The organism is Pseudomonas sp. NPDC088368 (genome assembly GCF_044753445.1).
Lineage (GTDB): Bacteria > Pseudomonadota > Gammaproteobacteria > Pseudomonadales > Pseudomonadaceae > Aquipseudomonas > Aquipseudomonas bambusae.
The window spans coordinates 33953-90625 of the sequence record NZ_JBIVNG010000013.1 but is presented as its reverse complement, the minus strand read 5'-3'; the positions used below and the strand labels follow the sequence as shown (position 1 = coordinate 90625).

General features: G+C 60.4%; 53 protein-coding genes (1 of these 53 running past the window's edge). 25 read left to right on the top strand and 28 right to left on the bottom strand.

Annotated elements, in window-relative coordinates; all coding sequences use genetic code 11:
• Positions 1-329, top strand: partial view of an apolipoprotein N-acyltransferase gene (gene lnt, locus ACIQAL_RS26195; RefSeq protein ID WP_401150491.1) — the final stretch only. It extends 1192 nt beyond the left edge of the window; only the last 329 of its 1521 coding nucleotides appear in the window; the start codon falls outside the window, past its left edge; it ends in the stop codon at positions 327-329.
• Between the two features lie 140 nt (positions 330-469).
• Here lnt and ACIQAL_RS26190 read toward each other — a convergent pair whose 3' ends face one another.
• The gene (locus tag ACIQAL_RS26190) at positions 470-1231 is read right to left on the bottom strand and encodes a YdcF family protein (protein ID WP_401150490.1); all 762 of its coding nucleotides are present in this window, start codon (positions 1229-1231) and stop codon (positions 470-472) included.
• A gap of 85 nt (positions 1232-1316) precedes the next feature.
• Positions 1317-1688 (bottom strand): hypothetical protein, encoded by a 372-nt coding sequence (locus ACIQAL_RS26185; RefSeq protein WP_401150488.1) that lies wholly within the window; start codon positions 1686-1688, stop codon positions 1317-1319.
• Between the two features lie 303 nt (positions 1689-1991).
• Between ACIQAL_RS26185 and leuS the strand changes: the two genes are divergently transcribed.
• The 5 genes from leuS (at position 1992) to ACIQAL_RS26160 (ending at position 8154) form a co-directional block, all read left to right on the top strand.
• Complete coding sequence (gene leuS / locus ACIQAL_RS26180; protein ID WP_401150487.1) at positions 1992-4598, top strand: leucine--tRNA ligase; 2607 nt, start codon at positions 1992-1994, stop codon at positions 4596-4598.
• Positions 4599-4686: 88 nt separating this feature from the next.
• Positions 4687-5292: an LPS assembly lipoprotein LptE gene (gene lptE, locus ACIQAL_RS26175; protein WP_166597486.1), complete on the top strand. Its 606-nt coding sequence runs from the start codon at positions 4687-4689 to the stop codon at positions 5290-5292.
• Between the two features lie 42 nt (positions 5293-5334).
• Positions 5335-6372, top strand: a complete 1038-nt coding sequence (gene holA, locus ACIQAL_RS26170) for a DNA polymerase III subunit delta (RefSeq protein WP_166597485.1) — start codon at positions 5335-5337, stop codon at positions 6370-6372.
• Positions 6373-6573: 201 nt separating this feature from the next.
• Positions 6574-6732: an alternative ribosome rescue factor ArfA gene (arfA, locus tag ACIQAL_RS26165; RefSeq protein WP_166597484.1), complete on the top strand. Its 159-nt coding sequence runs from the start codon at positions 6574-6576 to the stop codon at positions 6730-6732.
• Between the two features lie 87 nt (positions 6733-6819).
• Positions 6820-8154 carry a lytic murein transglycosylase gene (locus ACIQAL_RS26160; RefSeq protein WP_401150485.1) on the top strand — a complete coding sequence of 445 codons (1335 nt, stop codon included), beginning with the start codon at positions 6820-6822 and terminating at the stop codon, positions 8152-8154.
• Positions 8155-8439: 285 nt separating this feature from the next.
• On the opposite strand, the gene lipA is transcribed toward ACIQAL_RS26160, so the two are convergent.
• From lipA to ACIQAL_RS26100, 12 genes are all read right to left on the bottom strand, one after another.
• Positions 8440-9480, bottom strand: a complete 1041-nt coding sequence (gene lipA / locus ACIQAL_RS26155; RefSeq protein WP_401150483.1) for a lipoyl synthase — start codon at positions 9478-9480, stop codon at positions 8440-8442.
• Between the two features lies 1 nt (position 9481).
• On the bottom strand, positions 9482-10129 hold the full coding sequence (lipB, locus tag ACIQAL_RS26150; protein WP_401150481.1) for a lipoyl(octanoyl) transferase LipB: 648 nt from the start codon (positions 10127-10129) through the stop codon (positions 9482-9484).
• Complete coding sequence (locus tag ACIQAL_RS26145) at positions 10129-10404, bottom strand: DUF493 domain-containing protein (RefSeq protein ID WP_166597481.1); 276 nt, start codon at positions 10402-10404, stop codon at positions 10129-10131. Before ACIQAL_RS26145 ends, lipB begins: the two co-directional genes overlap by 1 nt.
• Positions 10405-10501: 97 nt before the next feature.
• Positions 10502-11662 (bottom strand): D-alanyl-D-alanine carboxypeptidase family protein, encoded by a 1161-nt coding sequence (locus tag ACIQAL_RS26140; RefSeq protein ID WP_166597480.1) that lies wholly within the window; start codon positions 11660-11662, stop codon positions 10502-10504.
• Positions 11663-11859: 197 nt separating this feature from the next.
• Positions 11860-12891, bottom strand: a complete 1032-nt coding sequence (locus ACIQAL_RS26135; RefSeq protein WP_166597479.1) for a septal ring lytic transglycosylase RlpA family protein — start codon at positions 12889-12891, stop codon at positions 11860-11862.
• Positions 12891-13901, bottom strand: coding sequence for a lytic murein transglycosylase B (gene mltB / locus ACIQAL_RS26130; protein ID WP_401150479.1), 1011 nt, complete (start codon positions 13899-13901; stop codon positions 12891-12893). Before mltB ends, ACIQAL_RS26135 begins: the two co-directional genes overlap by 1 nt.
• 17 nt (positions 13902-13918) lie before the next feature.
• A complete protein-coding gene (gene rodA / locus ACIQAL_RS26125; protein ID WP_166597533.1) occupies positions 13919-15022 on the bottom strand; it encodes a rod shape-determining protein RodA in 1104 nt (367 codons plus the stop codon).
• Between the two features lie 31 nt (positions 15023-15053).
• Positions 15054-16955: a penicillin-binding protein 2 gene (gene mrdA / locus ACIQAL_RS26120; RefSeq protein WP_401150478.1), complete on the bottom strand. Its 1902-nt coding sequence runs from the start codon at positions 16953-16955 to the stop codon at positions 15054-15056.
• A 31-nt stretch (positions 16956-16986) separates the two neighbouring features.
• Positions 16987-17454 (bottom strand): 23S rRNA (pseudouridine(1915)-N(3))-methyltransferase RlmH, encoded by a 468-nt coding sequence (gene rlmH / locus ACIQAL_RS26115; protein ID WP_166597476.1) that lies wholly within the window; start codon positions 17452-17454, stop codon positions 16987-16989.
• A gap of 9 nt (positions 17455-17463) precedes the next feature.
• Positions 17464-17892 carry a ribosome silencing factor gene (gene rsfS / locus ACIQAL_RS26110; protein WP_166597475.1) on the bottom strand — a complete coding sequence of 143 codons (429 nt, stop codon included), beginning with the start codon at positions 17890-17892 and terminating at the stop codon, positions 17464-17466.
• Between the two features lie 17 nt (positions 17893-17909).
• Complete coding sequence (nadD, locus tag ACIQAL_RS26105) at positions 17910-18593, bottom strand: nicotinate-nucleotide adenylyltransferase (RefSeq protein WP_371928602.1); 684 nt, start codon at positions 18591-18593, stop codon at positions 17910-17912.
• 43 nt (positions 18594-18636) lie between these two features.
• Complete coding sequence (locus ACIQAL_RS26100; protein WP_401150476.1) at positions 18637-19911, bottom strand: glutamate-5-semialdehyde dehydrogenase; 1275 nt, start codon at positions 19909-19911, stop codon at positions 18637-18639.
• A gap of 232 nt (positions 19912-20143) precedes the next feature.
• Between ACIQAL_RS26100 and ACIQAL_RS26095 the strand changes: the two genes are divergently transcribed.
• Positions 20144-20827, top strand: coding sequence for a DNA-3-methyladenine glycosylase (locus ACIQAL_RS26095; RefSeq protein ID WP_401150474.1), 684 nt, complete (start codon positions 20144-20146; stop codon positions 20825-20827).
• Between the two features lie 3 nt (positions 20828-20830).
• Complete coding sequence (locus ACIQAL_RS26090; RefSeq protein WP_401150473.1) at positions 20831-22147, top strand: bifunctional DedA family/phosphatase PAP2 family protein; 1317 nt, start codon at positions 20831-20833, stop codon at positions 22145-22147.
• Between the two features lie 32 nt (positions 22148-22179).
• On the opposite strand, the gene ACIQAL_RS26085 is transcribed toward ACIQAL_RS26090, so the two are convergent.
• The 3 genes from ACIQAL_RS26085 to ACIQAL_RS26075 are packed head-to-tail and all read right to left on the bottom strand — an operon-like array spanning position 22180 to position 23870.
• Entirely contained in the window at positions 22180-22770 is a 591-nt protein-coding gene (locus ACIQAL_RS26085; RefSeq protein ID WP_341961733.1) for an LON peptidase substrate-binding domain-containing protein, read from the bottom strand.
• A 24-nt stretch (positions 22771-22794) separates the two neighbouring features.
• A complete protein-coding gene (locus tag ACIQAL_RS26080) occupies positions 22795-23511 on the bottom strand; it encodes an LrgB family protein (RefSeq protein ID WP_401150471.1) in 717 nt (238 codons plus the stop codon).
• Positions 23508-23870, bottom strand: a complete 363-nt coding sequence (locus tag ACIQAL_RS26075; protein WP_166597469.1) for a CidA/LrgA family protein — start codon at positions 23868-23870, stop codon at positions 23508-23510. Before ACIQAL_RS26075 ends, ACIQAL_RS26080 begins: the two co-directional genes overlap by 4 nt.
• Before the next feature lie 315 nt (positions 23871-24185).
• On the opposite strand from ACIQAL_RS26075, the gene ACIQAL_RS26070 reads away from it, so the two are divergent.
• The 3 genes from ACIQAL_RS26070 to ACIQAL_RS26060 all read left to right on the top strand — a co-directional run bounded on the left by ACIQAL_RS26070 (position 24186) and on the right by ACIQAL_RS26060 (position 27230).
• Positions 24186-24641 (top strand): MaoC family dehydratase, encoded by a 456-nt coding sequence (locus ACIQAL_RS26070; protein ID WP_401150470.1) that lies wholly within the window; start codon positions 24186-24188, stop codon positions 24639-24641.
• Positions 24642-24781: 140 nt separating this feature from the next.
• Positions 24782-26476 carry a C13 family peptidase gene (locus ACIQAL_RS26065; RefSeq protein ID WP_401150468.1) on the top strand — a complete coding sequence of 565 codons (1695 nt, stop codon included), beginning with the start codon at positions 24782-24784 and terminating at the stop codon, positions 26474-26476.
• A 112-nt stretch (positions 26477-26588) separates the two neighbouring features.
• Complete coding sequence (locus ACIQAL_RS26060) at positions 26589-27230, top strand: oxidoreductase (protein ID WP_401150467.1); 642 nt, start codon at positions 26589-26591, stop codon at positions 27228-27230.
• Positions 27231-27390: 160 nt separating this feature from the next.
• On the opposite strand, the gene ACIQAL_RS26055 is transcribed toward ACIQAL_RS26060, so the two are convergent.
• The 4 genes from ACIQAL_RS26055 to ACIQAL_RS26040 form a co-directional block, all read right to left on the bottom strand.
• Positions 27391-27681 (bottom strand): YceK/YidQ family lipoprotein, encoded by a 291-nt coding sequence (locus ACIQAL_RS26055; protein WP_166597465.1) that lies wholly within the window; start codon positions 27679-27681, stop codon positions 27391-27393.
• Positions 27674-28303, bottom strand: coding sequence for a flavin prenyltransferase UbiX (gene ubiX / locus ACIQAL_RS26050; protein ID WP_166597464.1), 630 nt, complete (start codon positions 28301-28303; stop codon positions 27674-27676). The genes ACIQAL_RS26055 and ubiX overlap by 8 nt, the downstream gene beginning before the upstream one ends.
• Entirely contained in the window at positions 28300-29649 is a 1350-nt protein-coding gene (gene mpl / locus ACIQAL_RS26045; RefSeq protein WP_401150465.1) for a UDP-N-acetylmuramate:L-alanyl-gamma-D-glutamyl-meso-diaminopimelate ligase, read from the bottom strand. The genes ubiX and mpl overlap by 4 nt, the downstream gene beginning before the upstream one ends.
• Before the next feature lie 374 nt (positions 29650-30023).
• On the bottom strand, positions 30024-31943 hold the full coding sequence (locus tag ACIQAL_RS26040; protein ID WP_401150463.1) for a sigma-54-dependent Fis family transcriptional regulator: 1920 nt from the start codon (positions 31941-31943) through the stop codon (positions 30024-30026).
• 297 nt (positions 31944-32240) lie between these two features.
• Here ACIQAL_RS26040 and ACIQAL_RS26035 point away from each other — a divergent pair, with 297 nt between their 5' ends.
• From ACIQAL_RS26035 to ACIQAL_RS26010, 6 genes are all read left to right on the top strand, one after another.
• Positions 32241-33761, top strand: a complete 1521-nt coding sequence (locus ACIQAL_RS26035) for an aldehyde dehydrogenase family protein (protein WP_401150462.1) — start codon at positions 32241-32243, stop codon at positions 33759-33761.
• 292 nt (positions 33762-34053) lie between these two features.
• Positions 34054-34506, top strand: coding sequence for an N-acetyltransferase (locus ACIQAL_RS26030; RefSeq protein ID WP_166597460.1), 453 nt, complete (start codon positions 34054-34056; stop codon positions 34504-34506).
• Positions 34507-34758: 252 nt separating this feature from the next.
• A complete protein-coding gene (locus ACIQAL_RS26025; protein WP_401150461.1) occupies positions 34759-35406 on the top strand; it encodes a DedA family protein in 648 nt (215 codons plus the stop codon).
• Between the two features lie 6 nt (positions 35407-35412).
• Complete coding sequence (locus tag ACIQAL_RS26020; RefSeq protein ID WP_401150460.1) at positions 35413-36204, top strand: zinc-dependent peptidase; 792 nt, start codon at positions 35413-35415, stop codon at positions 36202-36204.
• Between the two features lie 148 nt (positions 36205-36352).
• Complete coding sequence (ppa, locus tag ACIQAL_RS26015) at positions 36353-36880, top strand: inorganic diphosphatase (RefSeq protein WP_401150459.1); 528 nt, start codon at positions 36353-36355, stop codon at positions 36878-36880.
• A 442-nt stretch (positions 36881-37322) separates the two neighbouring features.
• Positions 37323-38048, top strand: a complete 726-nt coding sequence (locus ACIQAL_RS26010) for a helix-turn-helix transcriptional regulator (protein ID WP_401150458.1) — start codon at positions 37323-37325, stop codon at positions 38046-38048.
• A gap of 314 nt (positions 38049-38362) precedes the next feature.
• Here ACIQAL_RS26010 and ACIQAL_RS26005 read toward each other — a convergent pair whose 3' ends face one another.
• Complete coding sequence (locus ACIQAL_RS26005; protein ID WP_401150456.1) at positions 38363-39055, bottom strand: DUF6933 domain-containing protein; 693 nt, start codon at positions 39053-39055, stop codon at positions 38363-38365.
• 218 nt (positions 39056-39273) lie between these two features.
• Here ACIQAL_RS26005 and yiaY point away from each other — a divergent pair, with 218 nt between their 5' ends.
• Positions 39274-40422, top strand: coding sequence for an L-threonine dehydrogenase (yiaY, locus tag ACIQAL_RS26000; RefSeq protein ID WP_401150455.1), 1149 nt, complete (start codon positions 39274-39276; stop codon positions 40420-40422).
• Between the two features lie 169 nt (positions 40423-40591).
• On the opposite strand, the gene ACIQAL_RS25995 is transcribed toward yiaY, so the two are convergent.
• The 5 genes from ACIQAL_RS25995 to ACIQAL_RS25975 all read right to left on the bottom strand — a co-directional run bounded on the left by ACIQAL_RS25995 (position 40592) and on the right by ACIQAL_RS25975 (position 45426).
• Entirely contained in the window at positions 40592-40804 is a 213-nt protein-coding gene (locus tag ACIQAL_RS25995; protein WP_401150454.1) for a helix-turn-helix domain-containing protein, read from the bottom strand.
• A 167-nt stretch (positions 40805-40971) separates the two neighbouring features.
• A complete protein-coding gene (locus tag ACIQAL_RS25990; RefSeq protein ID WP_401150452.1) occupies positions 40972-41868 on the bottom strand; it encodes a LysR family transcriptional regulator in 897 nt (298 codons plus the stop codon).
• Between the two features lie 56 nt (positions 41869-41924).
• Positions 41925-42677 (bottom strand): Asp/Glu racemase, encoded by a 753-nt coding sequence (locus tag ACIQAL_RS25985; RefSeq protein WP_166597450.1) that lies wholly within the window; start codon positions 42675-42677, stop codon positions 41925-41927.
• A gap of 289 nt (positions 42678-42966) precedes the next feature.
• Positions 42967-44352, bottom strand: a complete 1386-nt coding sequence (locus ACIQAL_RS25980; protein ID WP_401150450.1) for an MFS transporter — start codon at positions 44350-44352, stop codon at positions 42967-42969.
• 132 nt (positions 44353-44484) lie between these two features.
• Positions 44485-45426 carry a LysR family transcriptional regulator gene (locus ACIQAL_RS25975; protein WP_401150449.1) on the bottom strand — a complete coding sequence of 314 codons (942 nt, stop codon included), beginning with the start codon at positions 45424-45426 and terminating at the stop codon, positions 44485-44487.
• A 120-nt stretch (positions 45427-45546) separates the two neighbouring features.
• Between ACIQAL_RS25975 and ACIQAL_RS25970 the strand changes: the two genes are divergently transcribed.
• Together ACIQAL_RS25970 and ACIQAL_RS25965 are read left to right on the top strand one after the other, a co-directional pair.
• Positions 45547-46728 (top strand): fumarylacetoacetate hydrolase family protein, encoded by a 1182-nt coding sequence (locus ACIQAL_RS25970; RefSeq protein ID WP_401150448.1) that lies wholly within the window; start codon positions 45547-45549, stop codon positions 46726-46728.
• A gap of 66 nt (positions 46729-46794) precedes the next feature.
• On the top strand, positions 46795-48579 hold the full coding sequence (locus ACIQAL_RS25965) for an IlvD/Edd family dehydratase (protein ID WP_166597446.1): 1785 nt from the start codon (positions 46795-46797) through the stop codon (positions 48577-48579).
• 169 nt (positions 48580-48748) lie between these two features.
• On the opposite strand, the gene ACIQAL_RS25960 is transcribed toward ACIQAL_RS25965, so the two are convergent.
• Positions 48749-49654: a LysR substrate-binding domain-containing protein gene (locus ACIQAL_RS25960; protein WP_401150446.1), complete on the bottom strand. Its 906-nt coding sequence runs from the start codon at positions 49652-49654 to the stop codon at positions 48749-48751.
• Positions 49655-49768: 114 nt separating this feature from the next.
• On the opposite strand from ACIQAL_RS25960, the gene ACIQAL_RS25955 reads away from it, so the two are divergent.
• From ACIQAL_RS25955 to ACIQAL_RS25935, 5 genes are all read left to right on the top strand, one after another.
• Positions 49769-50776, top strand: coding sequence for a zinc-binding alcohol dehydrogenase family protein (locus tag ACIQAL_RS25955; RefSeq protein WP_401150445.1), 1008 nt, complete (start codon positions 49769-49771; stop codon positions 50774-50776).
• Between the two features lie 429 nt (positions 50777-51205).
• A complete protein-coding gene (locus ACIQAL_RS25950; protein WP_062384761.1) occupies positions 51206-51448 on the top strand; it encodes an exodeoxyribonuclease VII small subunit in 243 nt (80 codons plus the stop codon).
• Positions 51445-52332, top strand: a complete 888-nt coding sequence (gene ispA / locus ACIQAL_RS25945; RefSeq protein ID WP_401150444.1) for a (2E,6E)-farnesyl diphosphate synthase — start codon at positions 51445-51447, stop codon at positions 52330-52332. The genes ACIQAL_RS25950 and ispA overlap by 4 nt, the downstream gene beginning before the upstream one ends.
• Before the next feature lie 207 nt (positions 52333-52539).
• Complete coding sequence (gene dxs / locus ACIQAL_RS25940; RefSeq protein WP_401150443.1) at positions 52540-54429, top strand: 1-deoxy-D-xylulose-5-phosphate synthase; 1890 nt, start codon at positions 52540-52542, stop codon at positions 54427-54429.
• Positions 54430-54595: 166 nt separating this feature from the next.
• Complete coding sequence (locus ACIQAL_RS25935; RefSeq protein ID WP_401150441.1) at positions 54596-56479, top strand: TonB-dependent receptor domain-containing protein; 1884 nt, start codon at positions 54596-54598, stop codon at positions 56477-56479.
• Positions 56480-56673: the final 194 nt, after the last annotated feature.

The window sequence follows — 56673 nt, the reverse complement described above, 5'->3', positions numbered from 1 at the left end:
GCGATCTGCTGCTGACTGTGAGCAACGACACGTGGTTCGGCACGTCCATCGGCCCGCTGCAGCATTTGCAGATGGCGCAGATGCGCGCACTGGAAGCCGGTCGCTGGATGATCCGTGCCACCAACAATGGCAAAAGCGCACTGATCGACCCGTTCGGCAAGATCACCACCACTGTGCCGCAGTTCGAACGGGCAGTGATGTACGGCGAAGTCACGCCGATGCACAACCTGACGCCGTACCTGCACTGGCGTTCGTGGCCACTGATCATTCTGTCGGTGTTGTTGATTGGCTGGGCGCTGCTGGCGAGCCGGATTTCCAAGACGGTTTGATGCCCGACCTGCTGAAACACATGCCTCAGGTGGGAGCGAATTCATTCGCGATGCGGTGGTACATCCAATGGAGATATGTTGGATTTACCGGCCTCTCGCGAATGAATTCGCTCCCACAGGGAACTGCAGAGCCCGCTAAATCACCGATAAAACACCCGATACCCCACCAATCCCGCCGCTTCATTGATCAACTGGCCCATCTGCCAGACGGCTTTGGACTCTGGCAGCCAGCCACCAAACGGTCTGGCGTTGTCCGTGCTCAAAAAGCCGACAGGCGCGGGCACGACCGCAAAACCGGTCTTTTCAAAGCTCCAGACCGAACGCGGCATGTGCCAGGCCTGCGTCACCACGACCACTCGTTTGATCCCCAAGGGCTGCAACACGGCCGCCGTCATCGTCGCGTTTTCCCACGTGGTCCGGCTTTCGCCTTCTTGCCAGCGGACAGTCACTCCAAAATCGTCGCGCAACGAATCAGCCATGATCGCCGCTTCACTCGGCGGCTCGCCGTAATGCAACCCGCCCGTGGTCAAAATCGGCAGGCCAGAGGCCTTGGACAAACGCGCCGCATACCGCATCCGTTCGAGAGCCGTTCCCGTCGGGATGTCACTGCCCCAACTGGGGTCGTTGCGCTCACGGCCGGAACCGAGCACCACGATAGCGTCGGCATGCTGGGCCAAGGTTGCCCACTGGCCCTGTTGCAGGGGTGGAATACTTTCGATGCCTTTGGCCGACCACTCCACCACGACCGGCAGGCTGGTCAACAGCAGTCCACCGAAGCCGATCACAAACAGCACTCGCGCCAACCGTGGCCTGGCCGTTCTCAGCCACCAGGCGAATAAGAGGAGCAGCAGAAAGATGCCGGGCGGCAGGAGCAGGTTCTTGATGGCGTAACGAAAAGGCATCGGGCATCTCCAGAAGATGCCCGAAGCCTAGAAGGATTGACGCTAAGCAACAATGCTTAATCAGACGGGATTGGACCCGTAAACGTTACCGCTTGAAATGTTTGCTGGAACTGTAGCGACTCAACTTTGCCGACACCTTGGCGCGACGCTGGTCCTTCAACCAGATGACATTGGTTGAAAGTTGCGGGCCGCGGGCCGACTCCGAAGGCTCCCGGGAACTGCTGAGACTCCCTTTCTTGATGTTCGGTGATTCCTCTCTTACAACGATGTCCTTGCGATCCAGATAGGCCTCGATCAACTGAAACTCGGCCTGACTCAAACCACGGAGTTCCAGTTCGGTGGGGTACTCATTGCGAAGCCGGACTGCTGTTTTCGCCATGTCCAGGGCCAGCCCCAGACGATCAATCAAACGGTCATACAGATCAGGTTTCTCTACTTGGTGCCGCAGCTCTGCCATCCGTTCACCTCACTGAAGATAAACACATACCCTCGACAATGAGCTTAGCGGCACTGCAAAAACCGGCGCGATGCCGCGACCAACGGCGAATGACGGGGGTTCAGGGGCCCTGACCATGCAATCAAAGGTTTCCCTCGATAGTCTGCCCTCATGTATGCTACGGCGCTTCCTGTTATTCCACTTCCGCTCCTCCGGGTTCGAACCCGTCGCGTTGGCAAAGGCACAGCCTGACACGTGACGCCCCTCCAGTCCGGGACGGCAGCGAAGCGGTCAAGGGTCACCAATCTCTAGTCAAAAGTAGCCATGCACGAACTCTATCAGCCCCGCGAAATCGAAGCCGCCGCCCAGACCTTCTGGGAAGAGCAAAAGTCTTTTGAAGTCAGTGAACAGCCAGGCAAGGACACGTACTACTGCCTGTCGATGTTCCCTTACCCTAGCGGCAAGCTACACATGGGGCACGTGCGCAACTACACCATTGGTGACGTGATCGCCCGCTATCAGCGCATGCAGGGCAAGAACGTGCTGCAGCCAATGGGTTGGGATGCGTTCGGCATGCCGGCAGAAAACGCCGCGATGAAGAACAACGTCGCACCGGCCAAGTGGACCTACGAGAACATCGCCTACATGAAGACCCAGCTCAAGAGCCTGGGCCTGGCGATCGATTGGTCCCGCGAAGTCACCACCTGCAAGCCTGATTACTACCGCTGGGAACAATGGCTGTTCACGCGCCTGTTCGAAAAAGGCGTGATCTACCGCAAGAACGGCACCGTGAACTGGGACCCGGTCGATCAGACCGTTCTGGCCAACGAGCAAGTGATCGACGGCCGCGGCTGGCGTTCGGGCGCGGTGATCGAAAAGCGCGAAATCCCGATGTACTACTTCAAGATCACGGCCTACGCCGATGAGCTGCTGGAGAGCCTCGACGAGTTGCCGGGCTGGCCTGAACAGGTCAAGACCATGCAGCGCAACTGGATCGGCAAATCCCGCGGCATGGAAGTGCAGTTCCCGTACGACCAGGCCTCCATCGGCGAAGCCGGTGCCTTGAAAGTCTTCACCACCCGCGCTGACACCCTGATGGGCGCGACCTACGTGGCCGTGGCCGCCGAGCACCCGCTGGCGACCCTGGCGGCGCAGAACAACCCTGAGCTGCAAGCCTTCATCCACGAATGCAAAAGCGGCAGCGTCGCGGAAGCTGACGTCGCCACGCAGGAAAAGAAAGGCCTGCCGACTTCCCTGTTCGTCGAGCACCCACTGACTGGCGAGAAGCTGCCAGTGTGGGTCGCCAACTACGTGCTGATGCACTACGGCGACGGCGCGGTCATGGCCGTCCCGGCTCACGACGAGCGCGATTTCGAATTCGCCACCAAGTACAACCTGCCGGTCAAACCGGTGGTGCGCACCAGCGCAGGCGATGAAACCCCTGCGCCTTGGCAGGACGCGTACAACGAGCACGGCGTGCTGATCAATTCCGGCGAGTTCGACGGTCTGGACTTCGCCGGTGCTTTCGACGCCATCGAAGCCGCCCTCGCCAAGAAAGACCTCGGCAAATCGCGCACCCAGTTCCGTCTGCGCGACTGGGGCATCAGCCGTCAGCGTTACTGGGGCTGCCCGATCCCGATCATCCACTGCGACACCTGCGGCGACGTGCCGGTCCCAGAAGACCAACTGCCGGTCAAACTGCCGGAAGACGTCGTACCGGACGGCGCAGGTTCGCCACTGGCGCGCATGCCTGAATTCTACGAGTGCAGCTGCCCGAAATGCGGCGCACCGGCCAAGCGCGAAACCGACACCATGGACACCTTCGTGGAGTCGTCGTGGTACTTCGCCCGCTACGCCTCGCCTCATTACGAAGGCGGCATGGTCGATCCGAAAGCCGCGAACCACTGGTTGCCGGTCGACCAATACATCGGCGGTATCGAACACGCGATCCTGCACCTGCTGTACGCGCGCTTCTTCCACAAACTGATGCGCGACGAAGGTCTGGTCAGCTCCAACGAACCGTTCAAGAACCTGCTGACCCAGGGTATGGTCGTTGCCGAGACGTTCTACCGTCTCGAAGCCAACGGCAGCAAAACCTGGTTCAACCCGGCTGACGTCGAATTCGAACGCGACAGCAAGGCCAAGATCATCGGCGCCAAGCTGATCGCCGACGGCCTGCCGGTGGAAATCGGCGGCATCGAGAAGATGGCCAAGTCGAAGAACAACGGCGTTGACCCGCAATCGATGATCGATCAGTACGGCGCCGACACCTGCCGTCTGTTCATGATGTTTGCCTCGCCGCCTGACATGAGCCTGGAATGGTCCGACTCCGGCGTCGAAGGTTCGCACCGTTTCCTCAAGCGCGTATGGCGTCTGGGCCAGGCCCACGTCACCGCTGGTCTGCCGGGCGCGCTGGACAAAACAACACTGAGCGACGATCAAAAAGCCGTGCGCCGCGCCATTCACTTGGCCATCAAGCAAGCCGGTCAGGACGTTGGTCAGCACCACAAATTCAACACCGCCATTGCTCAGGTAATGACGCTGATGAACGTGCTGGAAAAAGCACCGCAGGCGTCGGAACAGGATCGTGCGCTGTTGCAGGAGGGTCTGGAAACCGTCGCCCTGTTGCTCGCCCCGATCACGCCGCACATCAGCCATGAACTGTGGAACGCGCTGGGTCACGCCGATCCGGTGATCGACGCGGGCTGGCCCGTGGTGGATGAGTCCGCGCTGGTGCAGGACACGCTGCAACTGGTGGTACAGGTCAACGGCAAGCTGCGCGGTCAGATCGAAATGCCTGCCAGTGCCAGTCGCGAGGACGTCGAAGCCGCTGCACGGACCAACGAAAACGTGCTGCGCTTCATCGACGGTCTGACGATTCGCAAAGTGATCGTCGTACCCGGCAAACTGGTGAACATCGTCGCCAGCTGATTGGATCAGGCGCCTGACACGGTCAGGCGCCCAACACACTTCCAGAGCCCGCACTTCGGGCTCAAACGGATTCAAGGGGAGCAACAAGATGATCAAACGCAATCTGCTGGTAATGGGCCTCGCGGTATTGCTGAGCGCCTGCGGTTTCCAGCTGCGCGGCACTGGCACCAACGCCTTGTCGATCAAGGAGCTGGACGTGAGCGCCCGCGACGTCTACGGCCAGGTTGTCACTGAGTTGAAAAACACCCTGACCAACAGCGGCGTGCACGTTTACACCGGTGCTCAGTACAAGCTGTTCCTGGCCCGTGAAGACGAGACCCAGCGCACCGCGAGTTACGCAGGTTCCGGCAACTCGGCCGAGTATGAGCTGACCACCGTGGTGAAATACGAAATCCACGGCACCAAGAACGTCCTGCTGCTCGATGACAACGTACAGTCCACCAAGACCTATGTGCATGACGGCAACAACCTGATCGGTTCCGACCAGGAAGCCGAGCAGATCCGCAAGGAAATGCGCAGCGACCTGGTGCAGAAGTTGATTGCCCGCCTGCAGCAGCTGTCGCCGCAGCGTCTGGACGAACTGCAAGCCAAGGCTGACGCCGCCGCTCGTGCCCAGGCCGATGCCGAAGCCGCCGCTCAACGTGTTCGCGACGAGACGCCTCAACAGTCTCCGATCGAAATCCCGTCCAAGTGATGGCATCAGGGCCGGTTCGCCGGCCCTGATCTTTTCTGACCCATGAAACTCGCCCCCGCCCAGCTCTCCAAACACCTTCAAGGTGCGTTATCGCCTGTCTACATCGTCAGCGGCGATGACCCGCTGCAATGTCAGGAAGCGTGCGACGCCATTCGGTCCGCTGCCCGTCAGCAGGGTTTTGATGAGCGTCAGGTCTTCAGTGCCGACTCAAGCTTCGACTGGGGCACCCTGCTGCAAGCCGGGGCCAGCATGTCGCTGTTCGCCGAACGCCGTCTGCTGGAGCTGCGCCTGCCATCCGGTAAACCGGGGGACAAAGGCGCCGCCGCGTTGCTGGAATACTGCGGTCGTCCGGCTGAAGATACGCTGCTGTTGATCAGTCTCCCCAAGCTGGACGGTGCTGCGCAGAAGACCAAATGGGGCAAAGCGCTGGTCGAGGGACCGCAAACCCAGTTCGTGCAGATCTGGCCGGTGGACGCCAGCCAATTGCCACAATGGATTCGACAGCGTCTGGCGCAGGCCGGGCTGGCCGCCAGCCCCGACGCGGTGGAGCTGATCGCTGCTCGCGTGGAAGGCAACCTTCTGGCGGCCGCTCAAGAAATCGAAAAGCTCAAACTGATGGCCGAGCAAGGTCAGATTACCGTCGAAACCGTGCAGGCAGCGGTGGCGGACAGTGCGCGTTTCGACGTGTTTGGGCTGACCGACGCGATCCTTAACGGCGAAGCGTCTCACGCGCTACGCATGCTGGAAGGCCTGCGCGGGGAAGGCGTGGAGCCGCCGGTGATTCTCTGGGCATTGTCTCGGGAGCTGCGAGTGCTGGCGAATCTGGCGTTGCAGTTCAGCCAGGGCGTGCCGCTGGACAAAGCCTTCAGCCAGGCCCGCCCGCCTATTTGGGACAAGCGCAAACCGCTGATGAGCAAGGCCCTGCAACGCCACTCCGCCCGACGCTGGGCACAGCTGTTGATGGACGCTCAACACATCGACGCGCAGATCAAGGGTCAGGCACAGGGCTCGGTGTGGAATAGCCTCAGCCGATTGTCGATCCAGATGGCCGGCCAGCGATTGGCGTTGCCGTCGGAATAGATCGCCCCCCCCTGTAGGAGCGCGCTTGCCCGCGATATCGGTGTGTCAGACAACGTCAGATCGTCTGAACAATTGCCATCGCGGGCAAGCGCGCTCCTACAAAGGCGTTCGCTCCGGTGATAGCACAGATCAATTAGACGCCCGCTTCGATCAGTCGCATCATCCCCGCCGCTCCACCCACCACTCTAAGAGAGTATCGCCATGAGCAAAGCCAAAAAGCGGCCGAACAAGGCCAAATCCATCATTGCCCAGCCCCTGTTCCGCAGCCGTCAGGAACAACCCACCAAGGGCAAAGGCAGCTACCGCCGCGAAGCCTTCCAGTCGAGAGATTGGGAGGCTTCTTCCGTTATGGCAGCTTGAAACATTTCAGGTGACTGACCGGCGCCCCGCCGACAGGGCCGACATGGTAAGGTCTGCACCTTACGGTTTATCCCTGTGGACCCCAGAATGCCCTTTAGTTTTCCCCGTCGTTGGCATGTCCGCCAATTGATCGCCGCCTCCAGCCTCTTCGTACTGGTCGCCTGTGCGGAGCAACCCACCGCTGCCGTCGCCACCCCGCTTCAAGCCGCCCCTCTGAACGTCGCGAAAGCCGCGCCCACGCTTTCCAGCGCTGTGGCCGCTCCCGACGACACCAATTTTGAAATCCAGCCGGCCATGAGCTTCGCCGAATGGCAATCCATGTTTCGCAATCAGGCGTTGAGCGCGGGCATTCGCCCGGACATCTTCGACAGTGCCTTCGCGGGCGTGACGCCGGACATGAGCGTGGTCAAAGCCGATCGCAGCCAACCTGAATTCACGCGCCCGGTCTGGGAATACCTCGACGGCGCCATATCGGCTGTGCGTGTGCGCAAGGGCCAGGCCTTGCTTGCGCAGTACGCTGACGTGCTGAGCGCCATCGAGCAGCGTTATGGCGTTGATCGTCAGGCACTGATCGCCGTGTGGGGCATGGAAAGCAGCTTCGGCCAGTTCCAGGGCACCCAATCGGTGATCCGCTCGCTGGCGACGCTGGCCTATGAAGGACGCCGTCCTCAGTTCGCGCAGGATCAACTGATCGCCGCGCTGCAAATCATTCAGCACGGCGACATCGATGCGCCAAACATGCTCGGCTCCTGGGCCGGGGCGATGGGGCAGACGCAGTTCATTCCCACGACGTACAACACCCATGCCGTAGACTTCGACGGCGATGGCCGACGCGACATCTGGAATTCGCCCGCCGATGCCTTGGCCTCTACTGCGCACTACCTGCAAAGCTCGGGTTGGCAGAAAGGCCAGCCTTGGGGTTTCGAGGTGCAACTGCGGCAAGGCTTCGACTACGCCATGGCCGATGCGTCTACCCGCAAAACCATCGCCGAGTGGCAGCAGTTAGGGCTGAAGCTGCCCAACGGCGCCCCCCTCCCCGCCAACCTGCTGCAACAGCAGGCGGCACTCTTGCTGCCTGCGGGCTACAAAGGCCCGGCATTTCTGGTGATGGATAACTTTCGGGCGATCCTTAAGTACAACAATTCGTCGTCCTACGGGCTGGGCATTGGGCTGTTGTCTGAGCGATTCACGGGCGGCGGTTATGTGATTGGCCAGTGGCCACGCGGAGATCGTCCCCTGAGCCGCACTGAGCGCATCGAGCTGCAAACCCTGCTCTCGGCCCGCCAATACGACGCAGGCGCGCCGGACGGCATCATTGGCGCCAATACCCGCAAAGCCATTCGTAGCGCCCAGCAGTCATTGGGCTGGCCAGCGGACGGTTATCCGACGCAGGAGTTGTTGGAGAGTTTGCGTAAGCCGTAGTCGCTGCGAATCCGCTTCTGCCCGAAGGGCGTAGGAGCTGCCGGGGTGGCGCTCCACCTTGCCTGCGATCCGCCGCGCAGCGGTGGTAAAACCTGCACACTTGGTGAGTCAGAAAAAACTCGCTGTTAGCGTTTACGACTGCTTCGCAGCCGATCGCAGGCAAGGTGGAGCGCCACCCCGGCAGCTCCTACGTCTGCGGCAGAATCCAGAGCAGATTGCATTTCAAAAAAAAGGCCGGATAGCGATATCCGGCCCTTTCTCTATTGCGTGCAATACCGAGAAAAATCAGCCCGCCGTCAGCAACGACTTGGTCAGCTTGGCCTGTTCGTCAGCGTGGTACGAGGAACGCACCAGCGGCCCCGAAGCGACGTTCTTGAAGCCCATCTTGTAACCTTCCTCGGCGAACCAGGCGAAGGTGTCCGGGTGGACGAAGCGCTGAACCGGCAGGTGGTTACGGGACGGTTGCAGGTACTGGCCCAGAGTCAGCATGTCGATGTTGTGCTCGCGCATGCGCTGCATCACTTCGATCACTTCTTCGTCGGTTTCGCCCAGGCCCAGCATCAGGCCGGATTTGGTCGGTACGTGCGGGACCATTTCCTTGAAGCGCTTGAGCAGGGTCAGCGACCATTGGTAGTCCGAACCCGGACGCGCGGCCTTGTAAAGACGCGGCACGGTTTCCAGGTTGTGGTTGAACACGTCTGGCGGCGTCGCTGCGGTGATTTCCAGCGCGATGTCCATACGACCACGGTAATCCGGAACCAGGGTTTCCAACTGCACGTTCGGCGACAGTTCGCGGATTTCGCGGATGCAGTCGGCGAAGTGCTGGGCACCGCCGTCACGCAGGTCATCACGGTCCACCGAAGTGATCACGACGTACTTGAGTTTCAGGTCAGCGATGGCAACAGCCAGGTTCTTCGGCTCGTCCACGTCCAGCGCTTTCGGGCGACCATGGCCCACGTCGCAGAACGGGCAGCGACGGGTGCAGATGTCGCCCATGATCATGAAGGTCGCGGTGCCACCGGAGAAGCACTCGCCCAGGTTCGGGCAGGACGCCTCTTCGCACACGCTGTGCAGCTTGTGTTTGCGCAGCAGGGCCTTGATGCGATCAACCTCGGGAGAAACCGGGATGCGGACGCGAATCCAGTCCGGTTTCTTCGGCAGATCAACCGTAGGAATGATCTTCACCGGGATGCGCGCTACTTTGTCCGCGCCACGCAGCTTTACACCCGCTTCAACTTTCGGACGCGCCGCACGCTCAGGTGTGACCACGTTCACGGTGGGGATCAGGGTTTGCACGGCATCGGCCGTCTCATGCGCAGTAGTCATATCAATCGATTCCGCCCGTTAGGGTCGTCTGCTCAGCGTAGTCGAGGTGTTTGACGAGCTGCGCACGCAGCCGGGCACTAACCTCGGCAAATTCAATCTGGCCTGCCTGTTCACGCAGCTGGGTCATAGCCAGCCCCGCATACCCGCAGGGATTAATCCGTTTAAACGGGTCCAGATCCATGTCGACGTTGAGCGCCAGACCATGGAAGGAACAACCGTTGCGGATACGAAGGCCCAGAGAGGCAATCTTCGCCCCGTCGACATAGACCCCCGGCGCTTCGGGTTTGGCGGCTGCCGTGACGCCATAACTGGCCAGCAGCTCGATCAGGCTGTGCTCGATCCGGGTAACCAGTTCGCGCACGCCGAACCCGAGGCGACGCACATCCAGCAGCAGATACGCCACCAGTTGACCGGGCCCATGATAAGTCACTTGGCCACCGCGATCGACCTGTACCACCGGAATATCACCCGGAAGGAGGAGATGCTCGGGTTTGCCCGACTGTCCCTGGGTGAAAACCGGGGGATGCTGGACCAGCCACACTTCATCGGGCGTCTCGCGAGTGCGGCCGTCCGTGAAGCGTTGCATGGCTTGCCAGGTAGGCTCGTAATCGATCAATCCGAGATCGCGAAAGCCCAGACGCTCGCCCATCACAGCACCATGTGCACGAAACCTGTGGCCCGCAGCTCGCTGTTGATGTTGTAGAGCTGATCCTGATCGGTGGCGAGGATATGCAGCTGCACGGTGGTGTACTTGCCGTTGCTGCTCTGGCGCTCGTCCACGCGTTCATCGTTGATCTTGGCGTGTTTGCCAACGATCTCGATGGCTTTGTCTTTGTTGCCCGCACCGGTATCGCAGATGATCTTGATCGGATAATCGGCACACGGAAATTCGATTTTTGGTGCTTTAACGTCGGAATCTGTCATGGCAGTAACGGCCTCGTAAGCCGGAAAACGGACAGTCCCCCACCGCAATCAGCGGCAGGGGCATAGGGTCAACGGTCAGTCGGTGAGTAACCCGTGATCAGTTGAACAGACTGTAGAAGAACATGCGAATGCTGTCCCACAGGCGGCGGAAGATACCACCTTCCTCAACGGAGTCCATGGCGATGAGATTAGCGGTGCGCACGACCTTGTCTTCCAGTTTCACTTCAACTTGGCCGATCACGTCGCCCTTGGCGATAGGCGCAACCAGTTTCGGGTTGATGCTCATGCTGGCGGTGAGCTTTTTCATCTCGCCTTTAGGCATGGTCATGGACAGATCGTCAGCCAGGCCGGCCTTGATCTGACGCTCGGTGCCTTTCCAGACCGGCGCTTGGGCCAGTTCGGTGCCCTTCTGGTAGAAGGTCTGGGTTTCGAAGAAACGGAAACCGTAGGTCAGCAGCTTCTGGGTTTCGGCAGCACGGGCTTGTTCGCTGTTGGTGCCGAAGACCACGGCGATCAGGCGCATGCCGTCACGAACGGCCGAGGACACCATGCAGTAGCCCGCTTCTTCGGTGTGGCCGGTTTTGAGACCGTCAACGGTCTTGTCGCGCCACAGCAGCAGGTTACGGTTTGGCTGTTTGATGCCGTTCCAGAAGAACTCTTTCTGCGAGTAGATCGCATAGTGAGCCGGGTCTTCGTGGATGATCGCACGGGCCAGCAGCGCCATGTCGTGGGCGGTGGCGTAGTGATCAGGGTTCGGCAGGCCGGTCGGGTTCATGAAGTGACTGTTGACCATGCCCAGGTCGCCAGCGGTCTTGTTCATCATGTCGGCAAACGCGTCTTCGCTGCCCGCGATGTGCTCGGACAGGGCCACGCTGGCGTCGTTACCGGATTGGATGATGATGCCGTGCAGCAGGTCGCTGACGGTCACCTGGCTACCCACCTTGATGAACATCCGCGAACCACCGGTGCGCCAGGCGTTTTCGCTGACGGTCACTGGATCATTCTCGCCGATTTGCCCGCGACGGATTTCCAGAGTCGCGATGTAGGCGGTCATCAGCTTGGTCAGGCTGGCCGGTGGCAGGCGCTGGTCGCCGTTGTTCTCGACCAGAACGTTACCGCTGTTGGCGTCCATCAGCACGTACGCCTTGGCCGCCAGTTGCGGTGCCGATGGCGTCATCTGCTCTGCCGCAAACACGGCAGGCGCGGTGAAAAGCGGGATTAAAAGGCAAAGGCGTTTTGCAAAGGTGGTGATGTTCATCCGTCTCTCGAAATTGCTAATGGGCAAACATGCCCTCGCGGGCAAAGCGGTAATGCCAGGCTACCCTGGCGAACGGGGTGACATTCTACAGATGCCCCCGTGAAATGCTGCTGACAACGCTCTCTCCGACGCCCAGTCGTCCGTCGGGCAAGTTCTGATCCGGCCTCATTGCCAAGGTTCGAATCATCAATCTTTTTTTACTGATCGGACGTCACGACACTCGGCGACCCCAGATTCGCCGACCTGACGCTGTTTTGCAGCTGCTGGGCTTCACCCGGCGTGTCGACCGGTCCCATCCGTACGCGATAGAGCGTCTGTTGATTGCGCGCTATCGAGCTCACGAAAACCGGGGCCCGAACCATCCCGCTCAGTTTCGACCTCAGGAGTTCCGCAGCGTCCGGGTTGGCGAAGGCTCCCACTTGGAGAAACAGCCCAGACACTTGTCCGGAAGCGTTTTTTTTTGCGTCGATCGGTACAGGCGATACGGGTGCGGCGTGCTGCTGCGGTGGTGGCGTCCATTGCTCGATGGTACCCGCCGATGCCGTGATCACCGGCGCAGCAGGTTGTGGCCTGGCGGTCGGACCGCTGATCGCAACTTGCGGCTGATCCAGCATCAACGGCGCAGGCTTGCCACGCTGCGCCCAATATTGAGCGGGGTCGATGCCTTCGACTTTCACGCGCGCCGTGCCGATCTCGGCATACCCGAGTTTCTTGGCGGCGGCGTAGGACAGGTCGATGATCCGGTCGGAATAGAACGGCCCACGGTCGTTGACCCGCAGGATCACCGTGCGATTGTTGTCCAGGTTGGTCACGCGAACGTAGCTCGGCAGCGGCAAGGTCTTGTGCGCCGCGCTCATGCCGTACAGGTCATACACTTCGCCGTTGGCGGTGTTCTGGCCATGGAACTTGGTGCCATACCACGACGCGGTGCCGGTCTGGCTGTAGCTCGCGGAATCGGTCAGCGGGAAATACGTTTTGCCGAGCACGGTGTATGGGTTGGCTTTATAAGGGCCAGTGTGCAGGGTCGGCACGGCATCGGGGATGCGCGAAACGTCGACGTCCCACCACGGAGCGCCGTCTTTGTGTGCCCGGTTGATGTCCAGTCCCGGCTGCGAGCGGATGATGTTGCCCTGCTGCGTCGGTCGACTGGTGGAGCAACTGACGACGAGCAATGTCAGCGCCGTGAAGGCCATCAGCTTCAATGGTTGTTTGATCGGCAATGACCGCATTACTTGACGCCCCGAGCTTGAACAAGCAGTTCAGACAGCTGATGCACGGCCATGGCGTACATCACGCTGCGGTTGTAACGCGTGATTGCGTAAAAATTCTTCAAACCCATCCAGTATTCAGGGCCTTTGTCGCCTTCGAGGCGAAACGCCGTGACCGGCATATCATCGCGCAGCGCATCATGACTCGCCCACCCCAAGGCTCGCAACTCCCCGACGGTCTTTACCGGCTCGATTCCGGGACTCAGCCCCTCATCGGCACGGTCACCGCGCACGGTCGCCAGACTGACCACGGGCTCACCCGCGACCCAGCCATGGCGCTTGAAGTAACTCGCAACGCTGCCGATTGCATCATCCGGGTCATTCCAGATGTTGATGTGGCCGTCGCCGTCGAAATCCACCGCATACGCCCGGAAACTGCTCGGCATGAACTGCGGCAACCCCATCGCCCCGGCATACGAGCCCTTGAGCGTAAGCGGGTCCACCTGCTCTTCACGCGACAGCAACAGGTACTCGCGCAGCTCTTTGCGAAAGAAGTCAGCACGCGGAGGGTAATCGAAACTCAGGGTCGATAATGCATCGATCACCCGATAATTTCCGGTATTGCGTCCAAAAAACGTCTCAACACCGATGATCGCAACGATCACCTGCGCCGGCACGCCGTATTCCTGCTCGGCGCGTGCAAGGGTCGCCTCATGCTGCCGCCAGAAATCCACACCCCGTGCGATGCGCGCCTCGGTGAGGAACATCGGGCGGTAATCCTTCCACGGCTTCACCCGTTCGGCGGGGCGGGAAATCGCGTCGAGAATCGACTGTTTACGCTCGACGTTGCGAAAAACTTCGATCAACTGCTCGCCCGCGAACCCGTAATCCCGGGTCATGTCGCTGACGAACTGGGCGACCTGAGGCGAGCCTTCATAATCACCGGCAAGCGATTCCTGCACGGACCCGAGGATGCCCATCAGACCGACCAGCGGCGCATATCGAGCAGCCCAGCCACGCACTACATGCATTGAGTTGTTCACCTTAATCAAACCTGAGCGATCCACTTGCGGTGGGTATGGATCGACATCAAAACCCCAAACGCTGACAGCAGCGTCACCAGCGAAGTTCCGCCGTAACTAATGAAGGGCAACGGCACCCCCACGACCGGCAGCAGACCGCTGACCATACCGATGTTGACGAAAACGTAAACAAAAAACGTCATGGTCAGGCTGCCCGCGAGCAACTTGCCGTAGAGCGTCTGCGCTTGCGCAGTGATCACCAGCCCGCGACCGATCAGCAACAGATAGATCAGCAGCAGCGCGCAGATCCCCACCAGGCCGAACTCTTCACCCAGTACCGCGATGATGAAGTCGGTGTGGCTTTCAGGCAGGAAGTCCAGGTGCGACTGGGTGCCGAGCAGCCAGCCTTTACCGAACACGCCCCCCGAACCGATGGCGGCTTTGGACTGAATGATGTTCCAGCCGGTGCCCAGCGGGTCGCTCTCCGGGTCGAGGAACGTGAGGATTCGCTGCTTCTGGTAGTCATGCATAAAGAAGAACCACATCGCCACGGCCACTGGCACGGCGGCCGCGATCACGCCGATGATCCAGCGCCAGCGCAAGCCCGCCATGAACAACACGAACGTCCCGGACGCCAGAATCAGCAGCGACGTGCCGAGGTCCGGTTGGCGCACGATCAGAATGAACGGCAGGCCGATCAGCGCGAGGCTCACGGCGACGTGCTTCAAGTGCGGCGGCAGCGTGCGCTTGGACAGGTACCAGGCGATGGTCGCCGGCATGATGATCTTCATGAATTCCGACGGCTGGAAGCGGATGACCCCCGGAATGTTGATCCAGCGGGTCGCGCCCATCGCGTTGTGGCCCATCACGTCCACCGCCACCAGCAACAGCACGCCGAGGACGTAGGCAATCGGCACCCAGCGCGCCATGAAACGCGGCTCCAGTTGGGCAATGACAAACATCGACACCAGCCCGATACCAAACGACGTGGTCTGTTTGATCAACAGGTCCCAGCTCTTGCCGCTGGCGGAATACAGGACGAACAGGCTGCCAGCGGCGAGCGTGAGCAACAGGATCAGCAGCGGGCCATCGACATGGATTTTCTGCAAGAACGTGGCGCGTCGGCGCATCACGTCTTCGCTGGAGAGGATGCGGTCGAAATTACTCTTCACGGGCCGCGGTCTCCGGAGGCTGTGTGTTGGCGGCGTATTCAGGTTTCAGACGACCTTGCGGGTCCAGCAGCCAGGCATCCATGACCTGTCGCACCACGGGAGCCGCGGCGCCGGAGCCGGATTCACCGTTTTCAATCATGACCGCCACAACGATTTTCGGGTTGTCGGCAGGCGCAAAGCCCACGAACAAGGCGTGGTCGCGGTGACGCTCCTGCACTTTCGAGCGGTCGTATTTTTCGCCCTGACGAATGGCCACGACCTGGGCCGTACCGCTCTTGCCCGCAATGCGGTATTGCGCACCAACCGCGGCTTTGCGTGCGGTGCCGCGAGCACCGTGCATGACCTGTTGCATGCCGTGATTGACCTTCGCCCAGTCGGACGGATCGCGCAGCACGATGTCAGGCATCGGGTTTTCATCCACTGGCTTCTGGCCTTCGATGGTCCTGGCCAAATGTGGACGGTTCCACTTACCTTTGTTCGCCACCAGTGCGGTCGCCTGCGCCAGTTGCAGCGGGGTGGCCTGCATGTAGCCCTGACCGATCCCGAGAATCAGCGTCTCGCCCGGGAACCAGGCTTGGCGGCGGGTGATGCGTTTCCAGTCGCGGGACGGCATCAGGCCCGGCGATTCCTCGAACATGTCCAGCGAGACCTTTTGCCCGATGCCGAACTTGTTCAGGTAAGTAGACAGCCGATCGATACCGACCTTGTGGGCGAGGTCATAAAAATAGGTGTCGTTGGACCGCATGATCGCGGTGTCCAGATCGACCCAGCCGTCACCGGTGCGGTTCCAGTTACGGTATTTGTGATCGTAGTTCGGCAGCATGTAGTAGCCGGGGTCGAACACCCGCGTACTGGCGGTGACGACGCCGGAGTCCAGGCCAGCAATGGCCACGGCGGGCTTGATGGTCGAACCCGGTGGGTACAGGCCGCGCAAAATACGGTTGAACAGCGGACGGTCCACCGAGTCCCGCAGTTCGGAATAGGCCTTGAAACTGATGCCGGTGACGAACAGATTCGGGTCGAAACTCGGCTGACTGACCATTGCCAGCACTTCACCGGTGTTCGGGTCCAGCGCCACGACCGCACCGCGACGTCCGGCCAATGCGGCTTCAGCGGCTTCCTGCAGTTGAATGTCGAGGCTCAGGACGATGTCTTTGCCTGGCACCGGATCAGTACGCTTCAGCACGCGCAGCACCCGGCCACGGGCGTTGGTTTCGACTTCCTCGTAACCGACCTGACCGTGCAGCTCCGGCTCGTAGAAACGTTCGATGCCGGTCTTACCCATGTGGTGGGTGCCGCTGTAATTCACCGAATCGAGGCTTTTCAGCTCTTTCTCGTTGATCCGGCCCATGTAGCCGACCGAATGCGCGAAGTGCGCGCCCTGCGGGTAGTGGCGCATCAATTGCGCGACCACCTCGACGCCTGGCAGGCGGAACTGATTCACGGCGATGCGGGCGATCTGTTCTTCGGTCAACTCAAACAGAATCGGCACAGGCTCGAATGGCCGACGCCCTTGCTTCATGCGTTTCTCGAAGATGATCCGGTCATCCGGCGTCAGCTCCAGCACCTCAACGATGGTGTCGAGCACCTTGGCCCATTCACCACCAGAGCGTTCGCGGGTCATGCTCAAGTTGAAACTGGGCCGGTTGTCGGCGATGACCACGCCGTTGCGGTCGAAAATCAGCCCGCGGCTTGGCGGGATCGGCTGCACATGCACCCGGTTGTTTTCCGACAGCGTCGAGTGATACTCGTACTGAATGACCTGCAGAAAATACAGACGCGCCACCAGCACGCAGATCAGCACGATCACGATCACGGCACCGACCACGACCCGGTTGCGCACAAGGCGTGCGTCCTTTTCGTGGTCTTTCAGGCGAATCGGCTGAGACATTTAGGGCGTGTTCACAGTGAAGGCAGCAGCGCTACTTGTGATAAGGGTGACCGGACAACACCGTCCAGGCACGATAAATCTGCTCACCGATGAGGATGCGCACCAACGGGTGCGGCAACGTCAACGGCGACAACGACCAACGCTGCTCGGCGCGGGCGCACACCTCTGGCGCCAGTCCTTCCGGACCGCCCACCATAAGGTTGACCGTGCGCGAATCCAGTCGCCAGCGATCAAGCTCCGTTGCCAGCTGCTCGGTGCTCCACGGCTTGCCGTGAACCTCAAGCGTGACGATCCGCTCACCCGGTTGCACCTTCGCCAGCATGGCCTCGCCTTCCTGACGGATCAGGCGTGCCACGTCGGCGTTCTTGCCTCGGGTGTTGAGCGGAATCTCTACCAGTTCAAGGGCCAGCTCGGATGGCAGACGCTTGGCATATTCGTGCCAACCCTCTTCCACCCACTTGGGCATGCGTGAACCGACAGCAATCAGACGCAGGCGCACAACGAACCCTTAGTTCTGGTCTTTGCTGAGCTTGTCGAAGTGCTCGTGCGGCGTCTCCGGGCTGTGGTGTGCAGCGCTGGCGGCACGGCTTTGCTCGGCACCCTGCCATAGACGTTCCAGGTCGTAGAACTGACGAGCGGCGGCGGTCATCATGTGTACGATCACGTCGCCCAGGTCGAGCAGCACCCAGTCGCTCTCGCCTTTGCCTTCTTCGCCCAGAGGCTGCGCGCCCTTGGCTTTAACGTTCTCGCGAACCTTGTCGAGCATCGCGTTGATCTGACGGTTCGACGTACCGGTGGCGATCACCATGTAGTCGGTCAGGCTGTGCTTGTCCTTGACGTCGATGACCAGGATGTCCAGGGCCTTGACGTCTTCGAGCGCAGCCTTGGCCAGTTCAACCAGCGTTTCGCCGGAAAGGGTGATTTTTTGCTGTGTCATAAAAAACTCATTCAGTTTCAATTGGGCGCACGGTACAGCCCGTGTGCCTCGATGTAGGCCAGTACTGCGTCTGGCACCAGAAAACGTACCGACTTCCCGCTGGCCAGCAGGTGGCGGATCTGGGTGGCAGACACCGAAAGCGGCGTCTGCCAGACGAATGTAATGTGTCCGCCAGGCCCTTTCAGGGCTTTCGGGTCACTGACTGCGCGCGCCGCCAGCAGGTTACGCATGGCGTCCGGCGACTCGCTGTCGGCGTCCGGGCGTTGTAGCACCACGATATGGCAGTGCTCCAGCAACTCTTCCCAACGATGCCAGGTGGGCAGCCCGCAAAAGGCATCCCATCCCAGCAACAAAAACAGCTGATCATCGACGGCCAGTTCAGCGCGCATCGATTCCAGCGTGTCGATGGTGTACGACGGCTTGTCCCGCAACAGTTCGCGGTCATCCACCGTCAATGGCGAAACGCCCTGGACAGCACTCTGGACCATCGCGAGACGGTCCTGCGCCGACACACTGGGCGTGTCGCGATGAGGCGGCCTGGCGCTGGGCGTCAGGCGTAACTCATCGAGTTCAAGCAACGCGGCCACTTCCAGTGCGCCGCGCAAATGACCGATGTGCACCGGATCGAACGTCCCGCCCAGCATCCCGATACGTCTCGGCGTGCGTGGGACGGAAACCCCTTCTCCGGCAGGCTCGGCCACAGCGTTCGCATCATTGCCTGCGTGCTGCCGAACGTCGGCCAAGTCAGGCAGGCCCCTGCCCGCGCAACTGACGACCGTCGCCCACCACGATGTACTTCTCGCACGTCAAGCCTTCAAGACCGACCGGGCCACGCGCGTGAATCTTGTCGGTGGAAATCCCGATTTCCGCACCAAGGCCGTATTCGAAACCGTCCGCAAAACTGGTCGGCGCGTTGATCATCACCGAACTGGAATCGACTTCGGCCATGAAACGACGGGTCTGAGCCTGAGAATCGGAGATGATCGCGTCGCTGTGGTGCGAGCCGTAGTGGTTGATGTGTTCGATGGCCTGATCCAGCCCGGTCACAATGCGGATCGAGAGGATCGGGGCCAGGTATTCGGTGTGCCAGTCTTCTTCGGTTGCGGGGATGGCTTCAATCAGCTCACGGGTGCGCTCGCAACCGCGCAGTTCGACGCCTTTCTCGCGGAACTGGGCAGCCATTTGCGGCAGGAAATCAGCGGCGATGGCCTGATCGACCAGCAGCGTTTCCAACGCACCGCAGATGCCGTAGCGATAGGTCTTGGCGTTGAATGCAATGCGCTGGGCGGCCGCGAGGTCTGCGTGGGCACTGACGTAGACGTGGCAGATGCCATCCAGGTGTTTGATGACCGGTACTTTGGCATCGCGACTGACGCGCTCGATCAAACCCTTGCCGCCACGGGGAACGATGACGTCCACGTATTCCGGCATGGTGATCAGGGCGCCCACGGCAGCGCGGTCGGTGGTCTCGACGACTTGCACGACGGCGGCAGGCAGACCGGCTTCATCGAGACCGCGCTGGATGCAGGCGGCAATGGCACGGTTGGAGTGAATGGCCTCGGAGCCGCCGCGCAGGATGGTGGCATTGCCGGACTTGAGGCACAGGCTGGCGGCGTCGATGGTCACATTCGGGCGCGACTCATAGATGATGCCGACCACGCCCAGTGGAACGCGCATCTTGCCGACCTGAATGCCCGATGGCTGAAAGTTCATGTCACGAATGGTGCCGATCGGGTCCGGCAGACTGGCGACCTGACGCAAACCGGCGATCATGCTGTCGATGCGAGCCGGGGTCAGGGCGAGACGTTCAAGCAGAGCGGGTTCCAGACCGTTGGCGCGACCAGCCGCCAGATCCTGCTCATTGGCAGCGGTCAGTTCGTCGCGGGCAGCATCCAGCGCGGCGGCGGTGGAGGCCAGGGCGCGGTTTTTCTGCGCGGTGCTGGCGCGGCCGATCACGCGCGAAGCTTCGCGGGCGGCGCGACCCAGACGGGTCATGTAGTCAAGAACGGACTCAGTCATGGTCTCAGAGGTCTTGGCAGAGAAGAAAGCGGCCGATTATAGCTGTCGGGCGTGACGAACGACAGCGGCGACAGGCGGATGGTCGAAATACGCCGGATTTGTTGAAGAAATGCACTCGGTTTCCGGAGCTTCTGTGGGAACGATCAATGTGCGAGAACGGCGTGCAGCCATTCAGCTGCAATTAAGGCCGGGGTTGCTATCATCGCCAGCCACACCTTCACGTTGCCCGCCCATGCCCGATCACGCCCACCGCGCCTTGCCCGACAGCTTCTTCAACCGCGATGCCCAGACCCTCGCCCGCGATTTGCTGGGTAAGGTTGTTCGGCACAAGGTCGGCGAGTTGTGGCTGTCGGCACGCATCATAGAGACAGAGGCCTATTACCTGGAGGAAAAAGGCAGCCATGCGTCCTTGGGCTACACAGAAAAACGTAAGGCTTTGTTTCTGGATGGCGGCCACATCTATATGTATTACGCGAGGGGTGGCGATTCGCTGAACTTCAGCGCCGGGGGGCCAGGCAACGCCGTGCTGATCAAATCGGCCTATCCGTGGGTCGACGCCTTCTCCGATGAAAACAGCCTCGCGCAGATGCAGCTGAACAACCCCGACGCCAGCGGCAATCTGCGAGCACCTGAGCGTCTGTGCGCGGGGCAGACGCTGTTGTGCAAGGCACTGGGTCTGAAAGTGCCGATGTGGGACGGCAAGCGCTTCGATCACGAGCAGATTTTCGTGGAAGACGTGGGCCAGCCGCCTGAGCGCATCATCCAGGCCACTCGCCTCGGGATTCCCTCCGGTCGAGACGAACACCTGATGTACCGCTTCGTGGATGCCGCGTACGCGCGTTTCTGCACGCGGAACCCGTTACGACGTGGCCAAGTCGAAGGCCGCGACTACTTCATCATCGAGCAAGGAAACTGACCCATGGGCTCATGGCTCGACGGCATTACTTCATGGCTGAGCGCCAACCCCTCCTGGCTGGGCGCGGCGGTCTTTCTCGTGTCGTTTCTCGAATGCATGGCCATTGCCGGAATCATCGTGCCCGGCACCGTCGCGCTGTTTGCGATCGCCGCGTTGGCGGGCAGTGGCATCCTGCCCCTGAGCGAAGCGCTGCTGCTGGGTTTCCTCGGCGGTTTGCTGGGTGACTTCATTTCTTATTTTCTGGGGCGACGTTTCCACCAGAACATTCGACGGCTTCCGGGGCTGAGGCACCACCCCGAATGGATCGCGGGGGCGGAGACCTACTTCCAGCGCTACGGCATCGCAAGCCTTCTGGTCGGTCGCTTCATTGGTCCATTGCGCCCCATGCTGCCGATGGTGGCCGGGATGTGCGACATGCCGTTCGTGCGCTTCGCGGCCGTCAGCGTCATCGCGGCGGCGGGCTGGTCGGTGGCGTACATCCTGCCCGGCTGGGCGACCGGGGCAGCCTTTCGCTTGCCGCTGCCGGAAGGCTTCTGGCCCGAGGCCGGCGTGGTCGCTGCCGCGCTGGCGGTGTCGCTGGGGGTCGCCATTCATGCCAGCGTGCAAGGCAAGCCCTACGCCATCCGGCTGATCGCCGTGCTCAGCTTGATCCTGCTGACCGCGGTCTTTCTCGGCTGGCCGTATCTGGCGCACCTCGACCAAGGCGTCATGACATTGGTGCAGGAGCATCGCAGCGCCGCCGCGGAAAACTTCGTGGTGCTGGTAACTGGCTTGGGGGATTTCAGAACCCAGTTCTGTGCGGCTGCCGTGCTGCTGCTCATTCTGATGGCCACCCGCCAGTGGCGTCATGCGATCTTCGCCTGCTCGACGACGCTGGGTGCGGCCATCCTCAACCAGACCATGAAAAACACCTTCGCTCGCGCCCGCCCCGAGGTCCTTGCCGAACCGCTGGTGACGTACAGCATGCCCAGCGGACATGCCTCGGCTTCGTTTGCGCTGTTCATGACGCTGGCCGTGCTGGCGGGTCGCGGGCAACCGGCGCGATTGCGATTGACGTGGCTGGCGCTGGGGGTGATCCCGGCGGCGTCGATTTGCGTGTCGCGGGTTTATCTGGGCGTGCACTGGCCTACGGATGTGCTGGCGGGGATGCTGCTGGCGTTTTTTACCTGCGCGACGAGCCTGGCGTTCGTGCAGAACAAACAGTCGTTGCCTGCGCTGCCGTTGCGGGTGTGGTGGTTGATATTGCCAGCGATCGTTCTGGTGTTAGGTGGGTTTGCGGCGCATTCGCTGACCCATGGGTTGGTCAGGTACGAGTACTGACGCACCGCTGAACATGTAGGAGTGCATGTAAGTCAGGCCTGCATGTCTCCCTGCATCTCATCGAGCAGATCCTGGATGGCATCGAGCCGCTCTTCGGCGTCGTCGATTTCCAGGAGTTCGATCTTGTCTTCTTCCGCGAACGGCAGCAGGTACGCCAACTGGTTGGACAATGATTGCTGCCCACTGGCCGTGAGCCCCATGTTCAATGCCGCCACCATCGGGTGCTCGGCCAGAGCGGCCAGCAACGCGACCAGATCGTCATCTTCTTCCTGCAATGGCTTGTCCTGCGGCTCTTCCAGCCACTCGACGTCCGCCAACAACAGGTTGTCGCGCTGGGCCTCGGCGCTGACAACGCGGAAACGCCGACCGCCCACTACGCGAATGCCCAGCAAGCCGTTGTCCTGTTGTTGAAAGTCAGTCACCAGTGCTTCGCAACCGACCTGCGAGAATCCTTCGGGCACGTCACCGACTTCACTGCCCTCGGTGATGCACACCACGCCGAAGCCTTCACCCTGCTTCATGCAGCGGCTGATCATGTCCAGGTAGCGCGCCTCGAAAATCTGCAAATCGAGTACACACCCCGGAAAGAGCACGGCGTTCAGCGGAAACAGCGGCAACGACATAGACCTATCCTCAAGCACCCATCTTCAAGCAACCAGAGACACCGCCAGCGGCAGGAACAGCGCCGTGGCGACACCCATCAAACTCATGGCGAGCGCCGCAAAGGCCCCGCACTCTTCGCCTTCCTGCAATGCGGCCGAGGTGCCGACCGCGTGCGCCGTCAGCCCCAACGCCATGCCTCTCGCTTCAGGGCTGTGCACGCCCGCGAGGGTCAACAGGCCCGGGCCGAATATGCCTCCAATGACGCCGGTGATCAACACGAAAACCGCTGCCAGCGCCGCCACGCCGCCGATCTGCTCGGCCACCAGCATGGCAATCGGCGAGGTGACCGACTTCGGCGCCATGGTCATCAGGATCATGTGATTGGCTCCCAGCCCCCGCCCGATCAACAGGCACAAACCGGTCGCCACCACGCCGCCAATCACCAGCGTAGTCAAGACCGGCCAGAACAACTGCCGAATCCGCCGCAGATTCAAGTACAGCGGCACCGCCAGCGCCACCGTGGCGGGGCCGAGCAGGATACTGAGGATTTCGGTGCTTTTACGGTATTCAACGTACTCCAGGTCGCAACCGACGAGCACGCCAATGACAACGATCATCGACACCAGCACCGGCTGCAAAAAGACCCAACGGGTTTTCTCATAACCCGCCAGCACCAGCTGATAGGCCCCCAGGGTGATCGCGATGCCGAACAGCGGGTGGTGAATCACTGACAGCCAGGCGCCTTGCCAATCCAGATTCATGATGGCTCCCGGCGCGCGGACTGGCGGTCAATGAGTTTCTGCATCAGCCAGCCCGCAAACGTGAGCGAGATCATTAACGACAACACCAGCGACCCTACAATGGCCCAGAAATCGTCAGCGATCTGACTGGCGTAGACCATGACGCCCACGGCGGGCGGCACCAGCAACAAAGGCAAATAGCGCAGCAGACTACTGGCGGCCAGGCTGATGGGTTCGCTGACCTCACCCCGGATCATCAGGTACGTCATCAACAGCACCAGACCGATGATCGGCCCCGGCAGTATCGACAGAAACAAATGATTCAACGCGGTTCCCACCAACTGGAACAGCACCAGCCATGTCAGGCCTCTCAACAACATAAAAAACTCCAGCCAATTCGCGGCAACATTATAAGCACGCCGCCCACCGGCCTATGGGACGGTATTCGCGGGGTGCAGGATTCTTGACCAACCTCGGGCGGCGTGCTGATCTTTAGCCCGGAGCACATCATCCCTGTAGGAGTGAGCTTGCTCGCGATAACGGAACATCTTTCGACAGATGCTTCACAACCAAACTGCCATCGCGAGCAAGCTCACTCCTACAAAATCAGCTGCGACTCTTAAAGAGTGAAGCAATAAAAGCGCCGGTCGCCGCGTCAGATTGAAAAACACCACCGATCCACAAGGAGAGTATCGATGCCCTATGTACCCGTTGCAGAACTGAAGAGCTATGAAGGCAAGGAACTGGGAAGTTCCGACTGGCTGCGGATCGACCAGGCGCGCATCAACCTGTTCGCTGAAGCCACCGGCGACTTTCAGTTCATTCACGTCGATCCGGTCAAGGCCGCGCAGACGCCGTTTGGGTCGACCATCGCCCACGGTTTCCTTTCACTCTCGCTGATGCCGAAACTGATGGAGTCGCTGCTGGTGATGCCCGAAGGCATGAAAATGGCGGTGAACTATGGGCTGGACAGCGTTCGTTTCATTCAGCCAGTGAAAGTCGACTCGCGCGTTCGTCTAAAAGTTACCCTCGCTGAAGTCACCGAGAAGAAGCCCGGCCAATGGCTGCTCAAAGCCACCGCAACGCTGGAAATCGAAGGTCAGGACAAGCCTGCCTTCATTGCTGAACCGCTGTCGCTCTGCTTCGTATAAACCTCACAAAACATGAAACAGTCGTAACTGACTGTTTCATGACGCTTCCCGGCTGCGGCATACTCGGCGCGGCTGTGTGAGCGACTGGACACAAGTTCGCGGTCCGATCACGCCGAAATACCTCTTTTTCGGGATTTACCATGCGCGCGCTTGCCCCCCTGGCACTGACCCTTCTGATTACCGCATGCGGTGACGGCGAATCGATATTGCCGCCTGACGCACGCCTGCCCGATGGCGGTCGCTATCGTGGTGAGGTGATCAATGGTGTGTTGCAAGGCAAGGGCCGCATCGACTACCCGAACGGCAGCTGGTACGCCGGGGAGTTCAGGAACGGTCAGTGGAACGGCCAGGGCGAGTGGCACGCCAGCAACGGCGACGTCTACAAAGGCGGCTTTCAGGATGGACTGTTTCAAGGTCCGGGTCAGTTGACCACCAGCGCGGGCAGCTACGTAGGCGGCTACAAACTGGGGCGCCGTGACGGCGAAGGCACGCTCAAAGAGCACGGCATGAGCTATCGCGGTCAGTTCAAAGCCGACCTGTACGACGGGCCGGGTCATCTCGTGCTGGAAGACGGCAGCGAATATCAAGGCGAATTCGCCCACGGCAAACCCAACGGCGAAGGCCAGCGCAGCGATGCCGCCGGGAATCAGTTCAGCGGCAAGTTCGTCAACGGCCAGTTGCAGGGCGTCGGCAACTTCACCAGCGCCGATGGCGACCAGTACGTCGGGGGCTTTCACGACAACCAATTGAACGGACGCGGCCGCTACGAAAACGCCGATGGCGACGTGTGGTCCGGGCAGTTCAAGGATGGCGCCTTTTCGGGCAAGGGCGAGTTGATCGGCGCTGACGGCACCAACTATCAGGGCCAGTTTCAAAACTGGCGTTTCGCGGGCGAAGGCCGTTTGCAGCTCCCTGACGGTAGCGTCTACGTGGGCCGATTCGACAACGACAACTACCAAGGCCCAGGCGTGCTGACTTCGGCGGACGGCAGTGTACAAAGCGGCACCTGGTCCAACGGCCAGCGCGTGCGCGATGCAATGGGCAAGCTGCTGCCCGATCCTCTGGAAACGGGATTGCTCGCCCAAGGCCCGCTTTTGGACAAAGCCTTGGCGGCGGTTCCGGCCTCAACACCTGCCGTCGAGCTGTACAGCCTGGTGGTGGGCGGCGACGGGAAGCAGAGCGTGTTCATGCGCGAAGCCGATTACGTCAACAAACTGCTGGCCTCCCGCTTCGGCGCGTTTGGGCAGATCGAGCTGGTCAACCACCGCGACCACATGGCCGACCGTCCAATGGCCACCCGCGAGAACATCTCCCGCGCCGTGCAAACCCTCGCGCAGCGCAGCGGCCCTGAAGACTTGATCTTCATTTACCTCACCAGCCACGGCACCCACGAGCACGAACTGGTGCTGGATCAGCCGCGACTGGAGCTGTCGGACTTGCCTGCGAACGAAATGGCAGGGCTCCTGGCGCCGTTGAAGAATCGTGACAAGGTGGTTGTCGTGTCGGCCTGCTATTCCGGCGGCTTCATTCCCGCGATCAAAGACGACAAAACCATGGTAATCACCGCCTCACGGGAAGATCGCGTGTCGTTTGGCTGCTCGGAGGAGGCCGATTTCACATACTTCGGCGAAGCGCTGTTCGGCAAGGCATTGGTGGAAACCGACGATTTGCAACAGGCCTTCGACAGCGCCAAAGCCATCGTCGCGCAGCGGGAAATCGAAGAAAACTTCGAAGCCTCCGAACCGCAGATCTGGGCGCCAAAAGGCGTCATCGCCCACTGGCAGAAGCTGCGCAAGAGCCAGGCAGAGCGGGCGTTGAATACCGTCAAACGTTAACGGTCAGGCAGTCTGGATGAATATTTCACGGCTTTTGTGAAACCAGCCCGGTCGCTGCGCAGTCTGTTCCGTTAGAGCGCCTATGCTTGTGGCGTATCAAGGGAGAACGACCATGTACTTGACGCCGCAACACATCCTGCTTGCCGGAGCGACGGGTTTGACGGGGGAACACTTGCTCGACCGTCTGCTCGCCGAACCCACTGTCAGCCGCGTATTGGCCCCCAGTCGCAGACCGCTGGCTGAGCATCCCCACTTGGAAAACCCTGTCGGTGATTTCACCTCCCTGCTGGCCCAATTGGGCGGTCGGGTCGATATCGCCTTCTGCTGCCTGGGCAGCACGATCAAGCAAGCCGGTTCGCAGGACGCCTTCCGGGCGGTGGACATGGACATGGTCGTCGCCTTCGGACGGCGCGCCCGCGAACTCGGCGCGCGTCATTTGCTGGTGATCAGCGCGGTAAATGCCGACCCTGAATCGAGCATTTTCTACAGCCGCGTAAAAGGCGAAATGGAAGAAGCGCTCAAGGACCAGAACTGGCCGCAACTGACCATCGCCCGCCCTTCCCTGTTGATTGGCGAACGTGAAGATCAACGTCTGGTGGAACAACTGGCAGCGCCCATCGCCAAGTTGATTCCGGGCAAATACGGCGGCATCGAAGCGTGCAATCTGGCTCGCGCGCTGTGGCGTCTGGCGCTGGAAGAGCAGGATGGCGTGCGGATTGTGGAGTCGGATGAATTGCGGCGGTTGGGCAAATAACTGCGCCCTTATCAAAGCACGCACATCACCCTGTGGGAGCGAATTCATTCTGGGCAGCATCCCGACGAGGGGCCGGTACATCCGATAGAGACTCATTGGATGTCAAACCGTCTCGCGAATGAATTCGCTCCCACAGGTCATCCGCAGGCCAACAGCAGAACTACAACCCGCCTGTCGCCCCATACCCCACGCCCAGCGCCGTCAGCACGGACAACGGCAACAGCACGGTGTCCAGCAACGCACTGCCGGGCAGGTCCAGCATCGGGTATTCCGGGGCTTCGGCGCCGAACCGGTCCTTTTCGCAGCACCCGCCTTTAATCGCGTACAGGTCCAGCCGAGTGCCGGAATACACCACCGGCGCGCCCGGTTGATTGGCGTCCAGCGTGCGAACGGTCGAGCAACCGGTCGCCATGACCAACCCGAGGGTGAGGACAAACAGTTTCTTATTCATCGGCGCCAAAGTGATGCTCGCCCCAACGCGGCAGCATGTCTTGAGGAATGTTCAGCAGATTGAGAATCCGCGCCACGACGAAATCCACCAGATCATCGATTGTCTGCGGCTGGTGATAGAAGCCAGGCGACGCCGGAAGAATCACTGCGCCCATGTTCGACAGCTTGAGCATGTTCTCCAGATGAATGCTGGAAAACGGCGCCTCGCGAGGCACCAGAATCAACTGGCGGCGCTCCTTGAGGGTCACGTCGGCGGCGCGTTCGATCAGGTTGTTGCAGGCGCCGGTGGCGATGGCCGACAACGTGCCGGTCGAACACGGCACCACGACCATCGCAGCAGGCGAACCCGAGCCAGACGCCACCGGCGACATCCAGTCTTCCTTGCCATACACGCGAATCTGACCGTCGGCCGCGCCGGTGTATTCGGTCAGGAACGCCTGCATCATTTGCGGCTTGGGCGGCAGCGTGACGTCGGTTTCAGTCGCCATTACCAACTGCGCCGCCTTGGAAATCAGGAAGTGCACTTCGCGGTCTTCGCGCACCAGGCAATCCAGCAAACGCAGCCCGTATTGCGCGCCGGACGCACCGGTCATGGCCAGCGTGATGCGCTCCGGGCCGCTCATTTCAGCGCCTCGGCCAGTTTGCCGTGCAGGCCGCCGAAGCCGCCGTTGCTCATGATCACCACGTGAGTGCCGGGCTGAGCCTGGCTCTTCACGCGCTCGATGATGGCGTCCAGCGTGTCGCAGACGACCGACGGCGTTGTGCACAGCGCAGCGGTTGCGGCCAGGTCCCAGCCCAGATTGGCCGGGGCGTACCAGACCACCTGATCAGCCTGATCGACGCTTTCTGGCAAGCCGTCGCGATGCGCGCCGAGCTTCATGGAGTTGGAGCGGGGCTCGACGATGGCGATGATCGGCGCGTCGCCGACTTTCTTGCGCAGGCCGTCCAGCGTGGTGGCGATAGCAGTCGGATGATGAGCAAAGTCGTCATAAATGGTGATGCCACGCACTTCGGCGACTTTTTCCATCCGGCGCTTCACGCTCTCGAACGCGCTCAGGGCTTCGACGCCCTGCTGCGGCACGACGCCGACATGGCGCGCGGCCGCCAATGTTGCCAAGGCATTGGCCACGTTGTGCTGGCCGGTCATGCCCCAATCGACTACGCCTTGCGCGACACCTTCGAACAGCACTTCGAATTTCGAGCCGTCTTCGCTCAGCAGCTTCGCCTGCCATTGACCGCCCTGCCCAGTGGTTTGCACGGGGGTCCAGCAGCCCATTTTGATCACGCGCTCAAGCGCTGGCTCAGTGGTCGGATGAATGACCAGGCCCTCACTCGGAATCGTACGCACCAAGTGGTGGAATTGACGCTCGATGGCGGGCAGATCCGGGAAGATATCAGCGTGATCGAACTCAAGATTATTGAGGATCGCGGTGCGCGGGCCGTAGTGGACAAACTTTGAGCGTTTGTCGAAGAAGGCGCTGTCGTATTCGTCGGCTTCAACCACGAAGAATGGCGTGTCCCCCAGACGGGCGGACACGGAAAAATTCTGCGGCACGCCGCCAATCAAAAAGCCCGGCGCCATGCCCGCGTGTTCCAGCACCCAGGCGAGCATGCTGCTGGTGGTGGTCTTGCCGTGGGTCCCGGCAACCGCCAACACCCAGCGACCGCGCAGCACATGATCGGCCAGCCATTGCGGGCCGGAAACGTACGGCAGGCCTTTGTTCAGCACGTATTCGACAGCCGGGTTGCCCCGCGACATGGCGTTGCCGACCACCACCAGATCCGGCGCGGGATCGAGGTGGGAAGGGTCGTAACCCTGCATTAACTCAATGCCCTGCGCTTCGAGCTGCGTGCTCATCGGCGGATAGACGTTGGCGTCGGAGCCCGTGACTTTATGGCCCAGATCCTTGGCGAGCACCGCCAGCGACCCCATGAACGTGCCGCAAATACCCAGAATATGAATGTGCATGACCAACCTCTTAAAACATGGGCGCAGGTTAGCGTAGAGAGGGTCGGTTCGCACAGGGCAATTCGGAATCGACAGGGAATACACGCCATCTGCCGCCGCGCATGGCTGTTGATTCTGGCCGGAGACCGTCAGAGTGCCGGGGTGGCGCTCCCACAGTCTTCGGCCAGCAGCCACAACGCCATGATCCGCTTCTGCCGAAGGCGTGGGAGCTGGCTTGCCTGCGATCGGCTGCGTAGCAGTCGTAACCCTGCGGACGCGGACTGCCTGAAATACCGGCTTGGCTGATTTTACTGCCGCTGCGCGTCACATCGTAGGCAAGCCAACTCCCACGCCTTCGGCAGAAGCAGACAAATTGCCCGATTCCGTTTCAACGCTTACCGGGTAATCCCATGCTTGCGCAGCTTTCTATATAAGGTATTGCGGCTCACGCCCAGCTCCTGCGCCGCGTGGGTCATGTGCCAGCGTTGGGCTTCGAGGGTGGCGATGAGGGCTGAACGCTCGGCGCAGTCCAGCGGAGATTCGGGGGTGTCGTCAGTTTCAGCCTTCGTTTGTACAACGCCTTGCCGAATGACCGCAGGCAGATCTTCAAAGCCAATGACATCGTCTTCGCACAACGCCGCCAACGTCCTCAACACATTGCGCATTTGCCGCACGTTGCCTGGCCAGTTGAAGCCCAGCAGGGCGTTCCTCGCCTCGGCCTCTATCTGAACCGGATGACCGCCCGCCTCTTCTTCCAGCAAGAAGTCGAGCAACTGCGCTTTGTCACTGCGCTCACGCAAAGCCGGTAGTGCGATTTCCAGGCCGTTCAGGCGGTAATAAAGGTCTTCTCGAAAGCTGCCGTCTTCCACACGCCCAAGCAGATTCCGGTGGGTCGCGCTGATAATTCGCACATCGACAGGCTGCGGCTCGCCGCCAATTGGCACCACCAGCCGATCTTCCAACACCCTCAGCAGGCGCGTTTGCAGCGACACGGGCATGTCGCCGATTTCATCGAGAAACAGCGTGCCGCCATCCGCCTGCTGCAGCTTGCCGCGCATGCCTTCCTTGCGCGCGCCGGTAAAGCTGCCACCGCGATAACCGAACAGCTCGCTTTCGATCAGGCTTTCCGGGATCGCTGCGCAGTTCAACGCCACGAAAGGTTTGTCCGAACGCAGACTGGCCTGATGCACCGCCTTCGCAAACGCCTCTTTGCCGGAGCCGGTTTCGCCATTGATCAACAGCGACACGTCCCGTTCGAAGACCTTCAATGCCCGACGAAAGTGGGTCCGTAGCCCTTCGTCCCCCAGACAAATTCCGCTCAATGCAGGTTGCGCGACGGCTTTGGTCACAACAGGCGTCGACAGCGCTTTCAGCTCAGGCCGAGATTGCCCACGCAGCACGGCGAAGAATCCGCGCCCATCCCGCATACGCAACGGCCAACTGGCAGTGGCATCGGGTGCCGCGCGGCTCATCAGTTCGTCGAGAGAACAATCGAACAGCGCCTCCACCGGCTGACCGACCAGCTCGGTACGGGCCAGACTCAACAAGTTCAACGCGCTCTGGTTCAACGCGCTGACCCGTCCCTCGCCATCGAACGCAAGCAGACCTTCGCTGAACAGCCCGACCGATCCGGCCTGCAAATGAAAACGCAACAGCCACTGATCATCGAAATGGCGCAGGAAATAATTGCCTTCAATCATTTTCGCGGACAGGTTCACCAGCGCCATGGTGTGAAATTGGCTTTGCCGCGAGACGTCGTGCCGCGCTGACGAAACGTCGAGAACAGCGAGCAATTCGCCATGGGGATCGAACACCGGGCTGGCGGAGCAGGTCAGGCCGGTGTGACGACCGCGGAAATGCTCATCGCGATGAATGGTCACCGATTGCCGCTCGACCAGACAGGTGCCGATGCCATTGGTGCCTTCTCGCGCTTCGCTCCAGTCCGCGCCAAGCCAAAGCCCCGCACGCTCGAAAATCTTGCGTTCGCCCGGTTCGGTCACGCAGTTGAGGATCACACCGCGCGCGTCAGTCAACAGCACGGCATTACCGCCCGAGAGTTGTTGATGGAGGCTGTTCATCTCGCCGCCCGCGATGGTCAGCACCTGCTGCAAACGCTCACGACTTTCCAGCACACGGGCGTGCTCAAGCACCGTCGGCGCCATCGCCTGGGCAGGGTCGAGGTGATAGTCCTCAAGGCAACGTACCCAAGAGCGGGCGATGGAGGGGTCGGCGCCAGGGCCGTAACGATGGTGGGATTTACCCTGGGCGACTGTCAGAACTTGCTGGGCGTGGCGAGCGAAATGATTGCTGTGCATTTTTATTCTTCTTCCAAGGTGAGCGCTTGGGGAGTTGCGAACCAGCATCCTCTTCGCCCGAAGCCATTGCAATGCTTCCAAAGGCGCAAACCCCTCGGCTGTCCCACATTCGATACAGAGTGTCACGCATGCTGTGCCGCAATCGAAACAGGAAGCGCTACCAAGTCACTGATTTTCCGACCAAACCCTTATAAACCGGGCACCAGACGGCAATGGCCCGCGCTTTGCTCTACGCTTTCCATAAGCGCAAGCAGCGCGTTATCCCCACACAATCACAAGAGCAAGGAGATATTAACCATGCGTTATGCCCATCCCGGTACTGAAAGCTCGATCGTTACCTTCAAGTCCCAATATGGCAATTACATCGGTGGCGAATTCGTGCCGCCGGTCAAAGGCCAGTATTTTGAAAACACCTCGCCTATCACCGGCAAGCTGATCGCAACCTTTCCTCGCTCCACTGCCGAAGACATCGACAAAGCCCTGGATGCCGCCCACGCCGCTGCCGATGCGTGGGGCAAGACATCCGTTCAGGAACGCTCGCTGACCCTGCTGAAAATCGCCGACCGCATCGAGCAGAACCTTGAACTGCTGGCCGTGACCGAAACCTGGGACAACGGCAAGGCCGTGCGCGAAACCCTCAACGCCGACATCCCGCTGGCGGTCGACCACTTCCGTTATTTCGCGGGTGTTCTGCGTGCGCAAGAAGGCACCGCTGCTGAAATCGACGGCAACACCGTGGCCTACCATATTCATGAACCGCTGGGCGTGGTCGGTCAGATCATCCCGTGGAACTTCCCGCTGCTGATGGCCGCCTGGAAACTCGCGCCAGCCCTGGCCGCCGGTAACTGCATCGTGCTCAAGCCTGCCGAGCAAACCCCGCTGGGCATCGCGGTGCTGATGGAGCTGATCGGCGACCTGCTGCCGAAAGGCGTGCTGAACGTGGTGCAAGGTTTTGGCCGCGAAGCCGGTGAAGCCCTGGCCAGCAGTAAACGCATCGCGAAAATTGCGTTCACCGGTTCGACCCCGGTTGGCTCGCACATCATGAAACTGGCGGCGGACAGCATCATTCCGTCCACCGTGGAGCTGGGGGGCAAATCGCCAAACATCTACTTCGAAGACGTGATGAAAGCCGAACCGGAATTCATCGACAAAGCCGCAGAAGGTGTGGTCCTGGCGTTCTTCAACCAGGGCGAAGTCTGCACCTGTCCTTCCCGCTGCCTGGTTCAGGAGTCGATCTACCCGCAGTTCATGGAAGTGGTGATGAAGAAAGTCCTGAAGATCAAACGTGGCGACCCGCTGGACACCGAGACCATGGTCGGTGCACAGGCGTCGCAGCAGCAATTCGACAAGATCCTTTCTTACCTCGAAATCGCCCAGGGCGAAGGTGCCGAGCTGCTGACCGGCGGTAAGGTCGAGAAGCTGGAAGGCTCGCTTGCGACCGGCTACTACATCCAGCCGACGCTGCTCAAAGGCAACAACGCCATGCGCGTGTTCCAGGAAGAAATCTTCGGCCCAGTGGTCAGCGTGACCACCTTCAAGGATGAAGAAGAAGCCATTGCCATCGCCAACGACACTGAGTTTGGTCTGGGCGCTGGCGTGTGGACCCGCGACATCAATCGCGCCTACCGCGTAGGCCGCGCCATCAAGGCCGGTCGCGTGTGGACCAACTGTTACCACCTGTACCCGGCACACGCTGCGTTCGGCGGTTACAAAAAATCCGGCGTCGGCCGCGAAACCCACAAAGTCGCGCTTGAGCACTACCAACAGACCAAAAACCTGCTGGTGAGCTACGACATCAACCCGCTGGGCTTCTTCTGATTCGGCAATAGCGCTTCAAATGACGGCCTCTTCGGAGGCCGTTTTTTATCACGCCGCGTCACTCTCCTGTGGGAGCGAATTCATTCGCGAAAGGGCGGTACAGTCGATAAACCTCCATCGGCCAAACAATTTTTCGCGAATGAATTCGCTCCCACAGGGATCTACGGGTCCCGTCCACTCCCGCTTTTGGATTGCGCTTTCTAAACCGCTTAGGCACAGTCCAGATCGTCTGTCCCCGTGCCAGGCGCGTCCTCCCCCTTTCATGAATTGCAAATGAAGCTGAGGCCCAACCATGCGGATCATCCAAGCCACCCTGGAGCACCTGGACCTGTTGACCCCGTTATTCGTCAAATACCGTGAGTTTTACGGCGAACACCCCTTCCCCGATTCCTCCCGCGACTTTTTGCAAAAACGCCTGAGCCGCGACGAGTCGGTGATTTACCTGGCGCTGCCAGACGATGACGACAGCAAGCTGCTGGGCTTCTGTCAGCTGTACCCGAGTTATTCCTCCCTGTCCCTCAAACGCGTCTGGATCCTCAACGACATCTACGTCGCCGAAGACGCGCGCCGCCAGTTGGTGGCGGATCACCTGATGCAGAAAGCCAAGAAAATGGCCCGCGAAACCCAAGCGGTGCGCATGCGCGTGTCCACCAGCGCGAACAACGAAGTGGCGCAAAAGGTGTACGAGTCGATCGGTTTCAAGGAAGACACGCAGTTCAAGAACTACACCCTCCCGATCAATTGAATCGCACCTCGAATCTGTAGGAGCGCGCTTGCCCGAGATGGGCTGTCAGGCGACATCGCAGCGGTGGGTCGAATGCCATCGCGAGCACGCTCACTCCTACAGGGCGTCATATCCCATCACTACCAAATGTTTCGATCTGCATAAGGCGCTCGGCAACATCCCGTTTCTTCCCTCTATAATGCCGCCCCACATCAGCAGTACTTATCGACCTCGCACGTGACCCGGTCCGGGTCTCTCAATCAGGTGCCGTACATGGATTTCAACCCGCTTGACCTCATTCTTCATCTCGACGTCTACCTCGATATGCTGGTGACTAACTACGGCACCTGGGTCTACGCGATCCTGTTCCTGGTGATTTTTTGTGAGACGGGCCTTGTGGTCACCCCGTTCTTGCCGGGCGATTCACTGCTGTTCATCGCCGGCGCCGTTGCAGCCGGTGGCGGCATGGACCCTGTTCTGCTGGCCTGCCTGCTGATGGCGGCTGCGATCATCGGCGACAGCACCAACTACGTGATCGGCCGCACGGTCGGCGACAAACTGTTCAAGAACCCCAACTCGAAGATTTTCCGCCGCGACTACCTGACCAAGACCCATGAGTTCTACGAACGCCATGGCGGCAAGACCGTCACCCTTGCGCGTTTCCTGCCGATAATCCGCACTTTTGCCCCCTTCGTCGCAGGCCTGGGCAAGATGCACTATTTCCGTTTCCTGGGATTCAGCGTGCTGGGTTCGATCCTCTGGGTCGGCAGTCTGGTCACGCTGGGCTACTTCTTCGGCAACATCCCCTTCATCAAGAAAAACCTGACCCTGCTGGTGCTCGCGATCATCCTGATCTCGCTGCTGCCGATGATCATTGGCCTGATCCGCAGCCGCCGGGGCAATTCCGCCGCCGCGCGCTAAAAAACCATGTGGTCATTGGGCGGCTGGTTCAAACGTCGCACGCTGGCGCGGAACCCGATTGATCCGGACTTGTGGGACCGGGTTCGTCAGCGCTTGCCAATCCTCGACGGCCTGACCGCTGAAGAGGATCGCTACCTGCTCGACAGCTGCGTGCTGTTTCTCCACGCCAAACACCTCACCGCGCTGGAAGGCGTCGAGCTGGACGATGAGTCACGCCTGTTCCTGGCCGCTCAGGCGCAATTGCCACTGCTGGCGTTGGGGGATTTGAACTGGTATCAGGGCTTTCACGAAATCGTCCTGTATGGCGACGATTTCATCAGCCCGCAGCGACATCGCGACGCCAGCGGCATTGAACACGAGTGGGACGGCGAACACAGCGGCGAAGCCTGGTCGCAGGGCCCGGTGATTCTTGCATGGCCGGGTGTGCTGTCGAGTGGCGGCTGGGAGGCCTACAACCTGGTCATCCACGAGTTGGCGCATAAGCTCGACATGCTCAACGGCGACGCCAATGGTCATCCGCCTTTGCACAACGACATGCGCGTCGCCGACTGGGCGCGCGTGATGCAAGCCGCGTTTGATGACATGAATCGCCAGCTGGACGCCAACCCGGACACGGAAACCGCCATTGACCCTTACGCGGCCGAAAACCCTGCCGAGTTTTTTGCCGTCACCAGCGAATACTTCTTCAGTGCGCCGGACTTACTGGTTGAGGCCTATCCCGAGGTCTACGCCCAACTCAAGGCCTTCTATCGGCAGGACCCTCTGGTGCGACTTATGGCGCTTTCAGCTGGCACTTAAGTCGCAAATGCCGGTCTATCAGGCTTGTCACAACGTCCGGAAGACGCCCGCCACGCGTGGCATCGCTTCCGGAATGTGCCTATAATCCGGGCCACTTTTGGCGCTGGACGCCAGATTCTGAATGGTCAACCAAGGGGGGCAAAGCCCAATGAGCTACAGCAAGATTCCGGCCGGTAAAGACGTGCCGAATGACATCTACGTCGCAATCGAGATCCCGGCTAACCACGCGCCGATCAAATACGAAATCGACAAAGAAAGCGACGCTCTGTTCGTTGACCGTTTCATGGCCACCCCGATGTTTTACCCGGCCAACTACGGTTTCATTCCGAACACGTTGGCGGATGACGGTGACCCCCTCGACGTGCTGGTCGTGACCCCTTACCCGGTTGCGCCAGGCTCGGTCATCCGCGCCCGTCCAGTCGGCGTGCTGAACATGACCGACGACGGCGGCGGCGATGCCAAGGTCATCGCAGTCCCACACGACAAGCTGTCCCAGCTGTACGTCGACGTGAAGGAATACACCGACCTGCCACCGCTGCTGATCCAACAGATCGAGCACTTCTTCGCGAACTACAAAGATCTCGAAAAAGGCAAATGGGTCAAGATCGAAGGCTGGGCAGGCGCAGACGCCGCTCGTGAAGCCATCATCAAATCGGTCGCTGCCTACAAGGGCTGATCCGGTTTGCTACCTTCGAAGCGCCTGCCGCTTCGAAGGTGGCAACAACCTCCCTCTCGCGATACCCGCTACACCTCTCCCGATTGTCTCCCTATTTGTCTTTTTCTGTTTTTTTCGTCCGTCCGGCCGACAAAAATGTTTAAAACATTACTCCTTCAAACATTTTGTTTAGTGCATCAAACGGCACGGCTCTTTTCGGCAACAGAATTTTCAAGGATATTCGAAGTTGCGGCTCTATTCCGTACGCTCTCGGCCGAATGGCCCTAAGCCGCGCCATTCAAGCGCTCCAGGCATTGTTGAGCCACTGCAAAACAGTGAATGAATCCCCCTACAGAAACAGTCAAATGTCATAACTTAAATAATCCCCCACCTCTTTGACTGCCTGCGCATTTGAACACTTCGTTCATTTAAACAAACTTGAACCGCACGTAAACTTTGCGCCATGAATACATCAGGTGATCGACTACGCGTACTTCTGCGGGAGTGCCATCTCTCTGCAACGGACTTCGCCGCCAACCGCAAGGTAACGCCGCAACACGTGAACAACTGGTTCAAACGCGGCATCCCCATGGCGCGCATGGAAGAAGTGGCCGAACTGCTCAGCGTCAACGTACGCTGGCTGCGCAGCGGCGAAGGTCCAAAACACCCCGGGGAAGACTGCGGCAACATCGGACTGAACGTCCCGACTAGAACACGGCCCGAACGCACAGGTGCTCGCGATGAACTGGACATGCCGTTCTACAGCGAACTCATGACCCAGCCCCCCGGCCAGAGCAGCATCGGCGAAATCCATGGTCACAAAGTGCGCCTGGCGCGCCGCGTTCTCGATGCCATGGACGTCCAACTGCATAACGCCATCTGCGTCGCCATGGTCGGCAACAGCATGGCCGACAAGATTCAGGACGGCTCGCTCATCGGTGTAGACCGCGGCCGCATTAACGTCATCGACGGCGAAATTTACGCCCTCGAACACGACGGCATGCTCAGGGTGAAATACCTCTATCGTCTTCCCGGCGGTGGCTTGCGACTGCGCAGCCACAACGCCAGCGAATACCCCGATGAAATCTTCAGCGCCGAACAGATACAGGAACAACACATCCACATTCTCGGCTGGATCTTCTGGTGGTCCACCCTCAACAACCGCCGCCACCCCGCCACCCTGCCCTGACGGATAAAAAGCGGCGCCTGAAAGACCCGTGGCAGCGCACCAGGACTGGGCAGACAGAGCAAGAGTGAGTATCCTGCACGCCTTCGTTTCAACACCCACCGGCTACCCGCTAATGGGTGATCGACCAGACGCCGCCCTGTGCGACGCCTCGTCTACCTGACAAGCGCCTGCATGCAGCGCGCACTTTTGCGGATGGGTGCGGATAGCCAAAAACTAACCAAACCTGTCACCGAGAAGCCGGCCACAAGCCGGCTTTTTAATGCCCGAAGCCCCGAAGAAGCGGGGCCGTGTCGCCGCTGAAATCCCACATTCAGTCAGGCTGATGGTCCGGGGCTCTGTTGGCGGTGCCAAGCCATGTGCCAAGCCCTGTACGCCTCTGCTACTTCTTCCTTAGCCATTACCCCGCCCAGCCTTGGATACGCTCGCTGAATTTCCTCATCGGCGGGTTGAAAGTAAGGTCCTCCTTTGATTGAGCGCAGCGTGTCATTCGTGGCCTGGTCAAACGCAATCAAATCATTCAACTCAGTGGGCAGCCCCCGCCCCTCATAAGCGTCGTAAGCGGCCACTCCCAACGCATCATTGATGTGCGCCTGGACACCCCGGTCTCCGCGTTTGAAGAAATGGGCGTCCATCAGGACGTTTTCCCAATCTGTGATGCATTGCTGCAAGACGGGCTGTGGAGGAAGGGGCAGTTGAAGTTGCAGCGCGGTCTTGACGAGCTCGCCAATGTAGCGCGAGCGAAACCGTTCAAGGAATCCGTCGACGTCGTTGCGCTTGAGGCCGACGAAGAGCATCGCGTAACGAGTGTCGGTTTTCATCGCGAGCAAAATGTTGAATTTTCCGAACTTCGTCGCGTGCAATTGCCAGCGCTGGATATCGGCGGGGTCATGGCTATCGAATTCCAGCGATTCAGCAGCGGCCGCTGGCTGGACAGGGGTCACGACTTGACCTTTCACTTTCCCGGAGAAAAAGTCCCTGGCGGCTTGAGTACAGTCGAATATCAACATGAATAGTCACTGGCATTTGAAGTAGGACGGTCGCTAAGACTGACATGAAGCAGCGATTGCGCAAACATTCAAAGCTATAGGCCACTACGACCAAAGACCCCCACTCCTGCCCCCTAAAGAACCATTTAGCCCCCCTCTTCATGCTCCTAGGATGACCCTCACTTGATGAGTGGACCTCCGGCCTCCCGGCCAAATAACCATAAGAAGAGGATTAATCAATGAGCAGCACGTTCTTCATTCCGTCTGTGAACATGATGGGCATCGGCAGTCTCGACGAGGCGACAGACGCGATCCGCAAGTATGGGTTTCGTCACGCATTGATCGTGACCGACGCCGGGCTGGCCAAGGCAGGGGTCGCGGCGAAGGTGGCCGGGCTGCTGCAACGGCAGGATATCAATGCCACGATCTTCGACGGCGCCAAGCCCAACCCGACGGTCAGCAACGTGGAGAAAGGCCTGGAGCAACTGAAGCTCTGCGGCGCGGACTTCATCATTTCCCTCGGTGGCGGTTCGCCCCATGATTGCGCCAAAGGCATCGCGCTGGTCGCGGCCAACGGCGGGGAAATCAGCGATTACGAGGGCGTCGATCAATCTGCCAAGCCTCAGATGCCCCTGATCGCGATCAATACCACGGCCGGTACGGCCAGTGAGATGACCCGTTTCTGCATCATCACCGACGAAACCCGCCACGTGAAAATGGCCATCGTTGACCGCAACGTCACACCACTTCTGTCCGTGAACGACCCGTCGCTGATGGCTGCGATGCCGAAAGGCCTGACCGCCGCCACAGGCATGGATGCACTGACTCACGCCATCGAAGCCTACGTCTCGACGGCCGCAACGCCGATCACCGACGCCTGTGCGCTGAAAGCCGTCGAGCTGATTTCTGCCAACCTGCGCACCGCCGTCGCCAACGGCAGCGACATGCCCGCACGGGAAAACATGGCGTACGCGCAGTTCCTCGCGGGGATGGCGTTCAATAACGCGTCGCTGGGTTATGTGCACGCGATGGCGCACCAGTTGGGCGGCTTCTACGACCTGCCCCACGGCGTGTGCAACGCGGTGCTGCTGCCGCACGTGGAAAGCTTCAACGCCAGCGTCTGCCCGGCGCGCCTGAAAGATGTGGCCACGGCCATGGGCGTTGACACGCAGCGTCTGGACAACGAAGCCGGCGCCGCCGCTGCCATAGCGGCGATCCGCAAACTGTCGGGCGACATCGGCATTCCGGGTGGTCTGGGCGAACTGGGCGCCAAGGCCGACGACATCCCTACTCTGGCGGCCAACGCCATGAAGGATGCCTGTGGCTTCACCAACCCCCGTCCTGCGAACCAGGACCAGATCGAAGAGATTTTCCGCACAGCGATGTAAGCAGCCGATGCACTGATAAGGGGTCCGCATGGGCCCCTTATTCATTCTTTACATGATGCTCGCGCAGCTACTTGGGTCGCCGGGGTGCCAGCAATTCCGAACGGCCAATCTGAACACGTCACTTCATAGCCCCTGAACGCTGCTCCGCCAAGATGTCCTCAACCGTCCGTTAATGACCGGCCTTCACCAGTTTCAAGTCATACCCTGCTGCTTCGAGCAAGCGAACTAACGCTGAAACGCTCATATCGCCTTTGGCCAGGGTTTCCATGCGGGCCACGGTCGAGCGCGACACGCCCGCTCGGTTGGCGATGGCCTCCTGGCTAAGTTGAGCCTCACTGCGCGCGTGCTTGAGCATCTCGGCGATATCGAAAAGAGTGGACACGTTGTAGCCCTCAAGCATCAAAAACGTAGGTAACGCCTATTTTTGCAGCCCATGGGACACAACAATTCAAGACAAAGGGATGATCGAAACGCAAACCGGAAAAGCTGAGACTGTAGCCCGCGAGCATCAAACTCGATGCGAAGACGGTTTTTTGTAGCCCAAGAGCATCAATCCGCCTGCGGTTCGGCTTTTAGGATGTGCTCAAGAAACAGCCCCGCCGCTGTCGACAGTCCTTCTCTCGACCTCACGCAAACGCTCAATTCGCGACTCGCCCACGCTTCATCCAGACGCACCGCCTTTGCACCATCGAGTTTGTAAATCCCGACACTGCCCTCGGGCATGATGCCAATGCCGACGCCCGCCTGAACCATCAGGCAGAGCGCGTCGTAGCTGGAGACTTCCATGCGAATTTTCAGGGAGCGGCCAAGGTCATTGGCGGCTTTGATCAGTTGGAAGTTGAGGTGGGTGCCGCTGCGCAGAGTGACGTAAGGGTGGTCGAGGGTATCGTTGAAGTCGACGGTTTCGCGCTCGGCCAAAGGGTGGTCGTTGGGAACCAGCAGGACCAGCTGGTCGGTGCGGAACGGGAAGACTTCGATGTCGGCGCCGTGCGGCAACCGGGTAAAGATGCCGATGTCGGCGCGGTTTTCGGCGACGGCCTTGGTGATGGCCAGGCTTTGCTGTTCTTCGAGGCTGATGTTGATCAGCGGGTAGTCGGCCATGAAGGATTGAATCAGGCCGGGCATGAATTGGGTGATGGCCGAGATGTTGGCCAAAACGCTGACCGAGCCGCGCCGCCCGTGGGAGTAGTCGCGCATCTGCACGACGATTTCATTCAGATTGTTCAGGGCGCTGCGGGCCATGAACAGCAGCGACAGGCCCGCGTCGGTGGGGGTGATCCCTTTGTTGGTGCGGTTGAGCAGTCTGGAGTCGAGCAGCTCTTCCAGCTCGCTGAGCCGCTTGCTCACCGCCGCCGCTGCGATGTGTTCACGCTGGGCGGCGGCTGCGATGGTGCCTTCTTCGACGACACTGACGAAAAGGCGCAGCGAAACGGGATCAAGCTTCATGAGAGGTACCGGGCGTTGGCCTGCGTGGCCGCCATAGTACCTCGTCACGTCGTGGGTCAGAACTGGCCCGACAGCAGATGGCCAGCGTTCGGCACTTGGGCCTTGAGGCCGAGGCTTTTCAGGATCTGGTAGACCGTGGCGACGGACGCCGACAGCACCGGCTTGTCGAGACGATCCTGTACGACCTGAATCGCTGGAAGCGACGGCATTTGTACGCAGCACGACAGAACGACGCCATCGGCTTGTCCGATGTTGAGCTTGTCGGCGTGGGCCACCAGGTTCATCGGGTCCAGACGACCGACTTCGAGGTTGTCGGACACTTCCAGGCTGATGGAATCGACCACTTCAATGCCCGCCGCTTCGATGTAGTCGATGACCTGTTGGGTCAGGGGCTTCATGTACGGGGTGATGATCGAGATTTTCTTGTAGTTGAGCAGGTTGAGGCTGTCGATCAACGCGCCCGCCGAACTGAGCACCGGGGCGTTGGACTTGTTGCCGACAACGGTTTTGCCCAGACGCTCCTGCGAGACTTTGTGATAGCCCGCGCCCTGGCACATGATCGCCACCAGACAGGCATAAGCCATGACGTCCACCCGCGCATCGCTCAGTTCCAGCGCGCAACGGTCGCTGTCGATGTCCATCTTTTTCAGCTCTTCAGGGCTGACGTGCATCATGCGCATGCGCGAAGAGTGGAAGGTGAAATGCTCTTCCGGAAACAGACCGTAACGCGAGGTCAGCATCGCCGGAATTTCGGTCTCCATGGTGGTGTTGGAGCTGGGAACGATTTGGCCGATTCGAAAGTTTTTCATGGGTTCTCCTTTCAGTTCGCCGGCAACGACCGGGTAGGCGACCGATGTTAGGAGTGCGGGGTGGGGGCGTATATCAGGCATTGGCGAGCCTGCCATCGCGGATGGCGATGGCAGGCGGATGAGGTGAGCAGGGCGCGCCAGAGATTTCGGGCCGAACCCTACGCCCCTGTGGGAGCGAATTCATTCGCGAAAGATGGCCAGGCGACAGGGATGCATCGCCCGAACGCCCCTCTCGCGAATGAATTCGCTCCCACAGAAAGAGAGGCGTCAGAAAAGTCCACGGTTGATGTCAGGCGTTGGAGAGTTCACCGACAGGCTGCGCTGCCTCGGTTTTGTGGTTGCCCAGCATGGCTTTGGGAATCGACAGGATCAGGCCCGCGCTGACGAACAGACAGGCCCCCAGCACGTAGGTGCCGTTGTTGATGTTGCCTGTCAGGTTCTCGGCAACGGCCGTAATCATCGAACCGGTGAAGCCCGAGAGATTGCCAATGGCGTTGATCATGCCAATGCCCGCAGCGGCCGCGACACCTGACAGCACCGTGCCGGGCAAGGTCCAGTAGATCGGCATCAGGCTCAGCACGCCGGACGCCGACACGCTGAGGAAGACAATCGACAGCACGACGTTGTTGGCGAAATACGCACTGAGGATCAGCCCGATGCCACCGATGATCGCGGGAATCGCCGCGTGCAGCCGGCGCTCACCGGTCTTGTTGGAATGACGAGCATTGAGCGTCATGGCAATCACGGCGATGCCGTAGGGAATGGCCGTCAGCAGGCCGATGTCCAGCGGGTTGGAGATGCCAGCACTCTTGATGATCGACGGCATCCAGAACGCCAGGCCGTAGAAGCCGGTATTGAAGGTCAGCAGAATCAGCACCAGCAGCCACACTCGCCCGTTGAAAAACACCTCGCGCAAGCTCGACGCTTTACCTGTGCTATCGGTCTGCAGGTTGGCCTTGAGCATTGCCTTCTCTTGCGGGGACAGCCATTTGGCGGCGTCGATGTTGTTGGCCATGAACGCCAGCACCACGAAAGCCATGACCACGGAAGGAAGACCTTCGATGATCAGCAGCCACTGCCAGCCAGCCATGCCCTGCACGCCCTGCATTTTGGTCATCAGCCATCCGGAAATCACCCCGCCCAGTGTCAGACTGATCGGCATGGCCATCAGGAAGCCGGACATTACCCGGCTTTGACGACGGGTCGGGAACCAATAGTTGAGGTAAAGGATGACGCCGGGAAAGAAGCCTGCCTCACAGATGCCGAGCAGAAAACGCAGCACGTAAAACATGGTTTCCGACTCGATATGGAAAAACTTCGCCAATGGCACCGTGAAGGCAACGGCCATTGAAACGATGGCCCAACTCAGCATGATCCGAGCAATCCAGAACCGTGCGCCGAAGCGATGCAGCAAGAGGTTGCTCGGCACTTCGAAGATGAAATAGCCCCAGAAGAAGATGCTCGCGCCCAATGCATAGATCGTGTTGCTGAATTGCAGGTCGTTGAGCATGTCCAGCTTGGCGAAGCCGATGTTCACACGATCGAGGTACGCCGCCATGTAGCACAGCAGCAGGACGGGAAGGATGCGCAGAATGACTTTGCGGTAAGTGCGATCTTCAAAGCTGGCTTGCCCGGCGCCCGAGGATTCGGGCAGGCGATCAGATGCGGTTGCCATGGTGGGACCTCCAGGCACTGAACGCGCCTGTATTGTTGTTATGGGGGTCAAGACACGAGCGGATGGTACTGACAACCGACAGATGAAGAATAATGAGATGTTTCCATTGATCGATAACCCGAGGTTATCGACTCACGCCCGAGCATTCTTTGTATGTGCCAGCAGGATTTCGGCAAACTCTGACGCAGCGCCGAGCAGCGGTTCACCTTTGCGGGTCAGGATTCCGTAGTCCTGCGGCGCCAGCTTCAAAGGAGTGTTCAGCACCTTCAGCAGGCCGCTTTCCAGATGGGGCTGGGCCATCGGCGCGGGCAACATGGCGATCATCGGCCCCGATTGCAGCACTTGAAGGAAGGTCTGCATCGAAATGGTGTCGATGGTGTTTCTCGGCAGCGGAATGCCAGCCTTGGCAAAGGCCTGCTCCATTCGCGCCCGGATCGGCGTGCCCACCGGGTAGAGAATCCAGGGCCAGTTTCCCAATTCCTCAAGTGGCGTTTCTTTCAACGCGTTCAGCGGATGCCGACTGTTGACGACCATGCAGAACGGCTCGGGCGCCAACGCCTTGAAGTCATACACTTGCTGTTGGTTCTCATCGGTGTATCGAGCCACGGCCAAGTCAAGTTTCTTGTCGTCGAGCATTTCCATCAGGTGGTCGCTGGTTTGTTCCACGATCTCGATTGAGAGCAAGGGCCAGCGCTGCTTCAACTGCACGATCGCGCTGGGCAGCACGACGGCGGTGGCAGCGAAGATCGCGCCCACTTTCAAAAACCCGTGACCGCCTTCGCGCAGACTGCTGATCTGGTCGACGAACTTGTTCGCGTCATTCAACGCAATTTGCGCGTAACGCACGACGTGTTCACCCAACGCCGTGGGCGGCATGTTGCGCGGCAGTCGCTCGAAGAGGTCGAATCCCAACAACCGCTCGATTTCACGGAGCATCTTGCTGACGGCAGGTTGGCTGAGGTTCATGTGCAAGGCGGCGGCGTGCATGTTACGGGTCCGCGCCAAGGTGTCGATCAACACCAGATGCTTGAATTTGAGCCAGTTACAGACTGTCTGAAAGGACAGATCGGACATGGGAGCAGCCTCAATTTTCGATAACCCAGTGTTATCGATAATTGAGCAGATGTCATTGGAGTTTATCGCCGTCGCTGATTAGGGTCGGTAGCAAAAGCACAAGAACCTTCGAGGACTGCCATGCCTATTCAACTGACTCCCGAGAACACGCTGCCTGCTGATGGCCTCAGCGGCACATTGATTGGTCGGGCCTGGGTGCCCGGCAAGGTCAGCGGACCCTCACCCGTGGTTTTGCGCAGCGACGGGGTGTTTGACCTGTCCGAACGCTTCGCTACGTTGAGCGAGTTGTTAGAGGCGCAATCCCCCCTCCAGGCGGTGCGTGAAACCCAAGGCAGGTTGATTGCCAGCCTCGAAGACCTGCTCGCCAATTCCACCGCCACACCTGACCTCGACAAAGCCTTTCTGCTGGCACCGGCCGACTTGCAGGTGATCAAGGCCGCGGGTGTGACGTTCGCCGCCAGCATGATTGAGCGCGTCATTGAAGAGCAGGCTGCGGGCGACCCGGCCAAGGCCGAAAGCGTACGGGCAATCGTGCAAGGCGCCATCGGCGATAACTTGCGCAACATCAGGCCAGGCTCCGATCAGGCAAAAAACCTCAAAGCACTGCTGATCGAGCAGAAAATGTGGTCGCAATACCTGGAGGTCGGCATCGGCCCTGATGCCGAGATTTTCACGAAAGCGCCCGTATTGGCATCCGTGGCCAGCGGCAGCCAAATCGGCATTCATCCGAAATCGGAATGGAACAATCCAGAGCCTGAAGTGGTGCTGGCGGTGAACAGTCGCGGGCAAATTCATGGCGCAACCCTCGGCAACGACGTCAATTTGCGTGACTTCGAAGGTCGCAGCGCATTGCTGCTCAGCAAAGCCAAGGACAACAACGCGTCCTGCGCGATCGGCCCGTTCATTCGATTGTTCGACGAGACGTTTTCGATGGACGACGTGCGCCATTGCGTGGTCGACCTGCGCGTCAAAGGTGAAGACGGCTACGTTCTCAAGGGCTCCAGTTCCATGTCGCAGATCAGCCGCGACCCGGAAGACATCGCGGCCCAGACCCTCAACGCGAATCACCAGTACCCGGACGGTTTCCTGCTGTTTCTCGGCACCCTTTTCGCCCCCACCGAAGACCGGGATACCGTCGGCAGCGGTTTTACCCACAAATTGTTGGATCAGGTCAGCATCAGCAGCCGGTTGCTCGGCGGCCTGCATAACGAAGTCACCCACAGCAGCCACGCAACGCCGTGGACGTTCGGGGTCGGCGCGCTGTTTCACAACCTGGCGGCGCGGGGATTACTGTCGCGTTAATTCGCGCGCTGACGTCATGCTGTAGTCGTGTTGCCAGATATTCCAATGACAAGAGAAGCCCGAACCATGTCCGAATCACCCAAACGCCCCCTGCGCAGCCAGCAATGGTTCGATGACCCCTCCCACGCCGACATGACGGCGCTCTACGTCGAGCGTTACATGAATTACGGTTTGACCCGGGAAGAACTGCAATCCGGACGCCCAATCATTGGCATCGCACAAACCGGCAGTGATCTGGCCCCTTGCAATCGTCATCATCTGGAACTCGCGCAACGCGTGAAGGCGGGGATTCGAGACGCGGGCGGTATCCCGATGGAATTTCCGGTGCACCCAATGGCCGAACAGACCCGTCGCCCGACGGCGGCGCTGGACCGCAACCTCGCGTACTTGGGTCTGGTCGAAATTCTCCATGGCTATCCGCTGGACGGGGTCGTGCTGACCACCGGCTGCGACAAAACCACCCCGGCCTGCCTGATGGCCGCAGCCACCACTGACCTGCCGGCAATCGTCTTGTCTGGCGGCCCGATGCTCGATGGCCGTCACAAGGGCGAGTTGATCGGCTCTGGCACCGTGCTCTGGCATGCGCGCAATCTGCTGTCGGCGGGCGAGATCAACTACGAAGGTTTCATGGAAATGACCACCGCCGCGTCGCCATCGGTGGGTCACTGCAACACCATGGGCACGGCGCTGTCGATGAACGCGCTGGCCGAAGCGCTGGGCATGTCGTTGCCCGGCTGCGCGAGCATTCCGGCTCCGTATCGCGAGCGGGGCCAGATGGCGTACCTCACGGGCAAACGCATCTGCGATTTAGTGCGTGAAGACGTGCGGCCTTCGCAGATCATGACCCGTGAAGCTTTTGAAAACGCGATTGCCGTGGCGTCGGCCTTGGGCGCGTCGAGCAACTGCCCACCGCATTTGATCGCCATCGCCCGCCATATGGGGGTCGAACTGAGTCTGGATGACTGGCAGCGCATCGGTGAGGACATTCCGCTATTGGTGAACTGCATGCCGGCGGGGAAATACCTGGGCGAAGGGTTCCATCGTGCGGGCGGCGTGCCGGCAGTGATGCACGAACTGCAAAAAGCCGGAAAACTGCATGAGGACTGTGGCTCGGTGTCGGGCAAAACCATTGGCGAGATCGTGCGTAACACACTTGCCCACGACGCCGACGTGATTCGCCCCTACGACGATCCACTCAAGCACCGTGCGGGGTTCATCGTGTTGAGCGGCAACTTCTTCGACAGCGCGATCATGAAGATGTCAGTGGTCGGCGAGGCGTTTCGCAAGACGTATCTGTCCGAGCCGGGCGCAGAGAACAGCTTCGAAGCGCGCGCCATCGTCTTCGAAGGGCCAGAGGACTACCACGAGCGCATCAATGACCCGGCGCTTGAGATTGATGAGCGCTGCATTCTGGTGATTCGTGGCGCAGGCACCGTGGGTTATCCGGGGAGTGCCGAGGTGGTGAACATGGCCCCTCCCGCCGAACTGATCAAGCGCGGCATCGACTCCTTGCCGTGCCTGGGAGATGGCCGCCAGAGCGGCACTTCGGCCAGCCCTTCCATCCTGAACATGTCGCCTGAAGCAGCGGTGGGCGGCGGCTTGGCGCTGTTGAAAACCAATGACCGGCTGCGGGTGGACTTGAACAACCGCAGCGTGAATGTGTTGGTCAGCGATGAAGAAATGGCCGAGCGCCGCGCGCATTTCGAACCGAAAATGCCTGCATCCCAAACGCCGTGGCAGGAGTTGTATCGCCAGTTGGTGGGGCAATTGTCGACAGGGGGGTGTCTGGAACCCGCGACGTTGCACTTGAGGGTGATTGCCAGAAGCGGCGAGCCACGGCATTCGCATTGACCTGCTCGCTGACACCCTGATCGCGTGGAAAGGCAAAACCTGTGGGATCGAATGCATTCGTGAAAGATGGATCAGGCCGCCGAAAGGCATTGACCGTGCGGCCCCTTCGCGAATGAATTCGCTCCTACAGGAAGTCCGTGTTTGCCCAGTGACAGCATGAGCACTGCGCTTACAACAACGTCGGCAACCCGCTTTCAGACTCCGCAAACCGGCTCTTCAACATCGAATACAACTGCTGCACCGCCGGGGAATATTGCTGGCGGTGGGGATAGACGAAGTTCAAGGGCGCGGGCTCGCCGTGATAATCGGGGAGCAGCAACTCCAGCCTTCCCGCCAGCACATCCTCGCGCACATCGACCCACGATTTGTAAGCGATGCCCTCCCCCGCCACCGCCCAACGACGAACCAGATCGGCATCGTCGGTCAGCAGCGGCCCCGTGACCGTGAACACCCGCCCGCCCACCGGCCATTTGTCATAAACCCGGCCATGAATGATGTACAGCAGGCAGTCGTGCTGCAGCAGATCACCGGACGCCGCAGGCCGCCCCTTGCGCGCCAGATAATCAGGGGAGGCCACCAATACGCGGCGATTCCAGGGGGCCAGCGGCAGCGCAATGTAATTGGCGTCTTCGATCACGCCGCTGCGAATCGCCACGTCCACCGGATCGCGGAAAATATCGGCCACTTGATCGGAGACGAAGAGGCGCAGGTTCAACGAAGGATGTTGCCGACGAAACCCGGTCAGCCATTCCAGCATCACGTTGCGCCCCAAATCCGACGGCATGGACACTTGCAGCGTGCCTTGCAGCTCGGCACTTTCGCGGCGCAGTTTTTCGCGCCCTTCTTTCAACGCATCGAGCACCGTTCGTGCGGTCGGCAGGTATTGCTCGCCCTCTGCCGTGAGGCGCAGGCTGCGGGTCGAACGGGCGAACAGACGAATGTCCAGTTCGCGCTCCAGGCGTTTGATCGCCGCCGCCACTTGCCCAGGCAGCAGATCAACCTCCCGTGCGGCATTGGAAAAACTGCCCAGCGCGGCAGTTCGAACGAACAGCGTAAGATCGTCGATGCGGATCATTTTCACTCCAGCTGTGAAAGTGTTGGTGCAGTGTGCCGGTTTTTCTTTTCGGTAGAGAAGAACAAGATGCGCCCATCGACCTGAACATTCATTTGCATTCATAAAGAGACCGCCATGAAAGCCATCGCCTTTACCCAACACGGCCTGCCCATCGAAGACCCAAAATCGCTGATGGACATGGACCTGCCTAAACCTGTCCCCGGCCCACGGGACCTGCTGGTGGAAGTGCGCGCCCTGTCCGTGAATCCGGTCGACACCAAAGTCCGCGCAGGTTCGGCGACCACCGAACCGAAAGTCGTCGGCTGGGATGCCGTCGGCGTCGTGCGGGAAACCGGCAGCGACGTCACGCTGTTCAAGGCAGGTGACGAAGTGTTCTACGCGGGCTCCATCGCCCGGCCCGGCAACTACAGCGAATTCCATTTGGTGGACGAGCGCATCGTCGGTCGCAAACCGGAAAGTATCGACAACGCCCACGCCGCCGCGCTGCCGCTGACGTCGATCACCGCGTGGGAACTGCTGTTCGACCGCCTGGGCGTGAAAGAAGGCGGGGGCGAAGGCGACAGCCTGTTGATCATCGGCGCGGGCGGCGGTGTGGGTTCGATCCTTGTTCAACTGGCGCGTCAACTGACCAAATTGACCGTGATCGGTACCGCGTCGCGCCCGGAAACCCAGGAATGGGTCAAAGACCTCGGCGCCCATCACGTGATTGATCACAGCCAGCCGCTGGTGGCGCAACTGGAGAAAATCGGCGTCGGCCAGGTCAGCCATGTCGCCAGCCTCACCCACACTGACAGTTACTTTCCACAACTGATCGAGGCACTGCGCCCGCAGGGGAAACTGGCGCTGATTGACGACCCGAAAGCCCTCGATGTGATGCCGATGAAGCGCAAAGCGCTGTCGTTGCACTGGGAGTTGATGTTCACTCGCTCGCTGTTCGAAACGCCAGATATGATCGCCCAGCACGAATTGCTTGACCGGGTTTCGAGCCTGATCGACCAAGGCGTGCTGAAAACCACGCTGGGCGAGCACTTCGGCACCATCAACGCCGAGAACCTGCGCCGCGCCCACGCCGTGATCGAAAGCGGCAAAGCCAAGGGCAAGGTCGTTCTCGAAGGTTTTTAAGCCCTCGTTCGGAGGGCATCCGCTGTGGCAGCATGGTTTTCGGCGGTGGCCGCCTCAAACAGGCCACCACCGGCAGGCCATGCTGCAGGGCGATCACCCTCCCACTGTGGGAGCGAATTCATTCGCGAAAAGCCGGTGCAGGCGGCACATCTCCATCGCCCGGACGCTCCTTCGCGAATAAATTCGCTCCCACAGGGGTATCAGCGCACGGCTTACTGGCGACGACGATCTCAAGCACGCCACCACCGGCAATCCATGCTGCTACAGCTACAATGTCGGCGCCCACAATGTTCGGTGGCATGCTCATATCGCGTGATTGTCGCGGCAATAGACCGGTGCTGAACGCCCTCCGCCCGGCACCTCTCATTTGCCCCAATGCCCTCGCTCTGCTAGTGTCGCGCCGGTTTAACGTCTACCGGGATAGCCGCCATGGCCCGCAAGAAAGCTGCACTGGATTTCGAACAGTCCCTCACGGATTTGCAAACGCTGGTCGAGCGTCTGGAGAACGGCGAGCTGTCGCTGGAAGACTCGTTGACCGCCTTCGAACAAGGCATCCGTCTGACCCGCGAGTGTCAGAGCGCGCTGGCGCAGGCCGAGCAGAAGGTGCAAGTGTTGCTGGAACGCGATGGCGAACTGGCCGAGGAACCCTTCGACGCGGAACAGCCAGAATGATTGCCGAGTATCAGGCCCTCAGTCAGGCACGCGTCAATGCGGCGCTGGACAGCCTGTTCAACGCCCCTTCTCCTGAACTGAACCGTCTTTACGAAGCCATGCGCTACAGCGTCACCAACGGCGGCAAGCGCGTGCGCCCGCTGCTGGTGTACGCAGCCTGTGAAGCGCTCGGTGGCAACGCCGAACACGCCAACGGTGCGGCCTGCGCCGTCGAGCTGATCCACGCGTATTCGCTGGTGCACGACGACCTGCCCGCCATGGACGACGACGATCTGCGTCGCGGCCTGCCGACCACCCACAAAGCGTTCGACGAAGCCTGTGCCATCCTCGCCGGTGACGGTCTGCAAAGCCTGGCGTTCAGCGTGCTGAGCGACAGCAAACTCACTCCGCAGGACGCCGAGACCCGCCTGAAAATGGTCGCCACCCTCGCCCACGCCGCAGGCCCGGCGGGCATGGTTGGCGGACAGGCCATCGATCTTGGCTCGGTCGGCCTCAAGCTGGACCAGACCGCGCTGGAAATCATGCACCGGCATAAAACCGGGGCGCTGATCGAAGCGAGCGTTCGTCTCGGTGCGCTGGCCAGCGGTCATGCCAGCCAGGTGCAACTCGACTCGCTGCAAATCTACGCCCGCGCCATCGGCCTGGCGTTTCAGGTGCAGGACGACATTCTCGACGTCGAAAGCGATACCGCGACCCTCGGCAAGCGCCAGGGCGCCGACATCGCTCGCGACAAGCCGACCTACCCGGCGCTGCTCGGCCTGGAAGAAGCCAAACATTACGCGCTGGAGCTCCGCGATCAGGCGCTGGTGGCGCTGCGACCTTTCGACGCGGCCGCCGAGCCATTGCGTGCGTTGGCGCGCTATATCGTTGAACGTCGTAACTGACAGGCTATCCGCCATACACGCCACCCTGCGGCAGCACGGCATGCCAGCGGCAATGATCCTGCGGACACGACCGCCAGCAAGCCACGCGGCTGCAGCGGGATGTGCCGTTTGAACCTGCCGATTTGAGCACCCATCGATTGCGTTTCATGGGCAGCTCGCGATGCATCAGGTAAACTGCCGCCTCTTTTACTTATAACGATTCGCCTGATGCCCACGACGTTCAAAGAGATTCCCCGCGAGCGCCCGTCCACGCCACTGCTCGACAAGGCAGCGACGCCGGACGGCCTGCGCCGGTTAGGTGAAGCCGAGCTCGAAGCCCTGGCTGACGAACTGCGCCTGGAGCTGCTCTACACCGTTGGCCAGACCGGCGGGCACTTCGGTGCCGGCCTTGGCGTCATTGAGCTGACCGTGGCCCTGCACTACGTCTTCGACACCCCCGACGACCGGCTGGTCTGGGACGTTGGCCATCAGGCGTACCCGCACAAGATCCTCACCGGTCGCCGCGAGCAGATGTCGACCCTGCGCCAGAAAGGCGGTGTGGCCGCCTTCCCGCGTCGCAGTGAGAGCGAGTACGACACCTTTGGCGTCGGTCACTCCAGCACCTCCATCAGCGCCGCGCTGGGCATGGCCGTTGCCAATCGCCTGCAAGGCAACGGTCGCAAGGCCATCGCCGTGATCGGTGACGGCGCGCTGACGGCAGGCATGGCCTTTGAGGCGTTGAACCACGCCCCCGAAGTCAACGCCGACATGCTGGTGATCCTCAACGACAACGACATGTCGATCTCGCGCAACGTCGGCGGGCTGTCGAATTACCTGGCGAAGATTCTGTCCAGCCGCACCTACGCCAGCATGCGCGAAGGCAGCAAGAAAGTGCTGTCGCGTCTGCCCGGCGCGTGGGAAATCGCCCGCCGCACCGAAGAATACGCCAAGGGCATGCTGGTTCCCGGCACCCTGTTCGAAGAGCTGGGCTGGAACTACATCGGCCCTATCGACGGCCACGACCTGCCGACGCTGATCGCCACCCTGCGCAACATGCGTGACCTCAAAGGCCCGCAGTTTCTGCATGTGGTCACCAAAAAGGGCAAGGGGTTCGCCCCGGCCGAGGTCGATCCGATCGGCTATCACGCGATCACCAAGCTCGACCCGGTCAACGCCCCTGTCGCGCCGAAAAAGGCCAGTGGGCCGAAGTATTCCGGTGTGTTTGGTCAGTGGTTGTGCGACATGGCTGCCGCAGATGAGCGCTTGGTCGGCATCACCCCGGCCATGAAAGAAGGCTCGGACCTGGTCGAATTCAGCGAGCGCTTCCCGGAGCGGTATTTCGATGTGGCCATTGCCGAGCAGCATGCGGTGACGCTGGCGGCAGGCATGGCCTGCGAAGGCACCAAGCCCGTCGTGGCGATTTATTCGACCTTCCTGCAGCGCGGATACGATCAACTGATCCACGACGTCGCAGTGCAGAACCTCGACGTGCTGTTCGCCATCGACCGCGCCGGTCTGGTGGGCGAAGACGGCCCGACCCACGCGGGCAGCTTCGATCTGTCGTACCTGCGTTGCATCCCCGGCATGCTGGTGATGACGCCGAGTGACGAGAACGAACTGCGCAAAATGCTCAGCACCGGCCACTTGTTCAACGGCCCTGCGGCGGTGCGCTATCCACGCGGCACCGGCCCGAATGCCGTGATCGACAACGGCCTGGAGCCGCTTGAAATCGGCAAGGGCATCGTCCGCCGTCAAGGCAGCAAAGTCGCCATGCTGGTGTTCGGCGTGCAACTGGCCGAGGCATTGGTCGTTGCGGAAAAAATCGACGCGACGGTGGTCGACATGCGTTTCGTCAAACCGCTGGACGAGGCAATGGTCCGCGAAATGGCAGCCCGTCACGACCTGCTGGTGACCATTGAAGAAAACGCCATCATGGGTGGCGCGGGGGCGGCGGTGAGCGAGTTCCTGGCACGGGAGAACATTCTCAGGTCCGTGCTGCACCTGGGCCTGCCGGACAGCTACGTCGAACACGCCAAACCGGCGCAGATGCTCGCGGAATGCGGGCTGGACGCGGACGGGATCGAAGCGTCGATCAATGCACGTCTAGCAAAGATCTAAACGCCATACGCTCCCCGGCCATCTGACACCCTGCTAATTCAGGATGCCAGATGATCTGTGGGAGCGAATTCATTCGCGATGCGGTATCTCTGTCGATAGAGATGCGTCGCCTGTACCGGCCTCTCGCGAATGAATTCGCTCCCACAGACTTTGCCCTCGAAATAACATGAATATCTCTCGCGTCGGTCTTCTTCTATCTCTGCTGCCATCCGCCCACGCCTTCGCCGATACCCCCAACCGCGAAGACGCCCTGAAACTCCCCGACGTGCTCATCAGCGCCAATCGCCAAGTCGAGCAGCGCGACGCCAGCACGGCGGCGAACACGGTGTTCACCCGAGCCGACATCGAACGCCTGCAACCCACCAGCGTCACTGACCTGCTGAACCGGGTGCCTGGTGTGCAGGTGGCGCAGAGCGGTGGGCGCGGCAGTCTGCCGGGGATTTACATTCGCGGGACCAAGGCCGCGCAGAGCCTGGTGCTGGTCGATGGCCAGCGCATCGCCAACGCCACGTCTGCGGATAGCGCGCTGCAATACCTCAACGTCGACCAGATCGAACGGGTGGAAGTGCTACGCGGTTCACGCTCGGTGGTGTACGGGGCCGATGCCATCGGTGGGGTGATCCAGATATTCACCCGGCGTGGCGCCGAACAAGGCCTGCAAGCGCGGTTGCACACGGGTTTCGGCAATCGCGGCACGTCGCAGAACAGTCTGGGGCTGTCCGGCGGCGACGAGCGCACCCATTTCAACCTGAGCACCAGCCTCGACGAGACCAACGGCATCGACCGCACCGGCCCGTCCTTCGCCAGTGACGCTGATCACGACGCCTACCGTAATAAGTCTTACAGCCTGAACCTCAGCCACTGGCTGAACGATGACGTGGAAATCGGCGTTAACGTGCTGGATAACAAGGGCAAGACCGAATTCGACAACCCGTTCGGTCTGTTCGACCCGATCACTTTCAACAGCGTCGGGCAACAGCAATACAGCGATTTTGAGTTGAGCAGCTTGGGTACGTACCTGGATGCGCGGATTAACGAGCGCTGGAAAACCCGTCTCGAAGTGGGCCACAGCGAAAATCGCGAGAAGACTGCCGATAAGCTCAGCGACGATCGTTACGTCTTTAACACCTACCGCGATTCGGTGAACTGGCAGAACGACCTGACCCTCGACGATCGCAACAGCCTGATGCTCGGCGCGGACGGGTATGAGGATCGCGTCAACAGCAGCACGGCGTTCGACGAAGACAGTCGCTGGAACCGCGCCGTGTTCGTTCAACACCGCTTCAAAGGCGACGGGTTTTCCACTGAGCTGGGGCTGCGTCACGACAAGAACCAGCAATTCGGCAGCCAGAACACATGGAGCGGCGCGCTGACGATCCCGCTCAACGACGCCAATGATGTGCTTTTTTCCTACACCGAAGGCTTTCGGGCGCCGACGTTCAACGACCTGTATTACCCCGGTTTCAGTAACCCGAAGCTTAAGCCCGAGCACTCGAAAAGCTACGAGGTCCAATGGCGCAGCCGGTTGAGCGAGACCAGCAAGCTGGAAGCGTCGCTGTACCGTACGGACCTGAAAGACGCCATCGCACTGGACGCCGACTTCACCCCGCAGAACATCGGCTCGGCGCGAATCAACGGGTTTGAGGCGTCGCTGGAGCAACAACTGTTCGGCTGGACGGGCAAGCTCGGCGCTTCGCTCATCGACCCGGAAGATCGCGACACCGGTCACACCCTCAATCGCCGTGCGCGCCGAACGCTGAACCTGGACCTTGACCGTCAGTTCGACCGGCTTGGCGTCGGCGCAAGTTGGCAGGCGGTAAGCAGCAGCTACAACGACGAAGCCAACACCCAGAACATCGGCGGCTACGCCCTGTTCGGTCTGCGCAGCAGCTGGAAGGCCAGCCGTGACGTGAAGCTGGAATTCAAACTGGATAACGCACTCGACAAACGCTACAGCCGCACGCTGTACAGCTTTGACGGCAGCAATTATGGCTATCACGAAGAAGGCCGAACGTGGATGTTCGGCGTGACGTGGACGCCGGAGCTGTAACCGCCCCTAACAGCCCGCTCGCCAACGGTGACGCGGGTTTGCTTTTGATTCTGGTCGCAGGCGGGCTGCCGATGCGGATCTGCTTTTGATTCTGCCGAAGGCGGGCTGCCGATGCGGATCTGCTTTTGATTCTGCCGAAGGCGGGCTGCCGATGCGGATCTGCTTTTGATTCTGCCGAAGGCGGGCTGCCGATG

What these genes read in the sequence shown, in the direction of transcription:
- ACIQAL_RS26190 (WP_401150490.1), bottom strand. Translation starts at nt 1,231, where the DNA reads ATGCCTTTTCGTTACGCCATCAAGAACCTGCTCCTGCCGCCCGGCATC.
- ACIQAL_RS26185 (WP_401150488.1), bottom strand. Translation starts at nt 1,688, where the DNA reads ATGGCAGAGCTGCGGCACCAAGTAGAGAAACCTGATCTGTATGACCGT.
- leuS (WP_401150487.1), top strand. Translation starts at nt 1,992, where the DNA reads ATGCACGAACTCTATCAGCCCCGCGAAATCGAAGCCGCCGCCCAGACC.
- lptE (WP_166597486.1), top strand. Translation starts at nt 4,687, where the DNA reads ATGATCAAACGCAATCTGCTGGTAATGGGCCTCGCGGTATTGCTGAGC.
- holA (WP_166597485.1), top strand. Translation starts at nt 5,335, where the DNA reads ATGAAACTCGCCCCCGCCCAGCTCTCCAAACACCTTCAAGGTGCGTTA.
- arfA (WP_166597484.1), top strand. Translation starts at nt 6,574, where the DNA reads ATGAGCAAAGCCAAAAAGCGGCCGAACAAGGCCAAATCCATCATTGCC.
- ACIQAL_RS26160 (WP_401150485.1), top strand. Translation starts at nt 6,820, where the DNA reads ATGCCCTTTAGTTTTCCCCGTCGTTGGCATGTCCGCCAATTGATCGCC.
- lipA (WP_401150483.1), bottom strand. Translation starts at nt 9,480, where the DNA reads ATGACTACTGCGCATGAGACGGCCGATGCCGTGCAAACCCTGATCCCC.
- lipB (WP_401150481.1), bottom strand. Translation starts at nt 10,129, where the DNA reads ATGGGCGAGCGTCTGGGCTTTCGCGATCTCGGATTGATCGATTACGAG.
- ACIQAL_RS26145 (WP_166597481.1), bottom strand. Translation starts at nt 10,404, where the DNA reads ATGACAGATTCCGACGTTAAAGCACCAAAAATCGAATTTCCGTGTGCC.
- ACIQAL_RS26140 (WP_166597480.1), bottom strand. Translation starts at nt 11,662, where the DNA reads ATGAACATCACCACCTTTGCAAAACGCCTTTGCCTTTTAATCCCGCTT.
- ACIQAL_RS26135 (WP_166597479.1), bottom strand. Translation starts at nt 12,891, where the DNA reads ATGCGGTCATTGCCGATCAAACAACCATTGAAGCTGATGGCCTTCACG.
- mltB (WP_401150479.1), bottom strand. Translation starts at nt 13,901, where the DNA reads ATGCATGTAGTGCGTGGCTGGGCTGCTCGATATGCGCCGCTGGTCGGT.
- rodA (WP_166597533.1), bottom strand. Translation starts at nt 15,022, where the DNA reads ATGCGCCGACGCGCCACGTTCTTGCAGAAAATCCATGTCGATGGCCCG.
- mrdA (WP_401150478.1), bottom strand. Translation starts at nt 16,955, where the DNA reads ATGTCTCAGCCGATTCGCCTGAAAGACCACGAAAAGGACGCACGCCTT.
- rsfS (WP_166597475.1), bottom strand. Translation starts at nt 17,892, where the DNA reads ATGACACAGCAAAAAATCACCCTTTCCGGCGAAACGCTGGTTGAACTG.
- ACIQAL_RS26100 (WP_401150476.1), bottom strand. Translation starts at nt 19,911, where the DNA reads ATGACTGAGTCCGTTCTTGACTACATGACCCGTCTGGGTCGCGCCGCC.
- ACIQAL_RS26095 (WP_401150474.1), top strand. Translation starts at nt 20,144, where the DNA reads ATGCCCGATCACGCCCACCGCGCCTTGCCCGACAGCTTCTTCAACCGC.
- ACIQAL_RS26090 (WP_401150473.1), top strand. Translation starts at nt 20,831, where the DNA reads ATGGGCTCATGGCTCGACGGCATTACTTCATGGCTGAGCGCCAACCCC.
- ACIQAL_RS26085 (WP_341961733.1), bottom strand. Translation starts at nt 22,770, where the DNA reads ATGTCGTTGCCGCTGTTTCCGCTGAACGCCGTGCTCTTTCCGGGGTGT.
- ACIQAL_RS26080 (WP_401150471.1), bottom strand. Translation starts at nt 23,511, where the DNA reads ATGAATCTGGATTGGCAAGGCGCCTGGCTGTCAGTGATTCACCACCCG.
- ACIQAL_RS26075 (WP_166597469.1), bottom strand. Translation starts at nt 23,870, where the DNA reads ATGTTGTTGAGAGGCCTGACATGGCTGGTGCTGTTCCAGTTGGTGGGA.
- ACIQAL_RS26070 (WP_401150470.1), top strand. Translation starts at nt 24,186, where the DNA reads ATGCCCTATGTACCCGTTGCAGAACTGAAGAGCTATGAAGGCAAGGAA.
- ACIQAL_RS26065 (WP_401150468.1), top strand. Translation starts at nt 24,782, where the DNA reads ATGCGCGCGCTTGCCCCCCTGGCACTGACCCTTCTGATTACCGCATGC.
- ACIQAL_RS26060 (WP_401150467.1), top strand. Translation starts at nt 26,589, where the DNA reads ATGTACTTGACGCCGCAACACATCCTGCTTGCCGGAGCGACGGGTTTG.
- ACIQAL_RS26055 (WP_166597465.1), bottom strand. Translation starts at nt 27,681, where the DNA reads ATGAATAAGAAACTGTTTGTCCTCACCCTCGGGTTGGTCATGGCGACC.
- ubiX (WP_166597464.1), bottom strand. Translation starts at nt 28,303, where the DNA reads ATGAGCGGCCCGGAGCGCATCACGCTGGCCATGACCGGTGCGTCCGGC.
- mpl (WP_401150465.1), bottom strand. Translation starts at nt 29,649, where the DNA reads ATGCACATTCATATTCTGGGTATTTGCGGCACGTTCATGGGGTCGCTG.
- ACIQAL_RS26040 (WP_401150463.1), bottom strand. Translation starts at nt 31,943, where the DNA reads ATGCACAGCAATCATTTCGCTCGCCACGCCCAGCAAGTTCTGACAGTC.
- ACIQAL_RS26035 (WP_401150462.1), top strand. Translation starts at nt 32,241, where the DNA reads ATGCGTTATGCCCATCCCGGTACTGAAAGCTCGATCGTTACCTTCAAG.
- ACIQAL_RS26030 (WP_166597460.1), top strand. Translation starts at nt 34,054, where the DNA reads ATGCGGATCATCCAAGCCACCCTGGAGCACCTGGACCTGTTGACCCCG.
- ACIQAL_RS26025 (WP_401150461.1), top strand. Translation starts at nt 34,759, where the DNA reads ATGGATTTCAACCCGCTTGACCTCATTCTTCATCTCGACGTCTACCTC.
- ACIQAL_RS26020 (WP_401150460.1), top strand. Translation starts at nt 35,413, where the DNA reads ATGTGGTCATTGGGCGGCTGGTTCAAACGTCGCACGCTGGCGCGGAAC.
- ppa (WP_401150459.1), top strand. Translation starts at nt 36,353, where the DNA reads ATGAGCTACAGCAAGATTCCGGCCGGTAAAGACGTGCCGAATGACATC.
- ACIQAL_RS26010 (WP_401150458.1), top strand. Translation starts at nt 37,323, where the DNA reads ATGAATACATCAGGTGATCGACTACGCGTACTTCTGCGGGAGTGCCAT.
- ACIQAL_RS26005 (WP_401150456.1), bottom strand. Translation starts at nt 39,055, where the DNA reads ATGTTGATATTCGACTGTACTCAAGCCGCCAGGGACTTTTTCTCCGGG.
- yiaY (WP_401150455.1), top strand. Translation starts at nt 39,274, where the DNA reads ATGAGCAGCACGTTCTTCATTCCGTCTGTGAACATGATGGGCATCGGC.
- ACIQAL_RS25990 (WP_401150452.1), bottom strand. Translation starts at nt 41,868, where the DNA reads ATGAAGCTTGATCCCGTTTCGCTGCGCCTTTTCGTCAGTGTCGTCGAA.
- ACIQAL_RS25985 (WP_166597450.1), bottom strand. Translation starts at nt 42,677, where the DNA reads ATGAAAAACTTTCGAATCGGCCAAATCGTTCCCAGCTCCAACACCACC.
- ACIQAL_RS25980 (WP_401150450.1), bottom strand. Translation starts at nt 44,352, where the DNA reads ATGGCAACCGCATCTGATCGCCTGCCCGAATCCTCGGGCGCCGGGCAA.
- ACIQAL_RS25975 (WP_401150449.1), bottom strand. Translation starts at nt 45,426, where the DNA reads ATGTCCGATCTGTCCTTTCAGACAGTCTGTAACTGGCTCAAATTCAAG.
- ACIQAL_RS25970 (WP_401150448.1), top strand. Translation starts at nt 45,547, where the DNA reads ATGCCTATTCAACTGACTCCCGAGAACACGCTGCCTGCTGATGGCCTC.
- ACIQAL_RS25965 (WP_166597446.1), top strand. Translation starts at nt 46,795, where the DNA reads ATGTCCGAATCACCCAAACGCCCCCTGCGCAGCCAGCAATGGTTCGAT.
- ACIQAL_RS25960 (WP_401150446.1), bottom strand. Translation starts at nt 49,654, where the DNA reads ATGATCCGCATCGACGATCTTACGCTGTTCGTTCGAACTGCCGCGCTG.
- ACIQAL_RS25955 (WP_401150445.1), top strand. Translation starts at nt 49,769, where the DNA reads ATGAAAGCCATCGCCTTTACCCAACACGGCCTGCCCATCGAAGACCCA.
- ACIQAL_RS25950 (WP_062384761.1), top strand. Translation starts at nt 51,206, where the DNA reads ATGGCCCGCAAGAAAGCTGCACTGGATTTCGAACAGTCCCTCACGGAT.
- ispA (WP_401150444.1), top strand. Translation starts at nt 51,445, where the DNA reads ATGATTGCCGAGTATCAGGCCCTCAGTCAGGCACGCGTCAATGCGGCG.
- dxs (WP_401150443.1), top strand. Translation starts at nt 52,540, where the DNA reads ATGCCCACGACGTTCAAAGAGATTCCCCGCGAGCGCCCGTCCACGCCA.
- ACIQAL_RS25935 (WP_401150441.1), top strand. Translation starts at nt 54,596, where the DNA reads ATGAATATCTCTCGCGTCGGTCTTCTTCTATCTCTGCTGCCATCCGCC.